The 52292-nt window shown below is 56.5% G+C and carries 74 protein-coding genes (1 of these 74 running past the window's edge); 61 read left to right on the top strand and 13 right to left on the bottom strand.

From position 1 onward, the window contains the following. Nucleotides 1-531: the 5' end (the start) of a YccS/YhfK family putative transporter gene (locus WFM45_RS22445; protein WP_049279068.1), read on the bottom strand. It extends 1548 nt beyond the left edge of the window; the window shows 531 of its 2079 coding nt (coding positions 1-531); the start codon lies at nt 529-531; the stop codon falls past the left edge of the window. A gap of 50 nt (nt 532-581) precedes the next feature. After that, the gene (gene crp / locus WFM45_RS22440; RefSeq protein WP_004090925.1) at nt 582-1214 is read right to left on the bottom strand and encodes a cAMP-activated global transcriptional regulator CRP; all 633 of its coding nucleotides are present in this window, start codon (nt 1212-1214) and stop codon (nt 582-584) included. Between the two features lie 382 nt (nt 1215-1596). Between crp and WFM45_RS22435 the strand changes: the two genes are divergently transcribed. Further along, on the top strand, nt 1597-2004 hold the full coding sequence (locus tag WFM45_RS22435; protein WP_004930372.1) for an OsmC family protein: 408 nt from the start codon (nt 1597-1599) through the stop codon (nt 2002-2004). Nucleotides 2005-2041: 37 nt separating this feature from the next. Here WFM45_RS22435 and WFM45_RS22430 read toward each other — a convergent pair whose 3' ends face one another. From WFM45_RS22430 to WFM45_RS22420, 3 genes are all read right to left on the bottom strand, one after another. After that, complete coding sequence (locus WFM45_RS22430) at nt 2042-2911, bottom strand: phosphoribulokinase (RefSeq protein WP_004930374.1); 870 nt, start codon at nt 2909-2911, stop codon at nt 2042-2044. 151 nt (nt 2912-3062) lie between these two features. Then, the gene (locus WFM45_RS22425; RefSeq protein ID WP_004930376.1) at nt 3063-3296 is read right to left on the bottom strand and encodes a YheU family protein; all 234 of its coding nucleotides are present in this window, start codon (nt 3294-3296) and stop codon (nt 3063-3065) included. Beyond that, nucleotides 3293-4273 (bottom strand): hydrolase, encoded by a 981-nt coding sequence (locus WFM45_RS22420; RefSeq protein ID WP_156866451.1) that lies wholly within the window; start codon nt 4271-4273, stop codon nt 3293-3295. Before WFM45_RS22420 ends, WFM45_RS22425 begins: the two co-directional genes overlap by 4 nt. 118 nt (nt 4274-4391) lie before the next feature. Here WFM45_RS22420 and WFM45_RS22415 point away from each other — a divergent pair, with 118 nt between their 5' ends. From WFM45_RS22415 to tauD, 6 genes are all read left to right on the top strand, one after another. Next, nucleotides 4392-4994: a LysE family translocator gene (locus tag WFM45_RS22415; RefSeq protein ID WP_015379281.1), complete on the top strand. Its 603-nt coding sequence runs from the start codon at nt 4392-4394 to the stop codon at nt 4992-4994. A gap of 10 nt (nt 4995-5004) precedes the next feature. Continuing rightward, nucleotides 5005-5787 carry a PhzF family phenazine biosynthesis protein gene (locus WFM45_RS22410; protein WP_336957280.1) on the top strand — a complete coding sequence of 261 codons (783 nt, stop codon included), beginning with the start codon at nt 5005-5007 and terminating at the stop codon, nt 5785-5787. Nucleotides 5788-5901: 114 nt separating this feature from the next. After that, complete coding sequence (gene tauA, locus WFM45_RS22405) at nt 5902-6897, top strand: taurine ABC transporter substrate-binding protein (RefSeq protein ID WP_004930383.1); 996 nt, start codon at nt 5902-5904, stop codon at nt 6895-6897. Between the two features lie 9 nt (nt 6898-6906). Continuing rightward, the gene (gene tauB / locus WFM45_RS22400; protein ID WP_082997506.1) at nt 6907-7674 is read left to right on the top strand and encodes a taurine ABC transporter ATP-binding subunit; all 768 of its coding nucleotides are present in this window, start codon (nt 6907-6909) and stop codon (nt 7672-7674) included. After that, on the top strand, nt 7671-8507 hold the full coding sequence (gene tauC, locus WFM45_RS22395; RefSeq protein ID WP_336957276.1) for a taurine ABC transporter permease TauC: 837 nt from the start codon (nt 7671-7673) through the stop codon (nt 8505-8507). Before tauB ends, tauC begins: the two co-directional genes overlap by 4 nt. Next, on the top strand, nt 8504-9352 hold the full coding sequence (gene tauD, locus WFM45_RS22390; RefSeq protein WP_004930389.1) for a taurine dioxygenase: 849 nt from the start codon (nt 8504-8506) through the stop codon (nt 9350-9352). Before tauC ends, tauD begins: the two co-directional genes overlap by 4 nt. Nucleotides 9353-9355: 3 nt before the next feature. On the opposite strand, the gene WFM45_RS22385 is transcribed toward tauD, so the two are convergent. Continuing rightward, nucleotides 9356-11269, bottom strand: coding sequence for an ABC transporter ATP-binding protein (locus WFM45_RS22385; protein WP_015379276.1), 1914 nt, complete (start codon nt 11267-11269; stop codon nt 9356-9358). A 129-nt stretch (nt 11270-11398) separates the two neighbouring features. Between WFM45_RS22385 and kefG the strand changes: the two genes are divergently transcribed. The 7 genes from kefG (at nt 11399) to WFM45_RS22350 (ending at nt 18537) form a co-directional block, all read left to right on the top strand. Next, a complete protein-coding gene (gene kefG, locus WFM45_RS22380) occupies nt 11399-11950 on the top strand; it encodes a glutathione-regulated potassium-efflux system ancillary protein KefG (protein WP_004930395.1) in 552 nt (183 codons plus the stop codon). A 2-nt stretch (nt 11951-11952) separates the two neighbouring features. Beyond that, entirely contained in the window at nt 11953-13761 is a 1809-nt protein-coding gene (gene kefB / locus WFM45_RS22375) for a glutathione-regulated potassium-efflux system protein KefB (protein ID WP_060560391.1), read from the top strand. Nucleotides 13762-13775: 14 nt separating this feature from the next. After that, a complete protein-coding gene (locus WFM45_RS22370) occupies nt 13776-13979 on the top strand; it encodes a YheV family putative zinc ribbon protein (protein ID WP_015379274.1) in 204 nt (67 codons plus the stop codon). A gap of 112 nt (nt 13980-14091) precedes the next feature. After that, nucleotides 14092-14679 (top strand): peptidylprolyl isomerase, encoded by a 588-nt coding sequence (slyD, locus tag WFM45_RS22365; RefSeq protein WP_004930407.1) that lies wholly within the window; start codon nt 14092-14094, stop codon nt 14677-14679. 92 nt (nt 14680-14771) lie between these two features. Continuing rightward, nucleotides 14772-15800: a LacI family DNA-binding transcriptional regulator gene (locus tag WFM45_RS22360; RefSeq protein ID WP_336957271.1), complete on the top strand. Its 1029-nt coding sequence runs from the start codon at nt 14772-14774 to the stop codon at nt 15798-15800. Between the two features lie 123 nt (nt 15801-15923). Beyond that, a complete protein-coding gene (gene nhaC, locus WFM45_RS22355) occupies nt 15924-17363 on the top strand; it encodes a Na+/H+ antiporter NhaC (RefSeq protein ID WP_033631939.1) in 1440 nt (479 codons plus the stop codon). A gap of 1 nt (nt 17364) precedes the next feature. Continuing rightward, complete coding sequence (locus tag WFM45_RS22350; RefSeq protein ID WP_060557847.1) at nt 17365-18537, top strand: MalY/PatB family protein; 1173 nt, start codon at nt 17365-17367, stop codon at nt 18535-18537. A 15-nt stretch (nt 18538-18552) separates the two neighbouring features. Here the strand turns inward: WFM45_RS22350 and WFM45_RS22345 are convergent, their stop codons facing one another. Further along, nucleotides 18553-18780, bottom strand: a complete 228-nt coding sequence (locus WFM45_RS22345) for a SlyX family protein (protein WP_004930414.1) — start codon at nt 18778-18780, stop codon at nt 18553-18555. 356 nt (nt 18781-19136) lie between these two features. Between WFM45_RS22345 and fkpA the strand changes: the two genes are divergently transcribed. From fkpA to WFM45_RS22135, 42 genes are all read left to right on the top strand, one after another. Next, nucleotides 19137-19976, top strand: coding sequence for an FKBP-type peptidyl-prolyl cis-trans isomerase (fkpA, locus tag WFM45_RS22340; RefSeq protein WP_015379270.1), 840 nt, complete (start codon nt 19137-19139; stop codon nt 19974-19976). A gap of 372 nt (nt 19977-20348) precedes the next feature. Then, nucleotides 20349-21071 carry a helix-turn-helix transcriptional regulator gene (locus WFM45_RS22335; RefSeq protein ID WP_033631941.1) on the top strand — a complete coding sequence of 241 codons (723 nt, stop codon included), beginning with the start codon at nt 20349-20351 and terminating at the stop codon, nt 21069-21071. Beyond that, entirely contained in the window at nt 21071-21460 is a 390-nt protein-coding gene (gene tusD, locus WFM45_RS22330) for a sulfurtransferase complex subunit TusD (RefSeq protein ID WP_033631942.1), read from the top strand. Before WFM45_RS22335 ends, tusD begins: the two co-directional genes overlap by 1 nt. Nucleotides 21461-21467: 7 nt before the next feature. Beyond that, nucleotides 21468-21827: a sulfurtransferase complex subunit TusC gene (tusC, locus tag WFM45_RS22325; RefSeq protein ID WP_033631943.1), complete on the top strand. Its 360-nt coding sequence runs from the start codon at nt 21468-21470 to the stop codon at nt 21825-21827. A gap of 9 nt (nt 21828-21836) precedes the next feature. After that, nucleotides 21837-22124, top strand: coding sequence for a sulfurtransferase complex subunit TusB (tusB, locus tag WFM45_RS22320; protein ID WP_004930424.1), 288 nt, complete (start codon nt 21837-21839; stop codon nt 22122-22124). A gap of 143 nt (nt 22125-22267) precedes the next feature. Further along, nucleotides 22268-22642, top strand: a complete 375-nt coding sequence (gene rpsL, locus WFM45_RS22315; RefSeq protein WP_004930426.1) for a 30S ribosomal protein S12 — start codon at nt 22268-22270, stop codon at nt 22640-22642. Nucleotides 22643-22738: 96 nt separating this feature from the next. Then, nucleotides 22739-23209 (top strand): 30S ribosomal protein S7, encoded by a 471-nt coding sequence (gene rpsG, locus WFM45_RS22310; protein WP_004956203.1) that lies wholly within the window; start codon nt 22739-22741, stop codon nt 23207-23209. A 93-nt stretch (nt 23210-23302) separates the two neighbouring features. Then, nucleotides 23303-25417, top strand: coding sequence for an elongation factor G (gene fusA / locus WFM45_RS22305; RefSeq protein ID WP_004930429.1), 2115 nt, complete (start codon nt 23303-23305; stop codon nt 25415-25417). A 70-nt stretch (nt 25418-25487) separates the two neighbouring features. Next, nucleotides 25488-26672 (top strand): elongation factor Tu, encoded by a 1185-nt coding sequence (tuf, locus tag WFM45_RS22300; protein ID WP_015379267.1) that lies wholly within the window; start codon nt 25488-25490, stop codon nt 26670-26672. 131 nt (nt 26673-26803) lie between these two features. Then, complete coding sequence (gene bfd / locus WFM45_RS22295) at nt 26804-26998, top strand: bacterioferritin-associated ferredoxin (protein ID WP_015379266.1); 195 nt, start codon at nt 26804-26806, stop codon at nt 26996-26998. 73 nt (nt 26999-27071) lie between these two features. After that, nucleotides 27072-27551 carry a bacterioferritin gene (bfr, locus tag WFM45_RS22290; RefSeq protein ID WP_004929784.1) on the top strand — a complete coding sequence of 160 codons (480 nt, stop codon included), beginning with the start codon at nt 27072-27074 and terminating at the stop codon, nt 27549-27551. A 378-nt stretch (nt 27552-27929) separates the two neighbouring features. Beyond that, nucleotides 27930-28241: a 30S ribosomal protein S10 gene (rpsJ, locus tag WFM45_RS22285; RefSeq protein WP_001181005.1), complete on the top strand. Its 312-nt coding sequence runs from the start codon at nt 27930-27932 to the stop codon at nt 28239-28241. A 32-nt stretch (nt 28242-28273) separates the two neighbouring features. Further along, complete coding sequence (gene rplC, locus WFM45_RS22280; RefSeq protein ID WP_015379265.1) at nt 28274-28903, top strand: 50S ribosomal protein L3; 630 nt, start codon at nt 28274-28276, stop codon at nt 28901-28903. A 10-nt stretch (nt 28904-28913) separates the two neighbouring features. Then, complete coding sequence (gene rplD, locus WFM45_RS22275; RefSeq protein ID WP_004929779.1) at nt 28914-29519, top strand: 50S ribosomal protein L4; 606 nt, start codon at nt 28914-28916, stop codon at nt 29517-29519. Then, nucleotides 29516-29818 (top strand): 50S ribosomal protein L23, encoded by a 303-nt coding sequence (gene rplW, locus WFM45_RS22270; protein ID WP_004929776.1) that lies wholly within the window; start codon nt 29516-29518, stop codon nt 29816-29818. The genes rplD and rplW overlap by 4 nt, the downstream gene beginning before the upstream one ends. 18 nt (nt 29819-29836) lie before the next feature. Next, nucleotides 29837-30661 (top strand): 50S ribosomal protein L2, encoded by an 825-nt coding sequence (gene rplB, locus WFM45_RS22265; protein ID WP_004929775.1) that lies wholly within the window; start codon nt 29837-29839, stop codon nt 30659-30661. A gap of 14 nt (nt 30662-30675) precedes the next feature. Further along, nucleotides 30676-30954: a 30S ribosomal protein S19 gene (gene rpsS / locus WFM45_RS22260; RefSeq protein ID WP_004929772.1), complete on the top strand. Its 279-nt coding sequence runs from the start codon at nt 30676-30678 to the stop codon at nt 30952-30954. A gap of 14 nt (nt 30955-30968) precedes the next feature. After that, a complete protein-coding gene (rplV, locus tag WFM45_RS22255; protein ID WP_002223844.1) occupies nt 30969-31301 on the top strand; it encodes a 50S ribosomal protein L22 in 333 nt (110 codons plus the stop codon). Nucleotides 31302-31318: 17 nt separating this feature from the next. After that, nucleotides 31319-32017 (top strand): 30S ribosomal protein S3, encoded by a 699-nt coding sequence (rpsC, locus tag WFM45_RS22250; RefSeq protein WP_004929766.1) that lies wholly within the window; start codon nt 31319-31321, stop codon nt 32015-32017. Between the two features lie 12 nt (nt 32018-32029). Further along, nucleotides 32030-32440, top strand: a complete 411-nt coding sequence (rplP, locus tag WFM45_RS22245; protein ID WP_004929764.1) for a 50S ribosomal protein L16 — start codon at nt 32030-32032, stop codon at nt 32438-32440. Continuing rightward, nucleotides 32440-32631: a 50S ribosomal protein L29 gene (gene rpmC, locus WFM45_RS22240; protein WP_004929762.1), complete on the top strand. Its 192-nt coding sequence runs from the start codon at nt 32440-32442 to the stop codon at nt 32629-32631. The genes rplP and rpmC overlap by 1 nt, the downstream gene beginning before the upstream one ends. Beyond that, the gene (gene rpsQ, locus WFM45_RS22235) at nt 32632-32886 is read left to right on the top strand and encodes a 30S ribosomal protein S17 (RefSeq protein ID WP_004929760.1); all 255 of its coding nucleotides are present in this window, start codon (nt 32632-32634) and stop codon (nt 32884-32886) included. Between the two features lie 172 nt (nt 32887-33058). Then, on the top strand, nt 33059-33430 hold the full coding sequence (gene rplN, locus WFM45_RS22230) for a 50S ribosomal protein L14 (RefSeq protein ID WP_000613954.1): 372 nt from the start codon (nt 33059-33061) through the stop codon (nt 33428-33430). Nucleotides 33431-33439: 9 nt separating this feature from the next. Then, nucleotides 33440-33754 (top strand): 50S ribosomal protein L24, encoded by a 315-nt coding sequence (gene rplX / locus WFM45_RS22225; RefSeq protein WP_004929758.1) that lies wholly within the window; start codon nt 33440-33442, stop codon nt 33752-33754. Between the two features lie 14 nt (nt 33755-33768). Continuing rightward, nucleotides 33769-34308: a 50S ribosomal protein L5 gene (gene rplE / locus WFM45_RS22220; protein WP_004929756.1), complete on the top strand. Its 540-nt coding sequence runs from the start codon at nt 33769-33771 to the stop codon at nt 34306-34308. Nucleotides 34309-34321: 13 nt separating this feature from the next. Beyond that, complete coding sequence (gene rpsN / locus WFM45_RS22215; RefSeq protein ID WP_004929754.1) at nt 34322-34627, top strand: 30S ribosomal protein S14; 306 nt, start codon at nt 34322-34324, stop codon at nt 34625-34627. A 30-nt stretch (nt 34628-34657) separates the two neighbouring features. Beyond that, nucleotides 34658-35050 carry a 30S ribosomal protein S8 gene (rpsH, locus tag WFM45_RS22210; RefSeq protein WP_004929753.1) on the top strand — a complete coding sequence of 131 codons (393 nt, stop codon included), beginning with the start codon at nt 34658-34660 and terminating at the stop codon, nt 35048-35050. A 14-nt stretch (nt 35051-35064) separates the two neighbouring features. Continuing rightward, complete coding sequence (rplF, locus tag WFM45_RS22205) at nt 35065-35598, top strand: 50S ribosomal protein L6 (protein WP_004929751.1); 534 nt, start codon at nt 35065-35067, stop codon at nt 35596-35598. Between the two features lie 9 nt (nt 35599-35607). Next, on the top strand, nt 35608-35961 hold the full coding sequence (gene rplR / locus WFM45_RS22200) for a 50S ribosomal protein L18 (protein WP_004929748.1): 354 nt from the start codon (nt 35608-35610) through the stop codon (nt 35959-35961). Nucleotides 35962-35975: 14 nt separating this feature from the next. Continuing rightward, nucleotides 35976-36476: a 30S ribosomal protein S5 gene (gene rpsE, locus WFM45_RS22195; protein ID WP_004929747.1), complete on the top strand. Its 501-nt coding sequence runs from the start codon at nt 35976-35978 to the stop codon at nt 36474-36476. 6 nt (nt 36477-36482) lie between these two features. Further along, on the top strand, nt 36483-36662 hold the full coding sequence (gene rpmD, locus WFM45_RS22190) for a 50S ribosomal protein L30 (RefSeq protein WP_048232028.1): 180 nt from the start codon (nt 36483-36485) through the stop codon (nt 36660-36662). A 3-nt stretch (nt 36663-36665) separates the two neighbouring features. Then, a complete protein-coding gene (rplO, locus tag WFM45_RS22185; RefSeq protein ID WP_004929742.1) occupies nt 36666-37100 on the top strand; it encodes a 50S ribosomal protein L15 in 435 nt (144 codons plus the stop codon). A gap of 7 nt (nt 37101-37107) precedes the next feature. After that, nucleotides 37108-38439 (top strand): preprotein translocase subunit SecY, encoded by a 1332-nt coding sequence (gene secY, locus WFM45_RS22180; RefSeq protein ID WP_004929740.1) that lies wholly within the window; start codon nt 37108-37110, stop codon nt 38437-38439. 33 nt (nt 38440-38472) lie between these two features. Next, nucleotides 38473-38589 (top strand): 50S ribosomal protein L36, encoded by a 117-nt coding sequence (rpmJ, locus tag WFM45_RS22175; protein ID WP_002227352.1) that lies wholly within the window; start codon nt 38473-38475, stop codon nt 38587-38589. Nucleotides 38590-38737: 148 nt separating this feature from the next. Next, the gene (gene rpsM, locus WFM45_RS22170) at nt 38738-39094 is read left to right on the top strand and encodes a 30S ribosomal protein S13 (protein WP_004929734.1); all 357 of its coding nucleotides are present in this window, start codon (nt 38738-38740) and stop codon (nt 39092-39094) included. A 16-nt stretch (nt 39095-39110) separates the two neighbouring features. Next, complete coding sequence (rpsK, locus tag WFM45_RS22165) at nt 39111-39500, top strand: 30S ribosomal protein S11 (protein ID WP_004929731.1); 390 nt, start codon at nt 39111-39113, stop codon at nt 39498-39500. Nucleotides 39501-39530: 30 nt separating this feature from the next. Next, nucleotides 39531-40151 (top strand): 30S ribosomal protein S4, encoded by a 621-nt coding sequence (rpsD, locus tag WFM45_RS22160; protein ID WP_004929729.1) that lies wholly within the window; start codon nt 39531-39533, stop codon nt 40149-40151. Between the two features lie 25 nt (nt 40152-40176). Further along, the gene (locus WFM45_RS22155) at nt 40177-41166 is read left to right on the top strand and encodes a DNA-directed RNA polymerase subunit alpha (RefSeq protein WP_002919219.1); all 990 of its coding nucleotides are present in this window, start codon (nt 40177-40179) and stop codon (nt 41164-41166) included. Nucleotides 41167-41206: 40 nt separating this feature from the next. Beyond that, nucleotides 41207-41596: a 50S ribosomal protein L17 gene (gene rplQ, locus WFM45_RS22150; RefSeq protein WP_004929726.1), complete on the top strand. Its 390-nt coding sequence runs from the start codon at nt 41207-41209 to the stop codon at nt 41594-41596. Nucleotides 41597-41747: 151 nt separating this feature from the next. Continuing rightward, complete coding sequence (locus WFM45_RS22145) at nt 41748-42122, top strand: DUF1992 domain-containing protein (protein WP_004929724.1); 375 nt, start codon at nt 41748-41750, stop codon at nt 42120-42122. Further along, nucleotides 42122-42553: a Zn(2+)-responsive transcriptional regulator gene (gene zntR, locus WFM45_RS22140; RefSeq protein WP_004929722.1), complete on the top strand. Its 432-nt coding sequence runs from the start codon at nt 42122-42124 to the stop codon at nt 42551-42553. Before WFM45_RS22145 ends, zntR begins: the two co-directional genes overlap by 1 nt. 75 nt (nt 42554-42628) lie before the next feature. Beyond that, the gene (locus WFM45_RS22135) at nt 42629-42835 is read left to right on the top strand and encodes an alternative ribosome-rescue factor A (protein ID WP_004929720.1); all 207 of its coding nucleotides are present in this window, start codon (nt 42629-42631) and stop codon (nt 42833-42835) included. Between the two features lie 57 nt (nt 42836-42892). On the opposite strand, the gene mscL is transcribed toward WFM45_RS22135, so the two are convergent. From mscL to def, 5 genes are all read right to left on the bottom strand, one after another. Then, nucleotides 42893-43309, bottom strand: coding sequence for a large-conductance mechanosensitive channel protein MscL (gene mscL / locus WFM45_RS22130; RefSeq protein WP_004929718.1), 417 nt, complete (start codon nt 43307-43309; stop codon nt 42893-42895). A gap of 137 nt (nt 43310-43446) precedes the next feature. Next, nucleotides 43447-44823: a Trk system potassium transporter TrkA gene (gene trkA, locus WFM45_RS22125; protein WP_004929716.1), complete on the bottom strand. Its 1377-nt coding sequence runs from the start codon at nt 44821-44823 to the stop codon at nt 43447-43449. Nucleotides 44824-44878: 55 nt separating this feature from the next. Further along, entirely contained in the window at nt 44879-46168 is a 1290-nt protein-coding gene (rsmB, locus tag WFM45_RS22120; RefSeq protein WP_082997740.1) for a 16S rRNA (cytosine(967)-C(5))-methyltransferase RsmB, read from the bottom strand. Between the two features lie 72 nt (nt 46169-46240). Then, the gene (gene fmt / locus WFM45_RS22115; RefSeq protein ID WP_085337628.1) at nt 46241-47185 is read right to left on the bottom strand and encodes a methionyl-tRNA formyltransferase; all 945 of its coding nucleotides are present in this window, start codon (nt 47183-47185) and stop codon (nt 46241-46243) included. Between the two features lie 17 nt (nt 47186-47202). After that, complete coding sequence (gene def, locus WFM45_RS22110) at nt 47203-47712, bottom strand: peptide deformylase (RefSeq protein ID WP_004929710.1); 510 nt, start codon at nt 47710-47712, stop codon at nt 47203-47205. A 133-nt stretch (nt 47713-47845) separates the two neighbouring features. On the opposite strand from def, the gene dprA reads away from it, so the two are divergent. From dprA to aroE, 5 genes are read left to right on the top strand one after another with little or no spacing between them, the layout of a single operon-like run. Beyond that, the gene (gene dprA / locus WFM45_RS22105) at nt 47846-48967 is read left to right on the top strand and encodes a DNA-protecting protein DprA (RefSeq protein ID WP_085337627.1); all 1122 of its coding nucleotides are present in this window, start codon (nt 47846-47848) and stop codon (nt 48965-48967) included. Beyond that, nucleotides 48939-49412: a DUF494 family protein Smg gene (smg, locus tag WFM45_RS22100; RefSeq protein ID WP_033631946.1), complete on the top strand. Its 474-nt coding sequence runs from the start codon at nt 48939-48941 to the stop codon at nt 49410-49412. The genes dprA and smg overlap by 29 nt, the downstream gene beginning before the upstream one ends. 25 nt (nt 49413-49437) lie before the next feature. Then, nucleotides 49438-49983, top strand: a complete 546-nt coding sequence (locus WFM45_RS22095) for a DNA topoisomerase family protein (RefSeq protein ID WP_033631947.1) — start codon at nt 49438-49440, stop codon at nt 49981-49983. Between the two features lie 7 nt (nt 49984-49990). Further along, entirely contained in the window at nt 49991-50560 is a 570-nt protein-coding gene (gene tsaC / locus WFM45_RS22090) for an L-threonylcarbamoyladenylate synthase type 1 TsaC (RefSeq protein WP_016930312.1), read from the top strand. 11 nt (nt 50561-50571) lie between these two features. Beyond that, nucleotides 50572-51390 carry a shikimate dehydrogenase gene (gene aroE, locus WFM45_RS22085; RefSeq protein ID WP_336957260.1) on the top strand — a complete coding sequence of 273 codons (819 nt, stop codon included), beginning with the start codon at nt 50572-50574 and terminating at the stop codon, nt 51388-51390. Between the two features lie 38 nt (nt 51391-51428). On the opposite strand, the gene WFM45_RS22080 is transcribed toward aroE, so the two are convergent. After that, nucleotides 51429-51971: a gamma carbonic anhydrase family protein gene (locus WFM45_RS22080; protein ID WP_336957258.1), complete on the bottom strand. Its 543-nt coding sequence runs from the start codon at nt 51969-51971 to the stop codon at nt 51429-51431. Nucleotides 51972-52292: the final 321 nt, after the last annotated feature.

Below are 52292 nucleotides of genomic sequence, written 5' to 3'. Positions count from 1 at the left end.
TTCGAAATAGTCCGCCAGCTCCAGATAGAGCTGGCTGAGCGTCTCGCGCATTGGCTGTTCTTTCCACAGCTTGAACCAGAACCAGGTGAATAAGCCGTACCAGACGGTGCCGATCGCGTACAGCAGCGGCGCCTGCCAGAGGGGGACCGTGCCGGCCGTGCTGAGGGCGAAAATGGCGGCCACCAGCGCCGCCGGCAACAGCCGGGCGTGCAGCGGGCTGATTTCACCGGTGACGCCGAGCAGCAGCGCCAGGCTCAGCATCAGCGCCGGCAGCGGCACGTGCCACAGCAGTGCCTGTTGCAGCAGCACGCTGCTGAAGGCGAACAGCGAGCCGCCGACGATCAGCCGTTTAAAGAAGCGCTTATGCGGCGTGTCCAGACCGGCGATATTGCAGCAGGCGGGCACCAGAGAGAACATCAGGCCGAGCTGCAGCTGGCCTATTAACAAGCCGAACAGCACCGGCAGGCACAACACCAGCGTTTGTCGCAGTGCGTAGTTGATTTCCGGGTGGTAGATCAGGCGGCGCCACATGGCAGAGAGCAGATAAAAAAACGGCGCAGACTGCGCCGTTTCTTCGGGGATTAACGGGTGCCGTAGACGACAATGGTTTTGCCGTGGGCGGAAATCAGGTTTTGATCTTCCAGCATTTTCAGAATACGGCCAACGGTTTCACGCGAGCAGCCGACGATCTGGCCGATCTCCTGACGGGTGATCTTGATCTGCATGCCGTCCGGGTGAGTCATGGCGTCAGGTTGCTTCGCCAGATTCAGCAGGGTTTGCGCGATGCGGCCGGTCACGTCCAGGAAGGCGAGGTTGCCCACTTTTTCGGAGGTGACCTGCAGGCGGCTCGCCATTTGGGCGGACAGACGCATCAGGATGTCCGGGTTCACCTGGATCAGCTGGCGGAATTTCTTGTAGGAAATTTCGGCCACTTCACAGGCGGTTTTCGCGCGAACCCAGGCGCTGCGCTCCTGGCCTTCTTCGAACAATCCGAGCTCGCCGATGAAATCCCCCTGGTTGAGGTAGGACAGGATCATCTCTTTACCTTCTTCATCCTTGATCAGCACCGCGACGGAGCCTTTCACGATGTAGTAAAGCGTTTCGGCCTTTTCACCTTGGTGAATCAGCGTACTCTTCGATGGATATTTGTGGATATGGCAATGAGACAGGAACCATTCGAGAGTAGGGTCTGTTTGCGGTTTGCCGAGAACCATTCGCTGTTATCCTCTGTTGTTATCGCTGCCTTGTGTCACAGGGGTCAGAGTTCCCTGTAAAACCCGCCTGTAGCCGCAGTCATGAGCGAGGGCTACCGGCAAGTTTTGAGGCGTGTCATAAAAATACGCTGTCGCTCTAGCATATTAACTTGCCGTAAGCGCTGCAAGCTACATTCTGTTAACATACCGGTAAAGGAGCCTTTCTCTGGGCGTTTCCCTGAAATTCAGTGTCCCGGAAAGATTTATTGCGGCTCTGTTTGTAGCACAGAGTAAGGCGGGTGTCTCGTGTTGTCTCGCTTCAGCATGATTAGCATCAGGTTACGTTGCCTGTTTCTATGCGAAAGCGTACTCTGATTTTAAGAAATCAACCGGAGTGACCAGAATGCAGGCAAGAGTTAAGTGGGTGGAAGGGTTAACGTTTTTGGGTGAATCGGCCTCCGGCCACCAGGTGCTGATGGACGGCAATGCCGGTGATAAAGCGCCCAGCCCGATGGAGATGGTGCTGATGTCGGTGGGCGGCTGCAGCGCGATCGACGTGGTATCCATTCTGCAAAAGGGGCGCAACGACGTGCGCGACTGCGAGGTGAAGCTGACCTCCGAGCGCCGCGAAGAAGCCCCGCGGTTGTTCACCCATATCAACCTGCACTTCATCGTGACCGGCCAGGATCTGACCGACAAGATCGTCGAACGTGCGGTGAACCTGTCGGCGGAGAAATACTGTTCGGTGGCGCTGATGCTCAACAAGGCCGCCACGGTAACCCACAGCTTCGAGATCCGCCAACCGGCGTAATTGAGGCGGAGCGCGGCCGGCGCCGCGCTCAACGCATTTATTCGATCTTCTTGCCTTCCAGCAACCGTTGCACCAGCGGCGCCATGATCAGCTCCATCGCCAGCCCCATTTTGCCGCCCGGCACCACTAACGTATTGATGTGCGAGATAAACGATCCCTGCAGCATCGCCAGCAAGTAGGGGAAGTCGATCTGGTCCAGGCCGCGGAAGTGGATCACCACGAAGCTTTCATCCAGTGAGGGAATGGCCTTGGCGGCGAACGGGTTGGAGGTGTCCACCGTCGGCACGCGCTGGAAGTTGATGTGGGTGCGCGAGAATTGCGGCGTAATGTAGTTGATGTAGTCTTCCATCGAGCGCACCACCGAATCCATCACGGCTTCGCGGGAATGGCCGCGTTCGCCGGTATCGCGGATCAGCTTCTGGATCCATTCCAGGTTGACGATCGGCACCACGCCGACCAGCAGATCGACGTGTTTGGCCACGTCATGGTGCTCGGTGACCACGCCGCCGTGCAGCCCCTCGTAGAACAGCACGTCGGTCGGCGCCGGCAGCGGCTCCCACGGGGTGAAGGTGCCCGGCACCTGATTGTAGGGCACCGCTTCGTCGTAGGTGTGCAGATACTTGCGCGAACGGCCGGTGCCGTTTTTGCCGTAGTCGATAAAGCTCTGCTGCAGCAGGCCGAAGTCGTTGGCCTCGGGGCCGAAATAGCTGATGTGTCTGCCCAGATCGCGCGCCTTGCGGATCGCCGCGTCCATTTCCGGCCGGGTATAGCGGTGGAAGCTGTCGCCCTCCAGTTCGGCGGCGCGGATATTGAGCTGCTGGAAGATTTTACGGAACGCCACGCTGGTGGTGGTGGTGCCGGCGCCGCTGGAACCGGTCACCGCGATAACGGGATGTTTGGCAGACATGATGGTTGTCACTCCGTGTTGAATGCGCCGGCGTCAGGGGATTATTGTGGCTCTTGTTGACGCTCTCTATGTCAGGAAAAAATGGTGCGCGCTGGTTTGCAATGTCCCATTGTTACCTGATTTTTTCCGTCAGTCATAGAACCGGGCGCCACTAAATTTCTTCCTGCCCGGCGCGGAATTGGCCGCGCGGCATGATGTTGACGCTCTCATGCAGTTCCGACCACACCAGCACCACTTCGCCGTTTTTCAGCTGGCGGCGCACGTCCTCCACCTTCTGCTCCAGCGAGCGTTCGTGTTCGCCGTAATCGGTGCCTTCGCGCAGCACAAAGGATTCGATCAGGCTGTTCAGGGTGTCGGTTGCCAGTTCTTGCCAGGGAATAATCACGTCGGAATGTCCAGATAAGGGGAAAGCCAGGCCGGAATGCGATGCTCCAGCCACATGTGCGGTTTTTTCAGCGTGCCGCCGACGAAGCCGACGTGGCCGCCGAACTCAGTCAGCTGATATTCGATATTGCGCGGCAGGCCGGCGACGTCGGGGATCACCTCAGGGGTCATGAAAGGGTCGTCCTTCGCATGGATGATCAGCAGCGGCGTCTGGATAGACGGCAACAGCGGCAGGGCGCTGCAGCGGCGATAATAGTCGGTGGCGTCGCTGAAGCCGTGAATGCGCGAGGTGATGGCGTCGTCGAATTCGCGGATGCGTCGCAACCCGTTCAGCTGTGACAGTTTGAGCGGCAGAGTGTCCGGGTAGTGCAACAGCTTGCGGGTGGCGTTTTGTTTCAGCTGCCCCAGCAGGTAGCGCTGATAAACGCGGGAGAAGCCTTGCTCCATGCGGTAGGCGCAGGGTTCCAGCATCAGCGGCGCCGAGACTACCACCGCCGCCTGCAGCAGGCTGTCGGCGCCTTGTTGCGCCAGATAGCAGGCCAGCATGTTGCCGCCGAGCGAAACGCCTACCGCCGCGGTCGGCACCTCGCCGTAGCTATCGTGCAGCCAGCGCAGAAAGAAGCGCGCGTCTTCGGTTTCACCGGAGTGGTAGATACGCTGCTTGCGGTTGGGCACGCCGCTGCAGCCGCGAAAGTGCATCACCACGCCGAGCCAGCCGCGCTCGCGCCAGGCGTTGAGCAGGCCGTGCGCGTAGGGGCTGTAGAAGCTGCCTTCCAGGCCATGAAACAGCACCGCGCGCGGCTTGTCGCGCGCCTGCGCCGGATCCTCGCTCCAGGCGAGATCGACGAAATCGCCGTCGGGCAATTCCAGCCGTTGCCAATGCGGTTTCAATAACACGCGGCGGCGCACCAGCCGCGGCAACAGCGTTTGCAGGTGCGGGTTACTGGCCCCTGTCAGAGGGCGAAAGGTGTTAGGCATAGGCTGAGTAAAATGTTGTGGGCGGCTATTGTGAGATCCCTAGCGCACTGTTAGCTTCAATACCAAGAATTATCAATGATACTGCAAAAAAGCGCCTTGGGTGAGGAGCACCCGTGCCATGGAACCGAGTTTATTCCTTTCGATGCTGGGCTTCCTGTGGGTCGCCGCCATCACGCCTGGCCCCAATAATCTGCTGCTGACCACCTCCGGCGCTAACTTCGGCTTTATGCGATCGCTGTGGCTGATGGTCGGCATCATGCTCGGCATGCAAAGCATCTTGCTGCTGGTGGCGTTCGGCGTCGGCAGCCTGATCCTGGTCTACCCGTCGCTGCACCTGATCCTGAAAATCCTCGGCAGCCTGTACCTGCTGTGGCTGGCGTGGAAAGTCGCCACCGCCGCCTATGAAAAGCTGGAAACCGACGTGGCGCCACCGCAGCCGGTGCGGCTGTATCAGGGCTGGCTGCTGCAGTTCCTCAACCCGAAAGCCTGGCTGATGGCGCTTGGGGCGGTGGCGAGCTTCAGCCTGGCGGGCGATAAGTACAACGGTTCCATTGCGGCGATCGCGCTGGGCATTGTGGTGGTGAACATCGTCGCCGGCATTATCTGGCTGGCGTTCGGCACCCTGATTGGCCGCCTGCTGCGCAGTAAAAAGGCCTGGGTTATCTTCAACGTTTCCATGGGGTTGTTGACTGCAGCCTGTGTGTTACTGATCTGGCATTAAGGAGTGAACGATGGCGGAAAACTATTATCACGTGGTCGCCTTTACCGGCGAAGGGTTGCGCGGCAACCCGGCCGGGGTCTGCCTGCTGACGCAGCCGCTGCCGGCGGAGCGGCTGCAGGCGATCGCCAACGAGATCGGCCTGCCGGAGACCAGCTTTGTCTGGGATGACGGCGACATGACCGCCATCCGCTGGTTTACCCCGGAACGCGAGGTCGATCTTTGCGGCCACGGCACCCTGGCGGCGGCGCATGTGATGTTCAGCGCGGTTAACCCGGCGCTGAAGGATATTCGCTTCAGATCGGCCGGCGGCGAGCTGTTCGTCAAGCGCGATGAGCGGGACGGGGAGCAGCTGGTGCTTGATTTCCCCGCCAGGCCGCCGCAGAAAGTCGCCGAACCGGCGGGCCTCGCGGCGCCGCTGGGCGTGCAGCCGCAGGAAGTGTGGCAGGCGAAAGCGCTGCTGGTGGTGCTTGAAAACGAGGCGCAGGTGCGCGCGCTGCGGCCGGACATCCCGGCGCTGATCGCATTGGCCGGCCGCGCGGTGATCGTCACCGCGCCGGGTGACACCGTGGACTTCGTTTCGCGCTATTTCACGCTCGACGGCGGTGAAGACCCGGTCACCGGCTCCGCGCACTGCACGCTGATGCCCTACTGGGCGGCGCGTCTCGGCCGCCATCGGTTGCACGCCCGGCAGATTTCGGCGCGCGGCGGCGAGCTGTTCTGCGAACTGCAAGGGGACCGCACGCTGCTGGGCGGCTACGCTCATGTGTTCTTGCACGGGACGATCGCGCTGTGATCCGCTTTAATATTACCTAAGGTAATAAAGAAGACTTTTTTATTCTTTTATCGCCCGTCATCGCTCAGATAAAACTGTCAGCAACTGAACAGATTTTTATCAACGGAGCGGAACATGGCGGGCAAACTCTTTTCTTTACGCAACGCGGCGCTGCTGGCGTTGTCGCTCAGCGCGGCCAGCGCCTACGCGGTGGACGTGACCGTGGCGTACCAGACGTCGGCGGAGCCGGCCAAGGTGGCGCAGGCGGAAAACAGCTTCGCCAAACAGTCCGGCGCGACCGTCGACTGGCGTAAGTTCGACAGCGGTTCCAGCGTGCTGCGCGCGCTGGCCTCCGGCGACGTGCAGATCGGCAATATCGGCTCCAGCCCACTGGCGGTGGCCGCCAGCCAAAAACTCCCCATCGAAGTGTTCCTCATCGCCTCGCAGCTCGGCAGCTCCGAAGCGCTGGTGGTGAAAAATGACATCAAAAGCCCGCAGGATCTGATCGGCAAACGCATTGCGGTGCCGTTTATTTCCACCACCCATTACAGCCTGCTGGCCTCGCTCAAACATTGGGGCATCAAGCCTGAACAGGTGAAGATCCTCAATCTGCAGCCGCCGGCCATCGCCGCCGCTTGGCAGCGCGGCGACATCGACGGCGCTTACGTCTGGGCGCCGGTGGTCAACGAACTGGCCAAACAGGGCAAGGTGCTGACCGACTCCGCGCAGGTGGGCGAATGGGGTTCACCGACGCTGGACGTGTGGGTGGTGCGCAAAGACTTCGCAGAGAAACATCCCGACGTAGTAACCGCCTTTGCCGCCAGCGCCCTGCAGGCGCAAAAGGCCTACCTGGCGGCACCGGAACAGTGGCTTAAAGATCCGAGCCATCTCAGCACGCTGGCGCGCCTGAGCGGCGTGCCGGAAGCGCAGGTGCCGGAACTGGTGAAGGGGAACCGTTATCTGCCGGTGGCCGATCAGGTCGCCCAACTCGGCCAGCCGGTGGACAAGGCAATCCGCGATACCGCCGAATTCCTCAAGCAGCAGGGCAAGATCCCGCAGGTCGACAGCGACTACAGCGCTTACGTCACCGACCGTTTTGTGAAACAGGTGCAGGCTGCGCCGCAGTCGTAAGGAAGCAGGATGCTAAACGTCAGCCATCTTTCAGCAGAGTATCAGGGGCGGCCCGCGCTGCGTGACGTGTCGTTCCAGATCGCCGCCGGGCAACTGGTGGTGGTGCTCGGCCCATCGGGCTGCGGCAAGACCACGCTGCTGAATTTGATCGCCGGGTTTATCGAGCCTTCAGCTGGCAGCATCACGCTGGATGGAACGCCCGTTCACGGCCCGGGCGCCGAACGGGGCGTGGTGTTCCAGCATGAGGGCTTACTGCCGTGGCGTAACGTGGTGGACAACGTTGAGTTCGGCCTGCAGCTGGCCGGCATCGGCAAGGCGCAGCGCCGCCAGGTGGCGGAGCAGATGCTGCAGCGCGTGGGGCTGGCAGGCTATGAACAGCACTTCATCTGGCAGCTTTCCGGCGGCATGCGCCAACGCGTCGGCATTGCCCGCGCCCTGGCCGCCGATCCGCGTCTGCTGTTGCTGGATGAGCCGTTCGGTGCGTTGGACGCGTTCACGCGCGAGCAGATGCAGGAGTTGTTGTTGACCATCTGGCGAGATACCGGCAAACAGGTGCTGCTGATCACCCACGATATCGAAGAGGCGGTGTTCCTCGCCAGTGAACTGTTACTGCTGTCGCCGGGGCCGGGGCAGGTGGTGGAGCGGCTGTCGCTGAACTTCGGCCAGCGCTATGCCGACGGCGAAGCCTGCCGTGCCATCAAGTCCGATCCTGAATTTATCGCTCAGCGCGAATACGTGCTGGGCAAAGTTTTCCAACAGCGCGAGGCCTTGCTATGAGCCTGCATTCCACTCTGAAGGTCGCGGCGCAGCCGCAGGGCAAAGCGGCGCGCCGTTTCAGTGTGCCGCGCAACGTTTGGTTGAGCGGCGCCACGTTGTTGACGGTGTTGATCGTCTGGTGGGGCGTGACGGCGCTGCAGCTGATCAGCCCGCTGTTTTTGCCGGCGCCGCAGCAGGTGCTGCATCAGTTGATCACCATCGCCAGCCCGCAAGGCTTTATGGACGCCACGCTATGGCAGCATCTGGCGGCCAGCCTGGGGCGCATTTTGGTGGCGCTGCTGGCGGCGGTGATCGTCGGCATTCCGGTGGGCATCGCCATGGGGCTGAACGACACGGTGCGCGGCATCCTCGATCCGCTGATTGAGATCTATCGTCCGGTGCCGCCGCTGGCCTATCTGCCGCTGATGGTGATTTGGTTCGGCATCGGCGAGACCTCGAAAATCTTGCTGATTTATCTGGCGATCTTCGCGCCGGTGACGCTCTCCGCCGTGGCCGGCGTGCGCAGCGTGGCGCAGGTACGAGTGCGCGCTGCCCGCGCGTTGGGCGCCACGCGTTGGCAGGTGCTGCGTTTCGTGGTGCTGCCGAGCGCGCTGCCGGAGATCCTGACCGGCATTCGCATCGGGCTGGGCGTCGGCTGGTCGACGCTGGTGGCCGCCGAACTGATCGCCGCCACGCGCGGCCTGGGATTTATGGTGCAATCCGCCGGTGAGTTTTTGGCGACCGACGTGGTGTTGGCCGGCATCGGCGTGATTGCGGTGATTGCATTTGGGTTGGAGCTGGGGCTGCGCGCCCTGCAGCGCCGATTGACCCCGTGGCATGGAGTACAGCAATGAACGAACGTCTGAATATCACCCCGCTGGGGCCTTACATCGGGGCGCTGGTGGAAAACGTCGAATTGGCCCGGCCGTTGGGCGACGGCCAGTTTGAACAGCTTTATCATGCGTTGCTCAAGCATCAGGTGCTGTTCTTCCGCAACCAGCCGATCACGCCGTTGCAGCAGCGCGATCTGGCCGGGCGCTTCGGCGATCTGCATATCCATCCGGTCTATCCGCACGCCACCGACGTGGAAGAGATCATCGTGCTCGATACTCACGACGACAATCCGCCGGACAACGACAACTGGCACACCGACGTGACCTTTATCGAGAACCCGCCGCTGGGCGCGATCCTGGCGGCCAAGACCTTGCCTGCCACCGGCGGCGATACGCTGTGGGCCAGCGGCATCGCGGCCTACGAAGCGCTGTCGGCGCCGTTCAGAACGCTGCTCGCGGGGTTGCGCGCAGAGCATGACTTCACCAAGTCGTTCCCGGAGCACAAGCATCGCGGTAGCGAAGAAGAACACCAGCGCTGGCAACTGGCGGTGCAGAAAAACCCGCCGCTGCTGCATCCGGTGGTGCGCACTCACCCGGTCAGCGGCCGACAGGCGCTGTTCGTCAATGAAGGGTTCACCACGCGGATCGTGGATGTGGCGCCGAAGGAGAGCGATGCTTTACTGAATTTCCTGTTCGCTCACATCACTAAGCCGGAGTTTCAGGTGCGCTGGCGCTGGCAGGAAAATGACGTGGCGATCTGGGATAACCGCGTGACGCAGCACTACGCCAACGCGGATTATCTGCCGCAGCGGCGCATCATGCACCGCGCGACCATTCTGGGGGATAAACCTTTTTACAAGGCCTGAGGCTTAGGCTTCGAACGCCTGCGTTAACTGCTCCAGCTGTTCCTGCGCATCCAGCCAGGTCATTTCCGTCTCTTCCAGTGCGGATTTGGCCTGGCTTTGCTTTTGCAGGCAGTCGGTCAACTCGGCCTTGCGGCTGATGTCGTACAGCGCGGGATCCGCCAGCTGTTCCTCCACCGCCGCCAGTTCGGCGCCCAGTTTTTCCATCTGCTGTTCCAGCTTGGCGATCTGCTTGCGCAGCGGTTGGGTTTGCGTACGGAACTCCGCCTCGCGGCGTTTTTGATCCTTGCGCGCCTGCGCGCTGTTGCCGCCGCTCTCTTTTTCCGGCGCGTCCTGCTGGCTTTCCTGGCGCTGCAGGTCGACAAGCCACTGCTGATAATCGTCGAGATCGCCCTCGAAAGGCTCGACCTGGCCATCGTGCACCAGGTACAGATCGTCGGTGGTGGAGCGCAGCAGGTGACGGTCGTGGGATACCACCACCAACGCGCCTTCGAAATCGATCAGCGCCTCGGTCAGCGCCTGACGCATGTCGAGATCCAGGTGGTTGGTTGGTTCATCGAGCAGCAGCAGGTTCGGGCGCTGCCAGACGATCAGCGCCAGCACCAGCCGCGCCTTCTCGCCGCCGGAGAAACGCTCGGTCATTTCGCTGACCTTGTCGCCCTGGAAGCCGAAACCGCCCAGATAGTCGCGCAGCTGCTGCTCCAGCACCCTTGGGGCGATGCGGCTCAGGTGCTGCAGCGGCGATTCGTCGGCGCGCAAAAATTCCAGCTGATGCTGGGCGAAGTAACCCAGCTTGATGCCTTTCGCCAGGCCGATCTCGCCGCTCAGCGGCTCCAGGGTGCCGGCCAGCAGTTTGATCAGCGTCGATTTCCCGGCGCCGTTGCGGCCGAGCAGGCCAATGCGCGAGCCGGGCACCAGGTTCAGCTTGATTGACTTCAGGATCACTTTATCGCCATACCCGGCGCTGACTTTTTCCATGCGCAGCAGCGGGTTCGGCAGGCTTTCCGGCGGGCGGAAGCTGAAGGTGAACGGGTTGTCGACGTGCGCCGGGGCTATCAGCTCCATGCGCTCCAGCATCTTGATGCGGCTCTGCGCCTGTTTGGCCTTGGTGGCCTGCGCGCGGAAACGGTCGATATAGCTTTGCAGGTGCGCCACTTTCTCTTGCTGGTGCTGATACAGCGACTGCTGCTGCGCCAGCTTGGTAGCGCGCTGGCGTTCGAACGACGAGTAGTTGCCGGTGTACTCGTTCATCGTCTGCTGTTCGATATGCAGGATCTTGTCGACGATCGGATCGAGGAAGTCGCGGTCGTGCGAGATCAGCACCAGCGTGCCGGGATAGCTTTTCAGCCAGCGCTCCAGCCAGATCACCGCATCGAGATCCAGGTGGTTGGTCGGTTCGTCAAGCAGCAGCAGATCGGAACGGCACACCAGCGCCTGCGCCAGGTTGAGGCGCATGCGCCAGCCGCCGGAAAAGTCGCGCACCGGGCTTTGCAGCTGTTCGTTGGAGAAGCCGAGGCCGTGCAGCAGGCTGGCGGCGCGGGAACGGATGGTCCAGGCGTCGATGGCGTCCAGCTTGCCGTGCAGGGTGGCGATGGCGTGGCCGTCGTTGCGATCGTTGGCCGCCTGCAACTCGGCTTCAAGCTGGCGAAACTCGCGGTCGCCGTCGATAACATACTCGATCGCCGGCACGTCCAGCGCCGGCGTCTCCTGGTTGACCCAGGCCAGCGCCCAGTTGCCGGGGAAGGTGAAACTGCCGCCGTCCGCCGCGATCTCGCCCTTCAGCAGCGACAGCAGCGTGGATTTGCCGCAGCCGTTTTTGCCCACCAAGCCGACCTTCTGACCGGGATTAACCGTCGCCGTGGCGTTGTCCAGCAGGACGCGAATGCCGCGTCGGATTTGTAGCGAGGAGAATACAATCATAAAGCGCCGTATGTTCAGAGTATGTTAAATTATCATTAAGGTAACAGAACGCGCACCGCGCGCTGTTTTTGTCTTTGCGATGCATGGTAACGGAAAACCGCTACCCTGACGACGCTTTGGAGGGGAATGATGTCGCAGCCGCCCAAGGTCTTGCTGCTGTATGCCCATCCGGAATCCCATGACTCGGTGGCGAACCGGGTTTTGCTTCGACCGGCGCAGCAGTTGGAACATGTCACCGTGCACGATCTCTACGCGCACTATCCTGATTTTTTTATCGATATCCATCACGAACAACAGCTGCTGCGTGAGCATCAGGTCATCGTGTTTCAGCATCCTCTCTATACCTACAGCTGCCCGGCGCTGCTGAAGGAGTGGCTGGATCGCGTGCTGGCGCGCGGCTTCGCCAGCGGCGTGGGCGGCAATGCGCTGGCGGGCAAGTACTGGCGCTCGGTGATCACCACCGGCGAGCCGGAAGGCGCCTACCGCACCGGCGGTTATAACCACTATCCGATGGAAGATATCCTGCGGCCGTTCGAGCTGACCGCCGGGATGTGCCATATGCATTGGTTGACGCCGTTCGTGGTGTATTGGGCGCGGCGGCAAAAGCCGGAGGTGCTGCGCAGCCATGCGGACGCCTACGGGGACTGGCTGAGCCACCCGCTGCCGCACGGAGGACGATGATCATGGAAGGATCGACCTTACTGACCGCCATTTTGCTGTTCCTGTTCGCCGCGGTGGTGACGGTGCCGATCGCCCGTCGTCTGGGGATTGGCGCGGTGCTGGGCTATCTGATCGCCGGTATCGCCATCGGCCCGTGGGGATTGGGCTTCATTCGCGACGTTGACGAGATCCTGCACTTCTCTGAACTGGGCGTGGTGTTCCTGATGTTCATCATCGGCCTGGAGCTGAATCCCAGCAAGCTGTGGGAGCTGCGGCGCTCGATCTTCGGCGCCGGCGCCGGCCAGGTGTTGATCACCGCGGCGGTGCTGGGCGCATTGCTGTACCTGACGAACTTCGCCTGGCAGGCGGCGGTGATCGGCGGTATCGGCCTGGCGATGTCTTCCACCGCCATGGCGCTGCAGCTGATGCGCGAAAAGGGCATGAATCGCAACGAAGGCGGGCAGCTGGGTTTCTCGGTGCTGCTGTTCCAGGATATGGCGGTGATCCCGGCGCTGGCGTTGATCCCCATTCTGGCCGGCGCCGGCGGCACCAGCGACGACTGGGCGAAGATCGCGCTCAAGGTGGCGGCGTTCGGCGGCATGCTGATCGGCGGCCGCTTCCTGCTGCGGCCGCTGTTCCGCTATATCGCCGCTTCCGGCGTGCGCGAGATCTTCACTGCCGCGGCGCTGTTGCTGGTGCTCGGCTCGGCGCTGTTTATGGAGACGCTTGGCCTGTCGATGGCGCTCGGCACCTTCATTGCCGGCGTGCTGCTGGCGGAGAGCGAATACCGCCACGAACTGGAGATCTCCATCGAGCCGTTTAAAGGGCTGCTGCTGGGACTGTTCTTTATCTCGGTGGGCATGGTGTTGAATATCGGCGTGCTCTACACCCATCTGGCCGAGGTGTTGATCGGCGTACTGGCGCTGGTGGCGGTGAAATCCGGCGTGCTCTACGGCGTGTCGCGCCTGTTCGGCCTGCGTAGTTCGGTGCGCCTGCAGTTTGCCGGCGTGCTCAGCCAGGGCGGCGAGTTTGCCTTCGTGCTGTTTTCTGCGGCGGGCGCGCAAAAGGTGCTGCAGCCGGATCAACTCTCTTTGCTGCTGGTGGTGGTGACGCTGTCGATGATGACCACACCGCTACTCATGCAGGCCATCGACCGCATTTTGGCGCGCCGCTATAACGCCAAAGGCGAAGACGAGGAGACGCCGTACGTAGAGGACGACGATCCGCAGGTGATCATCGTTGGCTTCGGGCGTTTCGGCCAGGTGATCGGCCGCCTGTTGATGGCCAACAAAATGCGCATTACCGTACTGGAACGCGACGTCAGCGCCGTCGGCGTGCTGCGGCGTTACGGATATCAGGTTTATTACGGCGACGCCACCGAGCTGGAGCTGCTGCGCGCGGCGGGCGCCGAAAAGGCCAAGTCGATCGTGATCACCTGCAATGAGCCGGAAGACACCATGGAGATCGTGCGGCTGTGCCAGCAGCACTTCCCGAATCTGAGTATTCTGGCGCGGGCACGCGGCCGCGTGGAGGCGCATGAGTTGCTGCAGGCGGGCGTGAAACAGTTCAGCCGCGAAACCTTCTCCAGCGCGCTGGAACTGGGGCGCAAGGCGTTGATGGAGTTGGGCATGCACCCCCATCAGGCCTTCCGCGCCCAGCAGCATTTCCGCCGCCTGGATATGCGCATGCTGCGTGAACTGATGCCGCCGCATCAGGGCGACGTGGCGCAAATTTCCCGCGTGAAAGAGGCGCGGCGCGAGCTGGAAGAGCTGTTCCATCGCGAAATGCAAAAAGAAAGTCGCCAGTTTGACGGCTGGGATGAATACGAATAAGCGGGAGCATAACGATGTCTGCAACACGTAAGAGATTTATCGCCGGGGCGGTGTGCCCAAGCTGTAGCGCCATGGATACGCTGGCGGTGTGGCGGGAGGATCAGGTGGAAGTGGTGGAGTGCGTCAAGTGCGGCCATCACCAGCGCCAGACCGAGCAACAGGTGGAAAAACACGTTCGCCCGCAAGAGCAGGTGATCGGCATTTTTCAGCCGAAGTAGCGTTTTTTTATCCCGGAGGGTACAGCGAGGCAGATTTCCGTTACAATCTGTCCGGAAAAGGCGCGCATCCCGATAACGGTGCGCGTCCTAGTAGCCAACGGTAGGAGATATCATGAAAGTAGCAAAAGACTTGGTGGTCAGCCTGGCTTACCAAGTACGTACAGAAGACGGTGTTTTGGTTGATGAGTCTCCGGTGAGCGCACCGCTGGACTATCTGCACGGGCATGGTTCTCTGATCGCAGGTCTGGAAAAAGCGCTCGAAGGCCACGACGTTGGCGATCGTTTTGACGTTCACGTCGGCGCGAACGACGCGTACGGCAACTACGACGAAAACCTGGTGCAGCGCGTACCGAAAGACGTCTTCATGGGCGTTGACGAACTGCAGGTCGGCATGCGTTTCCTGGCTGACACCGATCAGGGCCCGGTACCGGTTGAAATCACCGAAGTTGACGGCGACCACGTGGTGGTTGACGGCAACCACATGCTGGCCGGCCAAAACCTGAACTTCAACGTGGAAGTTGTCGCGATCCGCGAAGCGACCGCAGAAGAACTGGCACACGGTCACGTACACGGCGAGCACGACCATCACCACGAACACGGTGAAGGCTGCTGCGGCGGTCACGGCCACAGCCACGATCACGACCATGGTCACGACCACGGTAAAGGCGGTTGCGGTAACGGCGGTTGCGGCTGCCACTAAGCAGAACGCGATCACGAGACAAGAGGGCGGCCATCGGCTGCCCTTTTTTATGCGCGGCGCACCGGGCGCCGAACAGCACGACAGGACATGTCATGGCCACCATGAAAGACGTTGCGCGCCGAGCCGGCGTTTCCACGGCCACCGTCAGCCGGGTGATCAATAATACCGCCTACGTTGAGCCGGTGACCCGCGAACGCGTCGAGAAGGCGATGCGCGAGTTTAACTACCACCGCAACGCCGCCGCGCTGGCGCTGGCGAAAAGAAGCGGCAATATGCTGGGGTTGCTGACCGGCAACCTCGACGATCCGTTTTTTTCACGCCTGGCGCGGGGCGTGGAAGACATCACGCGACAGGCCGGCGTGCGTTTGATGTTGTGCAGCGGCGGGCATCAGGCCGAACTGGAAAAAAGCGGCCTCGACTTTCTCATCAATCAGGGATGCGAAGCCATCGTGGCGCACGTCACGCGCATGGGGGAGGAGGAGCTGCTGCGCTACGCCGCCCACACGCCCGCGCTGGTGCTGATCAACCGTTACCTGCCCGCCATCGCCAACCGTTGCATCTGGCTCGACAACGCCAATGCGGCGCAGACGGCGACCAAGCTGCTCATTCGTCAGGGGCATCGGAGAATCGCCTGCGTGACGACGGATCTGCCGATCGACGACCGCGCGCAGCGGTTAGCGGGTTACCGCCAGGCCATGGCCGCCGGCGGCATTGAGGTGCCCGGCAGCTGGATCATCAGCGTGCCCTTCAATGAAAGAGGGGGCGAACTGGCGGCCGAGCGCGTTCTGGCCAGCGACCAACGCTTCACCGCCACAGTGACGTTCAACGACGTGATGGCCGCCGGCATGATGCGCACCTGCCACCAACGGCAAGTTCAGTTGCCTGAAGCGCTGTCAATCGTCGGTTTTGACGACATTGCCCTGGCGAAATATCTCCACCCCGCGTTGACCACCGTGCATTACCCCATCGAAAAAATGGCCCGCCGCGCCGCGCGTCTGGCGCTACAAATCCACAGCGGCAGCGACGTCGCGCCGCAGAACAACCGCTTTTCGGCCGAACTTATCCTGCGAGACTCCGTCGCCGATGGTGAGAGGACTGAGCAAAGCAAGCGCGGCGAATGAGAGGCGGCTCACATAACGCCATCTCATGAAACCGATTACATGGCCAGGGGCCTGCGCTCACATCCTCCGATTACCAAAGCCATTACGCTGTTGCAGTACCCCCCTCTTCAACAGGAGCCGTATATGGATAATAAGAAAACGCTCAACCTTGGGCTGGCGACGCTGCCGATTGTGGCCATGCTGTTGCTGCTCATCATCGGCTATGGCCAGTTTGGCCTGCGCATTGAACCACTGCTGCTGATGTCCGCCGCCATCGCCGCCGCGTTGGCCTGGTGGCAAGGCTACCGCTGGGATGACATCATCGGGGCCATCGTGGCCAAGCTGGCTAAGGCGATGCCGGTGATCTTGATCCTGATCTGCGTGGGCGGGCTGATCGGCACCTGGATGATCAGCGGCACAATCCCTTACATGGTGTATTGGGGGCTGAAGCTGATTAGCCCGCAATACATTCTGATCGCCGCGTTCTTCATCACCAGCGTGATCTCGGTGTGCACCGGTACCTCGTGGGGGGCGGCCGGCACCGTGGGCGTGGCGCTGATGGGCGTGGCCGCCGGTCTGGACGTGCCGCTGGCCGCCGCGGCCGGGGCGGTGGTGTCCGGCGCCTACTTCGGCGACAAAATTTCCCCGTTGTCCGATTCGACGAACTTCGCGGCTATCGTCGCGGATACCGATCTCTACAGCCATATCCAGCATCTGATGTACACGACGCTGCCGAGCTTCATCCTGGCCGCCGTGGTGTACCTGATCGCCGGCCACACCGGCGCGGTGGGCAGCGTGGCAACGCCGGAAAAAGTGACCGAAATCGTCAGCGCGCTTGAGGGGTTGTACCATTTCAATCTGCTGTTGATCCTGCCGCCGGTGCTGGTGCTGTGGGGCGCGGTGACCAAACGGCCGGTGATCCCCGTCATGCTGGCCGCCTGCGCGCTGGCGATCGCCATCGGCGTCGCGCTGCAGGGTTTTAGCCTGCAACAGGGGCTGAATGCGTTGATGGACGGTTTCAATCTGTCGATGTTCGCCAGCCAGGGCCATAACGTTGAAGGGATCGTCGCCGATGTGCCGCGCCTGCTGAACCGCGGCGGCATGTTCTCGATGATGAGTACGATCCTGCTGGTGTTCTGCGCCTTTTCCTTCGCCGGCGCCTTGACGCTGACCGGCGCGCTGACGGTGATCATCAGCCGGCTGCTGAAAGTGGTGCACACCACCGGTCAACTGATCGCCGCTACCGTTGCCACCACCATCCTGGTGACCGGCGCGACCAGCGACGGCAAGCTGGCGCTGCTGATCCCGGCGGAGCTGTTCAAAGGGGCCTATCGACGCATGGGGCTGGACAACAAAAACCTGTCGCGCACCGTCGAAGATGCGGGCACCGTCATCGAGCCGCTGATCCCGTGGACGGCCGCCGGTATTTACATGGCGACCACGCTGGGAGTGAGCACGCTCGATCTGCTGCCGTGGGCGATCCAATGTTATGTCGCAGTGGTGTTCGCCCTGATTTATGGCTTCACCGGCTTCGGTATCGCCAAACTCCAACCTCAGAACGACTTGCAGCGTAAGGAAGCCTGACATGACGAGTCATTTCAACGCCATCATCGATCGCCACAATACCGGCTCCGTGAAGTGGGACTTCATCGACCGCTATCTGCAACTGGACGGCAGCGAATTGTTGCCGATGTGGGTGTCCGATTTCGACTTTCCATGCCCGCCGGAGGTGCAACAGGCGCTGCATCAGCGGGTGGACCACGGCGTCTTTGGCTACAGCGAACGCGACGACGCCTACTACCAGGCGGCGATCGACTGGTTTGCCAAGCGGCACGACTTGCCGCTGCGGCGCGAGTGGTTCACGTCGATTGAAGGGGTGGTGCCGGGGTTGGCGATGCTGATCCAACTGCTCAGCAAGCCGGGGGACGGCGTGGTGGTGCAGGGGCCGTACTATGGCTCGTTCGCCAAGATAGTCACCATGAACGGCAGAGAGGTGATTGAAAATCCGCTGCTGGAAACCCCGCAGGGATACCGGATCGATTTCGACCAGCTGGCCGCCTGCCTGGCGCAGCGCAAACCGCCGCTGTTGTTGCTGTGCAATCCGCACAATCCGACTGGCCGTTGCTGGCGCCGCGAGGAACTGGAGCGGCTCATGGCGATCTGCCACGCCCACGATGTCACGGTGATCTCCGATGAAATTTGGGCCGATCTGCTGCTGCCCGGCGAGACGTTTACATCGGTGTTGCATCTGGACGAGGAATATCGCGAGCGGGTGATTGCGGCGACGTCCGCCAGCAAAACCTTCGGACTCTCTTCGCTGCGCATTTCGAATTTCCTGATCCCCAATGCCCGGCTGCGGCAGGCGTTTGTCGATCGGCTGAACGCCCACGGGCTGGATGTATTCAACGCGCTGTCGATGACGGCGGCGACCGCGGCCTATCAACGGGGCGCTGCCTGGCTTGATGAGCTGCTCGACTACCTGGCGGAGAATCGGCGCTGGTTTGAGCAGGCGCTGGCGGCCGCCGCGCCCTGGTGCACGATGACCCAGGCTGAAGGGACTTATCTCGCCTGGCTGGATTGCCGTGCACTGGGTTTGAACGATGCTGACTTACAGCAGGCGCTGGTGGCGGTGGCGAAGCTGGCGCCGTCGATGGGCAGCGGTTTCGGCCCGGAGGGGAGCGGTTTTATCCGCATCAACCTGGGGTGCCCGCGCCGCTATCTCGAGCGTGCCGTCGACGGGTTGGCACGCCTGAAATAACCGCGCAGCGGGCCCTCAATAGTGCGGCGGAGGGGTTTCTTCCGATTGCGAGGCGATCATTGAGGTTTGGGTCGAGCGCAGCTTGTCGGTCAACATGCGCAGGTGTTCGCGCATCTTCAGCATTTCCATCTGATGCTGGATGACGGTCTGGTTGAGCTCTTCGATGGTGAGCTCTTGGAAGGCCTGGCGGCTCTCCAGTTCTTCAAGCCGCTGTAGCAGGCGTTGAATGTCGGCGTTGTGCATGAGGCTACCTCTGACGCGATAAAATCCTGATTCGGCGTTATGGTAACAGCTGACGCCGGGTTTGCTCGCGCTATTTCTCCTGGCGGCGCGCAACGTTGCGATCGGCAGTGTAAAGTGCTGAAAAGTTGCACGCCCGATACGTCGTTTTTTGCTAACCTCGCCGAATATTCTGCAAGAAAAATCTGATTTATCATGCGAGTAGCACACAGGGGGAAACTTCTTGGCAAAGCGGGAGTCACACTTTGACTCGATTGGTTACCTGTGCGACTGTTTTGTTTTGTTTCAGGCAGCTATAGTAGCCCGGTTATCTTACCTAATGATTGTTTGGGGCATTGCTTCAGACACTGGAGAAATGGATGAAATCTTTGTTTAAAGTCACGCTTCTGGCAACCACCATGGCTTTTGCTCTGAATGCGACCCAGGTCATGGCAGCCGATGCCGCCAAACCGGCAGAAGCCGCTAAACCAGCGGACGCGGCGGCAGCACCGAGCACCGGCAAGTTCAAAAACGACGACGAGCAAGCCGCTTATGCACTGGGCGCCTCTCTCGGCCGTTACATGGACAACTCTCTGAAAGAGCAAGAGAAGCTGGGCATCAAGCTGGACAAAGATCAGCTGATCGCCGGCGTTCAGGACGCGTTCGCCAACAAGAGCAAGCTGAACGACGCCGACATCGAGAAGACCCTTCAGGGCTTCGAAGCGCGCGTGAAGGCTTCCGCGCAGGCGAAGATGGAACAGGACGCCAAGGACAACGAAACCAAAGGTGCCAAGTACCGCGACAGCTTCGCGAAAGAAAAAGGCGTGAAGAAAACCGAATCCGGCCTGCTGTACCAGGTAGAGAAACCGGGCGCGGGTGAAGCACCGAAAGACAGCGACACCGTGGTAGTAAACTACAAAGGCACCCTGACCGACGGTACTGAGTTCGATAACTCCTACACCCGCGGCGAGCCGCTGTCGTTCCGTCTGGATGGCGTGATCCCGGGCTGGACCGAAGGCCTGAAGCACATCAAGAAAGGCGGCAAAATCAAGCTGGTGATCCCGCCGGCATTGGCCTACGGCAAAACCGGCGTTCCGGGCATCCCGGCTAACTCCACGCTGGTGTTCGACGTTGAGCTGCTGGACGTGAAAGCGGCGCCGAAAGCCGACGCTAAAGCCGAAAAATCGGCTGACGCGAAAGCAGACGCTAAAGCGAAATAATCTCGTCGCTCTGTTTGCCACCGCCGCGAATGCTCTCCGCGGCGGTTTTCATTTCGACCGCCGCCGCTTCTCTCTCCATTGAACGCTTGACGCCTGCCGGGCATCGGGCTTAACGTCAATACCACGCGCAAACGCAAGGACTTTGCTCCGGCCGCTTTGCTAGACTAATAATTCTGACTTATCAGTCATGCGTCTGCCCCTTAGGGCGTGTACCTAAAATTGTTCCCGGCCGCCTCGCCCGCGGATGTCATCGTGCCGTTTATGCTGCTCTCAGCCAGCCGCGCTGCGGCGTGCCGACGACGGCAGCGATCCGGTTCGAGCGGTTTTAGCTGCGCCCCCTGGCACAGGCGATCTATGAGGGTGGTATCTTCGATGTCGAATTCGCTTTTATCCAGCGAAGCCAGCGAACTTGATTTGCTGAATGAACGTCCGTTTACTCAAACGGATCATGAAATCCTGAAATCCTATGAAGCGGTGGTCGATGGGCTGGCGATGTTGATCGGCGGCCACTGTGAGATCGTATTGCACGCGCTGGAAGATCTGAACAGCTCAGCGGTGCGCATCGCCAACGGGGAACATACCGGGCGTAAAATCGGTTCGCCGATCACCGACCTGGCGCTGCGCATGCTGCACGACATGGCCGGCGACGACAGCAGCGTGTCGAAAGCCTACTTCACCCGCGCCAAGAGCGGCGTGCTGATGAAGTCGGTGACCATCGCCATTCGCAATCGCGAACAGCGGGTAATCGGCTTGTTGTGCATCAACATGAACCTCGATGTGCCGTTCTCGCAGATCATGCAGACCTTTATGCCGCCGGCCACGCAGGACGTGCCGTCGTCGGTGAATTTCGCGTCTTCAGTCGACGATCTGGTGGCGCAGACGCTGGAGTTCACCATCGAAGAGGTGAATGCCGATCGCTCGGTATCCAATAACGCCAAGAACCGCCAGGTAGTGCTAAACCTCTATGAGAAAGGCATCTTCGACATCAAGGATGCGATCAATCAGGTGGCGGATCGCCTGAATATCTCCAAACACACCGTGTATTTGTACATTCGCCAGTTCAAGAGCGGCGATCTGTTGGGAAACGACCGTTGATGCTCGATTATTGTCTGTTGGTCACCGGCCCGGCTTACGGCACGCAGCAGGCCAGCAGCGCCTATCAGTTCGCTCAGGCCCTGCTGGCGAAAGGGCACCGGCTTTCCAGCGTCTTTTTCTACCGTGAAGGGGTGTTGAACGCCAACCAGCTGACCGCGCCCGCCAGCGATGAGTTCGACCTGGTGCGCGGTTGGACGCAGCTGGCTCAGCAACACGGCGTGGCGCTCAACGTCTGCGTGGCCGCCGCGTTGCGCCGCGGCGTCGCCGACGAGCAGGAGGCGGCGCAGCAGGGGCTGGCAAGCGCCAACCTGCAGCCCGGTTTTACCCTGAGCGGGCTGGGTTCCCTGGCCGAAGCGTCGCTAAGTTGCGACCGTCTGGTGCAGTTCTGAGGATAGGATGAAACGAGTCGCTTTTGTTTTCACCCATGGGCCGCACGGCGGCGCCAGCGGCAGAGAAGGGCTGGATGCGCTGCTCGCCACGTCGGCGCTCAGTGAAGATGTGGGGGTGTTTTTTGTCGGCGATGGCGTATTGCAGCTGTTGCCGGGCCAACAGCCGGAAAAGATTTTGGCGCGCAATTACATTGCCACCTTTGGCGTGCTGCCGCTGTATGACGTGGAGCGGTGCTATCTGTGCCAGGCTTCACTGCAGGAACGCGGACTGAGCCAGGTGACCGATTGGGTGCTGGACGCCGAGGTGCTGGCGCCGGACGAACTGCGCCGCGAACTGGCCGGCTACGACGCCGTGATGACGTTTTAGGATCCTCTGATGCTGTATACCCTGAGCCATTCGCCAAACCAATGTGACCTGCCTGCGCTGCTGCGCCTGACGGCGCAGGGCGACGCGCTGTTGCTGCTGCAGGACGGCGTGCTGGCAGGCCTTGCCGGCAGCGCTCATCTTGAATTGCTGCTCGCCGCCCCCATATCCCTTTATGCGCTGCAGGACGACCTGGAAGCCCGGGGATTGGTTGGTCATTTTTCGCACAAAATCACTGTCGTCGGCTATAATCACTTCGTTGAATTAACCGAACAACACCGCAGCCAAATGGCCTGGTGATGAGAGTGATGTTGTATATTTCTTGACACCCATACTGGTCAGCCATAAAATTCTGCGTCCTCGTACTTTGCCAGTAGTGCATACGAGGGGATTTATCACATGTTTACGAAGCTAGTACGAAGCAAAAACCAGGAGCTTTTTTAATGGCAACAATTAACCAGCTGGTTCGCAAACCACGCTCTGTGAAGGCTGCTAAAAGCAACGTTCCAGCGCTGGAAGCCTGCCCGCAGAAACGTGGCGTATGCACCCGCGTATATACCACTACCCCGAAAAAACCAAACTCCGCACTGCGTAAAGTTTGCCGTGTGCGTTTGACCAACGGTTTCGAAGTGACTTCCTACATCGGTGGCGAAGGCCACAACCTGCAGGAACACTCCGTAATCCTGATCCGTGGCGGTCGTGTAAAAGACTTGCCAGGTGTGCGTTACCACACCGTCCGTGGTGCACTTGACTGCTCCGGTGTTAAAGACCGTAAGCAAGCTCGTTCCAAGTACGGCGTGAAGAAGCCAAAGGCTTAATGGTTCTCCGTTAAGTAAGGCCAAACGTTTTAACTTTAATGTCAAAATAAACTCGTAGAGTTTTGGACAATCCTGAATTAACAACGGAGTATTTCCATGCCACGTCGTCGCGTAATCGGCCAACGTAAAATCCTGCCAGATCCTAAGTTCGGATCTGAGCTGCTGGCCAAATTTGTAAATATCCTGATGGTAGACGGTAAAAAATCTACTGCAGAAGCAATCGTCTATACCGCGCTGGAGACCCTGGCTCAGCGTTCTGGTAAAGATCACCTGGAAGCTTTCGAAGTCGCTCTCGACAACGTTCGCCCGACTGTAGAAGTTAAGTCGCGTCGCGTTGGCGGTTCTACTTATCAGGTACCAGTTGAAGTCCGCCCGGTTCGTCGTAATGCTCTGGCAATGCGTTGGATCGTTGATGCTGCACGTAAACGCGGTGATAAATCCATGGCTCTGCGCCTGGCGAACGAGCTGTCTGACGCAGCAGAGAACAAAGGTTCTGCTGTTAAGAAGCGTGAAGACGTTCACCGTATGGCCGAAGCCAACAAGGCGTTCGCCCACTACCGCTGGTAATCATCCGGCTGTAGTCATGCTAACCAAGCGGGCGCGTCAAATCGGCCCGCTTGGGTTAACTGAACTTGAACGCCCTAGGAATAGAGGAATCAAATGGCTCGTACAACACCCATTGCACGCTACCGTAACATCGGTATCAGTGCTCACATCGACGCCGGTAAAACCACCACTACCGAACGTATTCTGTTCTACACCGGTGTAAACCACAAAATCGGTGAAGTTCATGACGGCGCTGCCACCATGGACTGGATGGAACAGGAGCAGGAGCGTGGTATTACCATCACTTCTGCAGCGACTACTGCCTTCTGGTCTGGTATGGCCAAGCAGTTCGAACCGCATCGCGTAAACATCATCGACACCCCAGGGCACGTTGACTTCACCATCGAAGTAGAACGTTCCATGCGTGTGCTGGATGGCGCGGTAATGGTTTACTGTGCTGTTGGTGGTGTTCAGCCACAGTCTGAAACCGTATGGCGTCAGGCTAACAAATACAAAGTGCCACGTATCGCGTTCGTTAACAAAATGGACCGTATGGGCGCTAACTTCCTGAAAGTTGTAGGCCAGATCAAAACTCGTCTGGGCGCCAACCCTGTTCCTCTGCAGCTGGCTATCGGCGCAGAAGACAAATTCACCGGCGTTATCGACCTGGTGAAGATGAAGGCGATCAACTGGAACGAAGAAGACGCAGGCGTAACCTTCGAATACGAAGACGTGCCGGCTGACATGATGGATCTGGCTGAAGAATGGCGCCAGAACCTGATCGAGTCCGCTGCGGAAGCTTCCGAAGAGCTGATGGAAAAATACCTGGGCGGCGAAGAGCTGACCGAGGAAGAAATCAAATCCGCTCTGCGTCAGCGCGTGCTGAACAACGAAATCATCCTGGTTACCTGTGGTTCTGCGTTCAAGAACAAAGGCGTACAGGCGATGCTGGATGCGGTAATCGAATACCTGCCGGCACCAACTGACGTTCCTGCGATCAACGGTATCCTGGACGATGGCAAAGACACTCCGGCTGAGCGTCACGCAAGTGATGACGAGCCGTTCTCTGCGCTGGCGTTCAAAATCGCTACCGACCCGTTCGTGGGTAACCTGACCTTCTTCCGCGTGTACTCCGGCGTTGTTAACTCCGGCGACACCGTGCTGAACTCCGTTAAGGCTGCGCGCGAGCGTTTCGGCCGTATCGTTCAGATGCACGCCAACAAGCGTGAAGAGATCAAAGAAGTTCGCGCAGGCGACATCGCCGCTGCGATCGGTCTGAAAGACGTGACCACCGGGGACACCCTGTGTGATCCAGACTCTCCAATCATCCTGGAGCGTATGGAATTCCCTGAGCCGGTAATCTCTATCGCCGTTGAACCAAAAACCAAAGCTGACCAAGAAAAAATGGGTCTGGCTCTGGGCCGTCTGGCTAAAGAAGACCCGTCATTCCGCGTATGGACTGACGAAGAGTCTAACCAGACCATCATCGCCGGTATGGGTGAACTGCACCTCGACATCATCGTTGACCGCATGAAGCGTGAATTCAACGTTGAAGCTAACGTGGGCAAACCTCAGGTAGCTTACCGCGAAGCGATTCGCGCGAAGATTACCGATGTTGAAGGTAAGCACGCCAAGCAGTCTGGTGGTCGCGGTCAGTACGGTCACGTTGTGATCGACATGTACCCACTGGAGCCGGGCTCTAACCCGAAAGGTTACGAGTTCATCAACGACATCAAAGGTGGTGTAATTCCTGGCGAATACATCCCTGCCGTTGATAAAGGCATCCAGGAGCAGCTGAAGTCTGGTCCGTTGGCTGGTTACCCGGTAGTAGACATGGGTATTCGTCTGCACTTCGGTTCTTACCACGACGTTGACTCCTCTGAACTGGCGTTTAAACTGGCCGCGTCTATCGCCTTTAAAGAAGGCTTTAAGAAAGCGAAACCAGTTCTGCTTGAGCCTATCATGAAGGTTGAAGTTGAGACTCCAGAAGAGAACACCGGTGACGTTATCGGTGACTTGAGCCGTCGTCGCGGCATGCTGCGTGGTCAGGAATCTGAAGTGACTGGCGTTAAGATCCACGCTGAAGTACCGTTGTCCGAAATGTTCGGCTACGCAACTCAGCTGCGTTCTCTGACTAAAGGTCGCGCATCATACACCATGGAATTCCTGAAGTATGATGATGCACCGAACAACGTCGCTCAGGCCGTAATCGAAGCCCGTGGCAAATAAGCCGCAGGGTTAAAACCAAAGTCCCGTGCTCTCTCCAGAAGGGGAGAGCGCTATAGTAAGGAATATAGCCGTGTCTAAAGAAAAATTTGAACGTACAAAACCGCACGTTAACGTTGGTACTATCGGCCACGTTGACCACGGTAAAACTACCCTGACTGCAGCGATCACCACCGTACTGGCTAAAACCTACGGCGGTTCTGCACGTGCTTTCGACCAGATCGATAACGCGCCAGAAGAAAAAGCTCGTGGTATTACCATCAACACCTCCCACGTTGAGTATGACACCCCGACTCGTCACTACGCGCACGTTGACTGCCCAGGGCACGCCGACTACGTGAAAAACATGATCACCGGTGCTGCTCAGATGGACGGCGCGATCCTGGTAGTAGCTGCGACTGACGGCCCAATGCCTCAGACTCGTGAGCACATCCTGCTGGGTCGTCAGGTTGGCGTTCCTTTCATCATCGTATTCATGAACAAATGCGACATGGTTGATGATGAAGAGCTGCTGGAACTGGTAGAAATGGAAGTTCGCGAACTGCTGTCCGCTTACGACTTCCCAGGCGACGACCTGCCAGTAATCCGCGGTTCCGCGCTGAAAGCGCTGGAAGGCGAAGCTGAGTGGGAAGCGAAAATCATCGAACTGGCCGAAGCCCTGGACAGCTACATCCCAGAGCCAGAGCGTGCAATCGACAAGCCGTTCCTGCTGCCAATCGAAGACGTATTCTCCATCTCCGGTCGTGGTACCGTTGTTACCGGTCGTGTTGAGCGCGGTATCATCAAAGTTGGCGAAGAAGTTGAAATCGTTGGTATCAAAGACACCGTTAAGTCTACCTGTACTGGCGTTGAAATGTTCCGCAAACTGCTGGACGAAGGCCGTGCTGGTGAGAACGTTGGTGTTCTGCTGCGTGGTATCAAACGTGAAGAAATCGAACGTGGTCAGGTACTGGCTAAGCCAGGCTCCATCAAGCCGCACACCCAGTTCGAATCTGAAGTGTACATCCTGAGCAAAGATGAAGGTGGTCGTCACACGCCATTCTTCAAAGGCTACCGTCCACAGTTCTACTTCCGTACTACTGACGTGACCGGTACCATCGAACTGCCAGAAGGCGTAGAGATGGTAATGCCAGGCGACAACGTGAACATGAAAGTTACCCTGATTCACCCAATCGCGATGGACGACGGTCTGCGTTTCGCAATCCGTGAAGGCGGCCGTACTGTAGGCGCTGGTGTTGTTGCTAAAGTTATCGCTTAATCGCGAATAATTTTTCGACACAAAAAGGGGCACTTCGGTGCCCTTTTTTTATGCAATTTGTATAAATCTTAATTGAAATAAAAACCATTCCTATTTAGACTCAATACATTGGTTAAGAAGTGAGTCTCTCTATGTATGTATGTCTGTGTAATGCGGTGACTGACAAAGCGATCCGTAATGCGGTGCGTCAGCACAACCCCCATACCATGAAGCAGCTGCGTGAACTTGTGCCGATTGGTACCGATTGTGGAAAGTGCATTCGTCAGGCAAGACAGATTATGGTGGAGGAACGCGGAACTATCATCCCAATGCATGAAGTTGCCTAACAAAGGGTAAGGTTATTTTTGACTCTTGGCTTACAGGTTCTACACTTTTAGAACTGGCCAGGAGGAGTTACCTATGAAAGGCGATAAAAAGATCATTGCTCACCTCAACAAGCTGCTCGGCAACGAGCTGGTTGCCATCAATCAATATTTCCTGCACGCCCGCATGTTCAAGAATTGGGGCTTAATGCGCCTCAACGATAAGGAATACCACGAGTCGATCGACGAAATGAAACATGCCGATCGCTACATCGAGCGTATCCTGTTCCTGGAAGGAATACCTAATCTGCAGGACCTCGGTAAGCTGAACATCGGCGAAGACATTGAAGAGATGCTGCGTTCCGATCTGGCGCTGGAATTGGCGGGCGCCAAGAATCTGCGCGAAGGTATCGCCTACGCCGACTCGATTCACGATTATGTCAGCCGTGATTTGATGATCGACATTCTGGCCGATGAAGAAGAGCATATCGACTGGCTGGAAACCGAGCTGGATCTGATTGCTCGCCTCGGTATTCAAAACTATGCCCAGGCCCAGATTTTAGAACGCAAAGAGTAAGCCTGCCTTCCGTTCGTCATCGCCTCTCCTGCCGGCGACCGTTTTTACGGCGGGGCAGGGGAGCTGCCCGCTAAGCATAATTCATACCTTGATCGCCACCTTCATCCCGTGATCGTCGCTGAACGTGCAAAAATGACGATTTCCTGAGCATATTTCCAACTGCGGCTTGCTTCCTGGGCCATTTTGCGTATAATGCGCGGGCTTACCTAATCTTGGTAAGCCTGATTTTAGCGAATCAGTCGATTGGCAGGCCTTTTTTGCCTTTCGAACAATACTCCCGATATGGGGGTTATATGTTGACGATTACACTCCCCCATCAATCGAAATGGGTGTGAGGAGTAATTATTTACGTTTATAAATAATTGGAGCTCTGGTCTCATGCAGAACCAAAGAATCCGTATCCGCCTGAAAGCGTTTGATCATCGTCTGATCGATCAATCAACCGCGGAAATCGTCGAGACTGCAAAGCGCACTGGTGCGCAAGTCCGTGGTCCGATCCCGCTGCCAACTCGCAAAGAGCGCTTTACCGTTCTGATCTCTCCGCACGTCAACAAAGACGCGCGCGATCAGTACGAGATTCGCACTCACAAGCGTCTGGTTGACATCGTTGAGCCAACCGAGAAAACCGTTGATGCTCTGATGCGTCTGGATCTGGCTGCCGGTGTAGACGTGCAGATCAGCCTGGGTTAATCAGGTCATTGAGCGATTGAGAGGTTGAAACAATGATTGGTTTAGTCGGTAAAAAAGTGGGTATGACCCGTATCTTCACTGAAGATGGCGTTTCTATCCCAGTAACCGTAATTGAAATTGAAGCGAACCGCGTGACTCAGGTTAAAAGCCTGGACACCGACGGTTACCGTGCCGTTCAGGTTACCACTGGTAGCAAAAAAGCTAACCGTGTAACCAAGCCGGAAGCGGGCCATTTCGCTAAAGCTGGCGTTGAAGCTGGCCGTGGTCTGTGGGAATTCCGCCTGGAAGAAGGTCAAGAATTCGCTGCAGGTCAGGAAATTAGCGTAGAAATCTTCGCTGACGTTAAAAAAGTCGATGTTACCGGTACTTCTAAAGGTAAAGGTTTTGCTGGCACTGTTAAGCGCTGGAACTTCCGTACCCAAGACGCTACCCACGGTAACTCCTTGTCTCACCGCGTTCCGGGTTCTATCGGTCAGAACCAGACTCCGGGCAAAGTGTTCAAAGGCAAGAAAATGGCTGGCCACCTGGGTGATGAGCGCGTAACCGTTCAAAGCCTGGACGTAGTACGTGTTGACGCTGAGCGCAACCTGCTGCTGGTTAAGGGTGCTGTACCGGGCGCAACCGGTGGCAACCTGATCGTTAAACCAGCTGTGAAGGCGTAAGGGGATAGCAATGGAATTAGTATTGAAAGACGCGCAAAGCGCGCTGACTGTTTCCGAAACTACCTTCGGTCGTGATTTCAACGAAGCGCTGGTACACCAGGTTGTTGTTGCTTATGCAGCAGGTGCCCGTCAAGGTACTCGTGCTCAGAAGACCCGTGCTGAAGTAACTGGTTCCGGCAAAAAGCCATGGCGTCAGAAAGGCACCGGCCGTGCGCGTTCAGGTTCTGTAAAGAGCCCGATCTGGCGTTCAGGCGGCGTGACCTTTGCTGCTAAGCCACAGGACCACAGTCAGAAAGTAAACAAAAAGATGTACCGCGGCGCGCTGAAAAGCATCCTGTCCGAACTGGTACGTCAAGATCGTCTGATCGTTGTCGAGAAGTTCTCTGTAGAAGCGCCTAAAACTAAGCTGCTGGCACAGAAACTGAAAGATATGGCTCTGGAAGACGTGCTGATCGTGACCGGTGAACTGGATGAGAATCTGTTCCTGGCAGCTCGCAACCTGTACAAGGTTGACGTGCGCGATGTAGCAGGTATCGATCCGGTTAGCCTGATCGCCTTCGACAAAGTGGTTATGACTGCTGATGCTGTGAAGCAAGTTGAGGAGATGCTGGCATGATCCGTGAAGAACGTTTGCTGAAAGTGCTGCGTGCACCGCACGTATCTGAAAAAGCATCCGCTGCGATGGAAAAAAGCAACACCATCGTTCTCAAAGTTGCCAAAGACGCGACCAAAGCAGAAATCAAAGCTGCAGTGCAGAAACTGTTTGAAGTCGAAGTCAAAGACGTGAACACCCTGGTAGTTAAAGGGAAAGTGAAGCGTCACGGTCAGCGTGTTGGTCGTCGTAGCGACTGGAAAAAAGCTTACGTCACCCTGAAAGAAGGCCAGAATCTGGACTTCATCGGCGGCGCAGAGTAAGTCGGAGGAGTAAGAACAATGGCAATTGTTAAATGTAAACCTACATCTCCGGGTCGTCGCCACGTTGTTAAAGTGGTTAACCCTGAGCTGCACAAGGGTAAACCTTATGCCCCGCTGCTGGAAAAACTGAGCAAAAGCGGTGGTCGTAACAACAATGGCCGTATCACCACCCGTCATATCGGTGGTGGCCACAAGCAACATTATCGTCTGGTTGACTTCAAGCGCAACAAAGACGGTATCCCTGCTGTGGTTGAGCGTCTGGAGTACGATCCGAACCGTTCCGCGAACATCGCGCTGGTTCTGTACAAAGACGGCGAACGCCGTTACATCCTGGCGCCGAAAGGCCTGAAAGCTGGTGACCAGATTCAATCTGGCGTTGATGCTGCAATCAAAGCGGGTAACACCCTGCCGATGCGCAACATTCCAGTTGGTTCAACGGTTCACAACGTAGAAATGAAACCAGGTAAAGGCGGCCAGATGGCTCGCTCCGCTGGTGCCTACGTTCAGATCGTTGCTCGTGATGGTTCCTACGTAACTCTGCGTCTGCGCTCCGGCGAAATGCGTAAAGTTCCAGCTGATTGCCGCGCCACCCTGGGTGAAGTCGGTAACGCTGAACACATGCTTCGCGTTCTGGGTAAAGCAGGTGCTGCACGTTGGCGTGGTGTTCGTCCTACCGTTCGCGGTACGGCGATGAACCCGGTAGATCACCCGCACGGTGGTGGTGAAGGTCGTAACTTTGGTAAGCACCCGGTAACTCCGTGGGGCGTTCAGACCAAAGGTAAGAAGACCCGTAGCAACAAGCGTACTGATAAGTTCATCGTACGTCGCCGTAGCAAAAAATAATTAGAGGATAAGCCATGCCACGTTCTCTCAAGAAAGGTCCTTTTATTGACCTGCACTTGCTGAAGAAGGTAGAGAAAGCGGTGGAAAGCGGTGACAAGAAGCCTTTGCGCACTTGGTCCCGTCGTTCAACGATCTTTCCTAACATGATCGGTTTGACCATCGCTGTCCATAATGGTCGTCAGCACGTACCAGTGTTCGTTTCCGATGAAATGGTCGGTCACAAACTGGGTGAATTCGCGCCGACTCGTACTTATCGCGGCCATGCGGCTGATAAAAAAGCTAAAAAGCGCTAAGGTAGGAGGAAGAGATGGAAACTATCGCTAAACATCGCCACGCTCGTTCTTCTGCTCAGAAGGTTCGCCTTGTTGCTGACCTGATTCGCGGTAAGAAAGTGTCGCAAGCTCTGGAAACTCTGACCTACACCAACAAGAAAGCTGCTGGTCTGGTTAAGAAAGTGCTGGAGTCTGCCATTGCTAACGCAGAACACAACGATGGCGCTGACATCGATGATCTGAAAGTTACGAAAATCTTCGTAGACGAAGGCCCAAGCATGAAGCGCATTATGCCGCGTGCAAAAGGTCGTGCAGATCGCATCCTGAAGCGCACCAGCCACATTACTGTGGTTGTGTCCGATCGCTGAGACTCTGGAGACTAGCAATGGGTCAGAAAGTACATCCTAATGGTATTCGCCTGGGTATTGTCAAACCTTGGAACTCTACTTGGTATGCGAATACCAAAGAATTCGCTGACAACCTGGACAGCGACTTTAAAGTTCGTCAATTCCTGACTAAGGAACTGTCGAAAGCTTCCGTTTCTCGCATCGTTATCGAGCGTCCTGCGAAGAGCATCCGTGTGACCATTCACACTGCTCGCCCAGGCATCGTTATCGGCAAGAAAGGTGAAGACGTCGAAAAACTGCGCAAGGTCGTAGCGGACATCGCTGGCGTTCCTGCACAGATCAACATCGCCGAAGTCCGTAAACCGGAACTCGACGCTAAATTGGTTGCTGACAGCATCACTTCTCAGCTGGAACGTCGCGTTATGTTCCGTCGTGCTATGAAGCGTGCAGTACAGAACGCAATGCGTCTTGGCGCTAAAGGTATCAAAGTTGAAGTAAGCGGCCGTCTTGGCGGCGCTGAAATCGCACGTACCGAATGGTACCGCGAAGGTCGTGTTCCATTGCACACTCTGCGTGCGGACATCGACTACAACACATCTGAAGCGCACACCACTTATGGTGTAATCGGCGTTAAGGTATGGATCTTCAAAGGTGAGATCCTGGGTGGTATGGCTGCAGTTGAACAACCGGAACCGGCTGCTCAACCTAAAAAGCAGCAGCGTAAAGGCCGCAAGTAAGGAGAGTCGCTGATGTTACAACCAAAGCGTACAAAATTCCGTAAGGTGCACAAGGGCCGCAACCGTGGTCTGGCGCAAGGTACGGATGTTAGCTTCGGCACTTTCGGTCTGAAAGCTGTTGGCCGTGGCCGTCTGACTGCTCGTCAAATCGAAGCAGCTCGTCGTGCAATGACTCGTGCAGTTAAGCGTCAAGGCAAGATCTGGATCCGTGTATTCCCGGACAAACCGATCACCGAGAAGCCGCTGGAAGTGCGTATGGGTAAAGGTAAGGGTAACGTGGAGTATTGGGTTGCCCTGATCCAGCCTGGTAAGGTCCTGTACGAAATGGACGGCGTGCCAGAAGAGGTTGCCCGCGAGGCATTCAAACTGGCAGCAGCGAAACTGCCGATCAAAACCACCTTTGTAACTAAGACGGTGATGTAATGAAAGCACAAGAGCTGCGTGAAAAAAGCGTTGAAGAGCTGAATGCCGAGCTGCTCAACCTGCTGCGTGAGCAATTCAACTTGCGCATGCAGGCGGCCAGTGGCCAGCTGCAACAAACTCACCTGTTGAAACAAGTGCGTCGTGACGTCGCACGCGTTAAGACTTTACTGACTCAAAAGGCGGGTGTGTAAATGACTGAAGTTATCCGTACCCTGCAGGGTCGTGTTGTTAGCGATAAAATGGAGAAATCCATCGTTGTTGCTATCGAGCGTACTGTGAAGCACCCAATCTACGGGAAATTCATCAAACGTACGACCAAGCTGCACGTACATGACGAGAACAACGAATGTGGTACCGGCGACGTGGTGGAAATCCGCGAATGCCGCCCACTGTCCAAGACCAAGTCCTGGACGTTGGTTCGCGTTGTAGAGAAAGCGATTCTGTAATAGAGTAGCTGGCTCTCACTTAATAAACGGCTCAGAAAATGAGCCGTTTATTTTTTCTACCCATACCAAGTAAGCGGTGTTATAATGCTGCGCCCTCGGTTATGGGGCTTTTCAACGGCCTAATTTTTACTTGGGTCTTTAAAGTAGTAGTTGACATTAGCGGAGCACTAAAATGATCCAAGAACAGACTATGCTGAACGTCGCCGACAACTCCGGTGCACGTCGCGTAATGTGTATCAAGGTTCTAGGTGGCTCGCACCGTCGCTACGCAGGCGTCGGCGACATCATCAAAATTACCATCAAGGAAGCAATTCCTCGCGGTAAGGTGAAGAAAGGCGATGTTCTGAAGGCGGTAGTGGTGCGCACCAAGAAGGGTGTACGTCGCCCGGACGGTTCTGTCATTCGCTTCGATGGCAATGCATGCGTTATTTTGAACAATAACAGCGAGCAGCCAATCGGTACGCGTATTTTTGGGCCGGTAACTCGTGAACTGCGTAATGAGAAGTTCATGAAAATTATCTCTCTGGCACCAGAAGTACTCTAAGGAGCGAACATGGCAGCGAAGATCCGTCGTGATGACGAAGTTATCGTGATTACCGGGAAAGACAAAGGTAAGCGCGGTAAAGTAAAAAATGTCCTGTCTGCTGGCAAGGTCATTGTTGAAGGCATCAACCTGGTTAAGAAACACCAGAAGCCGGTTCCGGCTCTGAACCAACCAGGCGGCATTGTTGAGAAAGAAGCTGCAATTCAGGTTTCTAACATTGCTATCTTCAACGCGGCTACCGGCAAGGCTGACCGTGTAGGCTTTAGATTCGAAGACGGCAAAAAAGTCCGTTTCTTCAAGTCTAACAGCGAAACTATCAAGTAATTTGGAGTAATACGATGGCGAAACTGCATGATTACTACAAAGACGAGGTAGTCAAACAACTGATGTCTCAGTTTGATTACAACTCTGTCATGCAAGTCCCTCGGGTCGAGAAGATCACCCTGAACATGGGTGTTGGTGAAGCGATTGCTGACAAGAAACTGCTGGATAACGCCGCAGCGGACCTGGCAGCCATCTCCGGTCAAAAACCGTTGATCACCAAAGCCCGCAAATCTGTTGCAGGCTTCAAAATCCGTCAGGGCTATCCGATCGGCTGTAAAGTAACTCTGCGTGGCGAACGCATGTGGGAGTTCTTTGAGCGTCTGATCTCCATTGCTGTTCCACGTATCCGTGACTTCCGTGGCCTGTCCGCCAAGTCATTCGATGGCCGTGGCAACTACAGCATGGGCGTGCGTGAGCAAATCATCTTCCCAGAAATCGACTACGACAAAGTCGATCGCGTTCGTGGTTTGGATATTACCATTACCACTACTGCGAAATCTGATGATGAAGGCCGCGCGCTGCTGGCTGCTTTTAACTTCCCGTTCCGCAAGTAAGGCAGGGTTACTGATGGCTAAGCAATCAATGAAAGCACGCGAAGTCAAGCGCGTGAAATTAGCTGACAAGTTCTTTGCAAAACGCGCTGAACTGAAAGCTATTATCTCTGATGTGAACGCATCCGATGAAGATCGTTGGAATGCCGTTCTCAAGCTGCAAACTCTGCCGCGTGATTCCAGCCCGTCTCGTCAGCGTAAACGCTGCCGCCAAACTGGCCGTCCACATGGTTATGTGGGCAAATTCGGGTTGAGCCGTATTAAGCTTCGTGAAGCCGCTATGCGCGGTGAAGTACCAGGCTTGAAAAAGGCTAGCTGGTAATTACCAATTGAATCACGGGAGTAAAGACAGATGAGCATGCAAGATCCGATCGCGGATATGCTGACCCGTATCCGTAACGGTCAAGCCGCGAACAAAGTTGCGGTCACCATGCCTTCCTCCAAGCTGAAAGTGGCAATTGCCAACGTGCTGAAGGAAGAAGGTTTTATTGAAGATTTCAAAATCGAAGGCGACGCCAAGCCTGTTCTGGAACTGGTACTGAAGTACTTCCAGGGCAAAGCTGTGGTAGAAAGCATTCAACGTATCAGCCGTCCAGGTCTGCGCATCTACAAGAAAAAAGATGAGCTGCCAAAAGTTATGGCCGGTTTGGGTATCGCTGTTGTTTCTACCTCTAAAGGTGTTATGACCGATCGTGCAGCTCGCCAGGCTGGTCTTGGTGGCGAGATTATCTGCTACGTAGCTTAATTCGGGAGGAAAGAATGTCTCGTGTTGCAAAAGCACCCGTCGTCATTCCTGCCGGCGTAGAGGTAAAACTCAACGGTCAGGTTATTTCGATTAAGGGTAAAAACGGCGAGTTGACTCGTACTATCCACGACGCCGTTGAAGTGAAGCAAGAAGCTAACGCACTGACTTTCGCTCCGCGCGAAGGTTTTGCTAACGCATGGGCCCAAGCGGGTACCACGCGCGCTCTGCTGAACGCAATGGTTGTTGGTGTTACCGAAGGCTTCACCAAGAAGCTTCAACTGGTAGGTGTTGGTTATCGTGCTGCCGTTAAAGGCAACGTGGTGAATTTGGCCCTGGGCTTCTCTCACCCTATCGATCACCAGCTGCCGGCAGGTATCACTGCTGAATGCCCAAGCCAAACTGAAATCGTGCTGAAAGGCGCTGATAAGCAGGTAATTGGCCAGGTAGCAGCAGATCTGCGCGCTTACCGTCGTCCTGAGCCTTACAAAGGCAAGGGTGTTCGTTACGCCGACGAAGTCGTGCGTACCAAAGAGGCTAAGAAGAAGTAAGGTAACACTATGGATAAGAAATCTGCTCGTATCCGTCGTGCGACCCGCGCACGCCGCAAGCTCCAAGAGCTGGGTGCAACCCGCCTGGTGGTACATCGTACCCCGCGTCACATTTACGCACAGGTGATTGCTCCAAACGGTTCTGAAGTACTGGTAGCCGCTTCTACTTTAGAAAAAGCTATCGCGGAGCAACTGAAGTATTCCGGTAACAAAGACGCAGCAGCAGCCGTAGGTAAAGCTCTGGCTGAGCGCGCGTTGGAAAAAGGGATTGCGAAAGTATCCTTTGACCGTTCCGGTTTCCAATATCATGGTCGAGTCCAGGCACTGGCAGATGCTGCCCGTGAAGCTGGCCTTCAGTTCTAAGGAAGAGGTTTAAGATGGCTCACATCGAAAAACAAGCTGGCGAACTGCAGGAAAAGCTGATCGCGGTAAACCGCGTATCTAAAACCGTAAAAGGTGGCCGTATTTTCAGCTTTACCGCACTGACTGTAGTTGGTGATGGTAACGGTCGCGTTGGTTTTGGCTACGGCAAAGCACGCGAAGTTCCAGCAGCGATCCAGAAAGCGATGGAAAAAGCCCGTCGCAACATGATGAACGTCGCGCTGAACAGCGGCACCCTGCAGCACCCTGTTAAGGGCGCTCACACGGGTTCTCGCGTGTTCATGCAGCCTGCTCATGAAGGTACCGGTATCATCGCGGGCGGTGCAATGCGCGCCGTTCTCGAAGTTGCTGGGGTGCACAACGTATTGGCTAAAGCTTATGGTTCCACCAACCCGATCAACGTGGTTCGTGCAACTATCGACGCTCTGGCGAATATGAAGTCTCCTGAAATGGTCGCTGCTAAGCGTGGTAAATCCGTTGCCGACATTCTGGGGTAATTGACCATGGCTAAGACTATTAAAGTTACACAAACTCGCAGCTCAATTGGCCGTCTGCCGAAGCATAAAGCTACTCTGCTCGGTCTGGGTCTGCGTCGTATTGGTCACACCGTAGAGCGCGAGGATACTCCTGCTGTTCGCGGTATGGTCAACCTGGTTTCCTACATGGTTAAAGTTGAGGAGTAACAGATGCGTTTAAATACTCTGTCTCCGGCTGAAGGTGCCAAGCATGCGCCTAAGCGTGTAGGTCGTGGTATTGGTTCTGGCCTGGGTAAAACCGGCGGCCGTGGTCACAAAGGTCAGAAGTCTCGTTCTGGCGGTGGCGTACGTCGTGGTTTCGAAGGTGGTCAGATGCCTCTGTACCGTCGTCTGCCGAAATTCGGCTTCACTTCACGCAAAGCGATGATCACGGCAGAAGTTCGTCTGTCTGAACTGGCTCTGGTTGAAGGCGATGTTATCGACCTGAACGCGCTGAAAGCCGCTAACGTAGTTGGTGTCCAGATCGAATTCGCGAAAGTTGTACTTTCTGGCGAAGTCGCTCGTCCGGTAACCCTGCGTGGTCTGCGTGTCACCAAAGGCGCTCGTGCTGCTATCGAGGCTGCTGGCGGTAAAATTGAGGAATAAGTAGCAGATGGCTAAGCAACCAGGATTAGATTTTCAAAGTGCTAAAGGCGGGCTCGGCGAGCTGAAGCGCAGACTTTTGTTTGTCATCGGCGCGCTGATTGTCTTCCGCATCGGCTCTTTCATTCCGATTCCTGGTATCGATGCCACTGTGCTTGCCAAATTGCTTGAGCAGCAGAGAGGCACTATCATTGAAATGTTTAACATGTTCTCTGGTGGTGCCCTCAGCCGTGCTTCTATCTTTGCTCTGGGGATCATGCCGTATATCTCGGCGTCGATCATTATCCAGCTACTGACGGTGGTTCATCCAGCGTTGGCGGAAATCAAGAAAGAAGGGGAGGCTGGCCGTCGCAAGATTAGCCAGTACACCCGCTACGGTACGCTGGTATTGGCCATATTCCAGTCGATCGGTATTGCTACCGGTCTGCCGAATATGCCTGGTATGCAGGGCCTGGTGTTAAACCCAGGCTTTGCATTCTACTTTACTGCGGTTGTGAGCCTGGTAACCGGGACAATGTTCCTGATGTGGCTGGGTGAGCAGATTACTGAGCGCGGTATCGGCAACGGTATCTCGATCATTATCTTCGCGGGTATTGTAGCGGGGCTCCCGCCGGCAGTGGCCCATACTATTGAGCAAGCGCGGCAAGGCGACCTGCACTTCCTCCTGCTGCTGTTGGTTGCAGTATTGGTGTTTGCAGTAACCTTCTTCGTTGTTTTCATTGAGCGTGGTCAACGTCGTATCGTCGTTAACTATGCGAAGCGTCAACAAGGTCGTCGTGTTTATGCAGCACAGAGTACACACTTACCGTTGAAAGTGAACATGGCGGGTGTTATCCCGGCGATTTTCGCTTCCAGCATTATTCTGTTCCCGGCCACGATTGCATCATGGTTTGGGGGCGGTACCGGTTGGAACTGGCTGACTACGATTTCGCTGTATTTGCAGCCAGGGCAACCGCTTTATGTGTTACTCTATGCGTCTGCAATCATCTTCTTCTGTTTCTTCTACACGGCGTTGGTTTTCAACCCGCGTGAGACAGCAGATAACCTGAAGAAGTCCGGTGCCTTCGTACCAGGAATTCGTCCGGGAGAGCAAACGGCGAAGTATATCGATAAAGTAATGACGCGTTTAACCCTGGTGGGCGCGATGTACATTACTTTCATCTGCCTGATCCCGGAGTTCATGCGTGATGCAATGAAAGTACCATTCTACTTTGGTGGTACCTCGCTACTGATCGTGGTTGTCGTCATCATGGACTTTATGGCTCAAGTGCAAACTCTGATGATGTCAAGTCAGTACGAGTCTGCATTGAAGAAAGCAAATCTGAAAGGCTATAACCGCTAGTCAGATTCGTTTGAGAAGTTACGGAGAGTAAAAATGAAAGTTCGTGCTTCCGTCAAGAAATTATGTCGTAACTGCAAAATCGTTAAGCGTAACGGTGTCGTTCGTGTGATTTGCAGCGCCGAGCCGAAGCATAAACAGCGTCAAGGCTGATTATCTCGCATATTTTTCTTGCAAAGTTGGGTTGAGCTGGCTAGATTAGCCAGCCAATCTTTTGTATGTCGCACTGCAACATTATTTGAGTATCCTGAAAACGGGCTTTTCAGAATGGTGTTGCTGTATAAAATAGTAGGAGTGCATAGTGGCCCGTATAGCAGGCATTAACATTCCTGATCATAAACATACCGTTATCGCCTTAACGTCGATCTTCGGTATCGGTAAAACCCGTTCACAGGCTATCTGTGCATCTACGGGTATTGCTGAAAATGTTAAGATCAGTGAGCTGTCTGAAGAGCAAATCGAAAAGCTTCGTGATGCAGTTGCCAAATACACCGTTGAGGGTGATTTGCGTCGTGAAATTACCCTGAGCATCAAGCGTCTTATGGATCTTGGTTGCTATCGTGGTTTGCGTCATCGTCGTGGTCTGCCGGTACGCGGTCAGCGCACCAAGACCAACGCTCGTACCCGTAAGGGTCCGCGCAAGCCGATCAAGAAATAATCGGGGTTATTGAATAATGGCAAAGGCACCTGTTCGTACACGTAAGCGTGTAAGAAAGCAAGTCTCTGACGGCGTGGCTCATATCCATGCTTCTTTCAACAACACCATCGTTACCATCACTGATCGTCAGGGTAATGCTTTGGGTTGGGCAACAGCCGGTGGTTCCGGTTTCCGTGGTTCTCGTAAGTCCACTCCGTTCGCAGCACAGGTTGCAGCAGAACGTTGTGCTGACGCAGTGAAAGAATACGGTATCAAGAACCTGGAAGTTATGGTTAAAGGACCTGGTCCTGGTCGTGAGTCTACTATCCGCGCTCTGAACGCGGCTGGTTTCCGCATCACTAACATTACTGATGTGACTCCGATCCCTCATAACGGTTGTCGTCCGCCGAAAAAGCGCCGCGTGTAACGCAGCTTTTAGGATTGTTGGAGAAAGAAAATGGCAAGATATTTGGGTCCTAAGCTCAAGCTGAGCCGTCGTGAGGGCACAGACCTGTTCCTTAAGTCTGGCGTTCGCGCGATCGATTCCAAGTGTAAAATTGAACAAGCACCTGGTCAGCACGGTGCGCGTAAACCGCGTCTGTCTGATTACGGTGTTCAGTTGCGTGAGAAGCAGAAAGTTCGTCGTATGTACGGCATTCTGGAGCGTCAATTCCGCAACTATTACAAAGAAGCAACCCGCCTGAAGGGCAACACCGGTGAAAACCTGTTGCAGCTGCTGGAAGGTCGTCTGGACAACGTTGTTTACCGTATGGGCTTCGGCGCTACTCGTGCAGAGTCACGTCAGCTGGTTAGCCACAAAGCAGTTATGGTAAACGGTCGCGTTGTTAACATCGCTTCTTATCAGGTATCTCCGAATGACGTAGTCAGCATCCGCGAGAAAGCTAAAAAGCAGTCTCGTGTTAAAGCTTCTCTGGAGCTGGCTGAGCAGCGTGAAAAGCCGACTTGGCTGGAAGTTGATGCTGCTAAGATGGAAGGCGTGTTCAAGCGTATGCCTGAACGTACCGATCTGTCTGCGGACATTAACGAACACCTGATCGTCGAGCTTTACTCCAAGTAAAGCTTAGTACCAAAGAGAGGACACAATGCAGGGTTCTGTGACAGAGTTTCTAAAACCGCGCCTGGTAGATATCGAGCAAGTCAGTTCGACGCACGCCAAGGTGACCCTTGAGCCTTTAGAGCGTGGCTTTGGCCATACTCTTGGCAACGCACTGCGCCGTATTCTGCTTTCATCTATGCCGGGTTGCGCGGTGACCGAGGTTGAGATTGATGGTGTACTGCATGAGTACAGCACCAAAGAAGGCGTACAGGAAGATATCCTGGAGATCCTGCTCAACCTGAAAGGGCTGGCGGTGAGAGTTCAAGGCAAAGACGAAGTTATTCTTACCCTGAATAAATCTGGCATTGGCCCTGTGACCGCTGCCGACATCACCCATGATGGTGATGTCGAAATCGTCAAGCCTCAGCACGTGATTTGCCACCTGACTGATGAGAACGCGGCTATCAGCATGCGTATCAAAGTTCAGCGCGGTCGCGGTTATGTGCCGGCTTCTGCCCGAATTCATTCGGAAGAAGATGAGCGCCCAATCGGTCGTCTGTTGGTTGACGCCTGCTACAGCCCTGTAGAGCGTATCGCCTACAATGTTGAAGCTGCGCGTGTAGAACAGCGTACTGACTTGGATAAGCTGGTCATCGAAATGGAGACCAATGGCACGATCGATCCTGAAGAGGCGATCCGCCGTGCGGCCACCATTCTGGCTGAACAACTTGAAGCTTTCGTTGACCTGCGTGATGTGCGTCAGCCGGAAGTTAAAGAAGAGAAACCGGAATTCGATCCGATCTTGCTGCGCCCTGTTGACGATCTGGAATTGACTGTCCGCTCTGCTAACTGCCTCAAGGCAGAAGCTATCCACTACATCGGTGATCTGGTACAGCGTACCGAGGTTGAGTTGCTGAAAACGCCAAACCTGGGTAAAAAATCTCTTACCGAGATTAAAGACGTGCTGGCCTCACGTGGTCTGTCTCTGGGCATGCGCCTGGAAAACTGGCCGCCGGCAAGCATTGCTGACGAGTAACCGGATCACAGGTTAAGGTTTTACTGAGAAGGATAAGGTCATGCGCCATCGTAAGAGTGGTCGTCAACTGAACCGTAACAGCAGCCATCGCCAGGCTATGTTCCGTAACATGGCCGGCTCTTTGGTTCGTCATGAGATCATCAAGACGACCCTGCCAAAAGCAAAAGAGCTGCGTCGCGTTGTTGAGCCGCTGATTACTCTTGCCAAGACCGACAGCGTAGCTAATCGTCGTCTGGCATTCGCCCGTACTCGTGATAACGAGATCGTGGCAAAACTGTTTAACGAGCTGGGCCCGCGTTTCGCGAGCCGTGCCGGTGGTTACACTCGCATTCTGAAGTGTGGCTTCCGCGCAGGCGACAACGCGCCGATGGCATACATCGAGCTGGTTGATCGTGCTGAGTCTCAAGCAGAAGTAGCAACTGCAGAGTAATCTGTAGACGCGTAAAAAAACCGGGCTTGCCCGGTTTTTTTACGTCCAAATCCAGCCAAATGTGCGCAGTTCCCCTGTAGTGCTTAAGATCCCCGCCCCTATCCGCTATGCTAAGGCTTATTATTCATTAGGCTAACCGAGGCTGTCTGTCATGGGGTTGCTTGATCAATGGGCGGAGCGTCATATCCTTGATGCTCAGGATAAAGGCGAGTTCGACAACCTGCCTGGCCAGGGGCAGCCGCTGGCGCTGGAAGATGACAGCGCGGTGCCGCCCGAACTACGCGCCGGTTACCGTTTGCTGAAAAATGCCGGTTACCTGCCGCCGGCGCTGGAAGATCGTAAAGAGGCGTTGACCGTTGCTCGCTTGCTGCAAGAGATTAATAGCGAACATCCGGACTATGTCGATCTCAGCAAGCGCATGGCACTGCTGGAGCACCGGCTGCGTCAGGCTGGGATGAGCACCGATTTCTTGCATGGCGAATATCAGCGCGCGCTTGATGGCAAGTTCACCCGAGAGGAGCGGTAATGTTCAAGATAGGTCAGTTGGCCAAGCTCGCCGAAGTGACGCCGGATACCGTGCGTTACTATGAAAAGCAGGGCATGATGGATCACAATGTCCGCACCGAAGGCGGTTATCGGCTGTATACGGAGCAAGATCTGCAGCGGCTGCGTTTTATTCGCTATGCCAAACAGTTGGGCTTTACTCTGGAAACGATCGCCGAACTGCTGTCGATCCGGGTTGATCCTGAACATCATACCTGCCAGGAATCGAAGTCTATCGTTGATGCGCGCCTGAGCGAAGTGGAAAGCAAGTTGGCGGAGCTGACTCGCATGCGCGAATCGTTGAAACGCCTGAGTGACGCCTGCTGCGGCACTGCCCATACCAGCAACTATTGTTCTATTCTGGAAGCCTTGGAACAGGGTGCCAGCGATGATAAAGGCAAAAAAGATTGCTGACGGCACTTTAATTTTTATATTGCCGGCAGTATTATCGGCTCGTTTTATTACCCTACCTTTTACAGGAGCATTATCATGACGAAATATCGTCACACTAAAGGCCAGATTCAAGATAACGCCATTGAGGCGCTGCTGCATGACCCGCTATTCCGCCAACGAGTGGAAAAGAATGTGAAAGGCAAAGGCAGCTATCGGCGTAAAGAAAAACACAACAAAGGCGGTAACTGGGAGGCCAGTGGCAAACTATCAAATGATAATTTACCACTGGCTTTCTGGTTTTAGGGCATTAAAAAAGCCACCTTCATTGGTGGCTTTTTATTGGCGTAACTTAATGCTGTTTTACAGCTTTGGCTGCTGTTGCTGGCTCAGCAAATCACGGATTTCCGTCAGCAGTTTCTCTTCTGCGGTTGGTTCTGGCGGCGCTGCCGGCGCTTCTTCCTGCTTGCGGCGCACCTTGTTCATCAGTTTAATCGCCAGGAAGATAGCGAAGGCGACAATCACAAAGTCAAATACGGTCTGGATGAATGAACCATAGTTCATTACCACCGCCGGTACGGCGCCCTGAGCTTCACGTAACACCAGATGGAACTGTTTAAAATCGACGCCGCCAATCAGTAAGCCCAACGGTGGCATGATGATATCGGCCACGAAGGACGAAACAATCTTGCCGAATGCAGCACCGATAATCACACCGACGGCCAGATCGACCACGTTGCCGCGCATGGCAAATTCGCGAAACTCTTTCAACATACTCATAGAACGCACCCCTTGCAGAATTAATAACTCAAGTTTAACAAAGCAATTTCCCTTTGCCACAAATGGCGAGAAGTTTTATCTCCTCCCAAGGCAGAGAACAACTACGCAATTATAGACCATCGCCTAATAAATTCGTTCTACAAGAAGAACGGGCTCGGTTGGAACAAGCGTTCAACGTCCGGCACGAATTTCTTGTCGGTAATAAACATGATGACGTGATCGCCCTGTTCGATTTTGCTGTTGCCGTTGGCGATGATCACGTCGTCGCCACGCACGATCGCACCGATGGTGGTACCCGGTGGCAGCTTGATGTCTTCCACGATGCGGCCGACCACTTTAGATGTGCTTTCATCGCCGTGGGCAATCGCTTCGATCGCTTCTGCCACGCCGCGGCGCAGTGACGAGACGCTGACGATATCCGCTTTGCGCACATGCCCAAGCAGCGCGGAGATGGTTGCCTGCTGCGGGGAAATGGCAATATCGATCACGCTGCCTTGCACCAGATCGACATAGGCGCGGCGCTGGATCAATACCATCACCTTCTTGGCGCCCATGCGCTTGGCCAGCATGGCGGACATGATGTTGGCCTCATCGTCGTTGGTGATGGCGATGAAAACATCCACCTGCTCGACGTGCTCTTCGGCCAGCAGCTCCTGATCGGAGGCATCGCCGTAGAATACAATGGTGTCGTGCAGCTGTTCGGCCAGTTCGGCGGCGCGTTGCTGATTCCGCTCGATCAGTTTGACGTTGTAGTCTTTTTCCAGCTTGGCGGCCAGGCCGGCGCCGACGTTGCCGCCGCCGACGATCATGATGCGCTTATAGGGTTTTTCTAGCCGCTGCAGTTCGCTCATCACCGCGCGGATATGCTGTGAGGCGGCGACGAAGAACACTTCATCGCCGGCTTCGATAATGGTCGAGCCCTGCGGACGGATCGGACGATCCTGGCGGAATATGGCGGCGACGCGGGTATCGATATGTGGCATGTGCTCGCGCATTGAAGAGAGCGCATTGCCGACCAGCGGGCCGCCGTAATAGGCTTTAACCGCGGCGATGCTGACCTTGCCTTCGGCAAAGTTGACCACCTGCAGCGCGCCAGGGTATTCAATCAGCTTGTAGATATAGTCGATGACCAGCTGCTCCGGCGAAATCAGATGGTCGATTGGCACCGCTTCCGGCAGGAACAGTTTCTCCGACTCGCGGATGTATTCCGGTGCGCGGATACGGGCGATACGGTTAGGGGTATTAAACAGAGAATAGGCGATCTGGCAGGCGATCATGTTGGTTTCGTCGGAGTTGGTGACGGCGACCAGCATGTCGGCGTCTTCTGCGCCGGCTTCGCGCAGCACCCGAGGGTGGGAACCATGCCCCTGAACCACCCGCAAATCGAATTTATCCTGCAGCTGACGCAAGCGGCCGGAATCGGTATCGACGACGGTGATATCGTTGTTTTCACCCACCAGGTTTTCCGCCAGCGTCCCGCCAACCTGACCGGCACCAAGAATAATTATTTTCATCGTGTTCTCTGCTTCACACTGAAAGACTTAGGGCGCGCACGCACGCCCTGAAGCATTACATTTTAATCAGCTTAGCGTAAAAGAAGCCATCGCCGTCCTCGGGATGCGGGATATTCTGTCGCCCTGGCCGCTGCGCATCGCCGGTTTCAACCAGCTTGGCATCGGCGTGGCGTTGCAAGAACGCGGCGATCTGGTTGCTGTTTTCATCCGGCAGGATAGAACAGGTGGCGTAAACCATCACTCCGCCTGATTTTAGATGCGGCCAGACGGCTTCCAGAATTTCTGCCTGCAGTGCGGCGAGTTCGGCGATGTCGCGATCGCGGCGCAGCCATTTGATGTCGGGATGACGGCGGATCACACCGGTGGCGGAACAAGGCGCGTCCAGCAGGATGCGGTCGAACTGCTTGTCCCCGCACCACTGCTGCGGAGTGCGGCCATCGCCCAGTTTAACCTCTGCGTGCAAACGCAGACGCTGCAGGTTCTCTTTGACTCGCGCCAGGCGCTGTTCGTCAATATCGACCGCCATGACGTGTGCTTTCGGCGCCGCTTCCAAAATATGCGTGGTTTTGCCGCCGGGTGCGGCGCACAGATCGAGGATCTGTTCGCCGTCTTGCGGATCCAACAGATCGACACACCCCTGGGCTGAGGCATCTTGCACGGTGACCCAGCCTTCGGCGAACCCTGGCAGATCGGTCACGGCGCAAGGCGCCAGCAAACGCAGTGCATCGGCATAGTCTGAATGAGTTTCCGCGGCGATGCCGGCGTCGTTCAGCAGCTGCAGATAAGCGTCACGGGTGTGATGCAGGCGGTTGACGCGCAGCCACATCGGCGGCTTCTGGTTATTGGCGTCGACGATCTGTTCCCAGTTGGCGGGATAAGCCTGTTGAATGCGTTTCAGTAACCAGCTGGGATGCAGATAGCGGCTGTCATTGTTGGCGGCGCGTTGCAACAGCTCTTCCTGCTGGCGCTGGAATTGCCGCAAGACGCCGTTAATCAGGCCTTTTAACTGCGGGCGTTTCAGCGCTACCGCACCTTCCACGGTTTCCGCCAGCACGGCGTGCGCCGGGATGCGGGTATACAGCAGCTGATACAGGCCAACCATCAGCAAGTAGTGCAGCGTACGCTGCTTACCGGTCAGCGGCTTGGCCATCAATTGCTGAATGCACCATTCGAGCTGCGGCAGCACGCGTAACGTGCCGAAACACAGCTCCTGCAGCAACCCGCGATCTTTGTCGCTGATGGAGGTTTGCAGCGCCGGCAGGACAGTGCTGAGCGACTGCCCCTGATCCAGCACCTGGCCGATGGCTTTGGCAGCGATGCTGCGGAGATTGTAATTATTTTTCATAGGCTGAAGCTGATAACGATCGGCATTAAGAAAATAACGGCCCGGCGATGAACGGCCGGGCAGTGGGGTGACTTACAGCCGGTTACCCGGGGTAAACCATTCACGACGTGAATTTAACAGGTCCTGCGCCGACATCGGTTTCTTACCGGCGGGCTGCAGCTGGATCAGATTGAGGATGCCGTCGGCGGTCGCCACCTGAATGCCTTGCTTGTCGGCATGGACAACGGTGCCCGGCTCCGCGTTGGCGCTTTGCGCCAGCACGCTGGCCTGCCAGACTTTTACCGGTTGATCGTCGATGGTGAAGTAGCTGATCGGCCAAGGGTTGAAGGCGCGGATGCAGCGCTCCAGTTGTGCAGCGGACAGGTTCCAGTCCAGGCGAGCTTCTTCTTTGCTCAGCTTCTCGGCGTAAGTGACCAACGCTTCGTCCTGTACTTCGCGGGTGGCGCTGCCGTCGGCCATTTGGCGCAGCGTCGTCAGCATGCCCTGCGGGCCGAGCTGGGCCAGTTTGCCGTAGAGACTGGCGCTGGTGTCGTTGCTCTCAATTGGGCAGGCGATCTTGTGCATCATGTCGCCGGTATCGAGGCCGGCGTCCATCTGCATGATGGTCACGCCGGTTTCGCTGTCGCCGGCCCAGAGCGAACGCTGGATCGGTGCCGCGCCGCGCCAGCGAGGCAGCAGCGAACCGTGTACGTTGATGCAACCGAGACGCGGCATATCCAGCACCGCTTGCGGCAGGATCAACCCGTAGGCAACAACCACCATCACGTCGGCGTTAAGATCGGCCACCAGGCGCTGGTTCTCTTCTGGGCGCAGCGATTTTGGCTGAAATACCGGCAGTTGGTGTTGTTCAGCCAGCACTTTTACCGGGCTTGGCGTCAACTTGTTGCCGCGGCCAGCCGGGCGGTCGGGCTGGGTAAAAACGCCGACAATCTGGTGCTCAGATGACAACAGCGCGTCAAGATGACGCGCTGCGAAGTCTGGTGTTCCGGCGAAAATAATCCGTAAAGAGTCAGACACGTTGATTTCCTGATCGGTTAGGCGCGGGCTTGGAGCTTGGCCATTTTTTCCAGTTTCTGACGAATGCGCTGGCGCTTCAGCGGCGACAGGTAATCGACGAACAGTTTACCCATCAGGTGATCCATCTCGTGCTGGATGCAGATCGCCAGCAGATCGTCCGCTTCCAGCTCGAAAGATTTGCCTTCGCGATCCAGCGCGCGGATCTTCACCTGCGCGGCGCGTGGTACCAATGCACGCTGCTCGGGAATGGAAAGACAGCCTTCCTCGATGCCGGTTTCGCCGCTTTTTTCCAGCAGCTCCGGATTGATCAGCACCAGGCGCTGATCGCGATTCTCGGAGACGTCGATCACGATAATGCGCTGATGGATATCCACCTGAGTCGCAGCAAGGCCGATGCCTTCCTCTGCGTACATGGTTTCAAACATATCATCCACGATGCGCTGGATATCTGCATTGACTTCTTTTACCGGCGCTGCAACTTTGCGCAGACGCTCGTCTGGGAAATGTAATACCTGCAAGACTGACATATATCTTTAGATCTGTATCCGAGTAATGAACGAGGTTTAACCTCTATTCTAGACATTTCCCGGCCTGATTGACAGCATTGCGCACCAATTGCTCAGATTGGTAATACCACCGTTTTTGCTGAGGGAACAGAGGATGCGGCCGGAAGAGATCGCTTTACGGATGCGGGGGGTTACGGGGCTGCAGACCGTCGTGGCCAGCCGGATCGTGCGGCAGTTATCGCAAATGGGTGGCGAGCCTCGCCGCGCGTTGCGTGAACTGGGATTGAATGAACGGCAACGGGCACAGTTCAACCAGACGGATCCTGGTTATCTGGCGGCCACCTTGCGTTGGCTGGAAGTGCCGGCGCACCGTATGCTGAACTATGCAGCGGCCGGCTATCCCGAATGCCTGGCTCAGATCGACGATGCGCCGCTGTTCCTGCTGATCGATGGAGATCCTCAGGCGCTGTTGCGCCCGCAACTTGCCATGGTTGGCAGCCGGCAGTTCAGCCACTACGGCGAGCGCTGGGCTAACCATTTCGCCGAGGAATTGGCGCGTTGCGGTTTCACCATCACCAGTGGTTTGGCGATCGGCATCGACGGCATTTGCCATCGCGCAGCGCTGGCGGCCGGTGGTTGCACGATAGCGGTGTTGGGCTGCGGGCTGGCCAATGTCTACCCGCGGCGGCACCACAGGCTAGCAGAGCAGATAGTCGAGCAGGGCGGTGCGGTGATTTCAGATCATTTGGTCACCGATTTGCCCCTGGCCGACCATTTTCCGCGCCGCAACCGCATTATCAGCGGGCTGAGCCAGGGCGTTCTGGTCATAGAAGCCTCGTTGCGCAGCGGTACCCTGGTGACGGCTCGCTATGCGCTGGAGCAAGGGCGTGAGGTATTCGCCTTGCCGGGGCCGTTAGGGAACCCGATGAGCGAAGGCACGCACTGGCTGATCCAACAGGGCGCGCATCTGGTGACTGGGCCGAAAGATATCGCCGAATTGCTGGGAAGCGGCCTTCAATGGCTGTCACTGAACGAAAATACAACTATTTGTGCGTCGCAGGCTGAAGTTGAATTGCCATTTGCCGATGTGTTGGCTAACGTAGGAGATGAGGTGACACCTGTTGACGTCGTCGCTGAACGTGCCGGCCAACCTGTGCCAGTGGTGGTAATCAAGTTACTCGAGCTGGAGTTAGCAGGGTGGATCGCAGCTGTACCCGGCGGCTATGTCCGAATAAGGAGGGCAAGCCATGTTCGACGTACTCATGTACTTGTTTGAAACTTATATCCACAATGAACCAGAGATGCGCGTCGATCAGGATCAACTGACCGATGATCTCGCCCAGGCGGGGTTTCATCAGGATGATATCTACAACGCGTTGAATTGGCTTGAGAAGTTGGCCGACCTGCAAGAAGGTCAAAATGCGCCTTACTTTATGGATGCCGATCCGCTGGCGATGCGGATCTATACCGAAGAGGAAAACGCGCGTTTGGACGCCGGCTGCCGTGGTTTTCTCCTGTTCCTGGAACAGATTCAGGTATTGAACCTCGAAACCCGTGAAATGGTTATCGACCGCGTTATGGCTTTGGATAATGCGGAATTCGATCTCGAAGATCTGAAATGGGTCGTGTTGATGGTGCTGTTTAATATCCCCGGATATGAAAGCGCCTATCAGCAAATGGAAGAGCTGTTGTTTGAAGTGAACGAAGGTTATCTGCATTGAGCCGATAACGCGCATAGAAGACGTTATGACAAAAAACGCGATTTTTGCCGCCAGGCAAAATGAACCCTGTCCGGAATGCGGGGCCGAGCTGGTGATCCGTAGCGGTCGCCACGGCCCTTTTCTCGGCTGTTCCCAGTACCCTGAATGCCAATATATTCGTCCGCTGAAAGCACAGGCCGATGGGCATGTCGTTAAGGTGTTGGATGGGCAACCGTGCCCGAAGTGTCAGGCGACGTTGGTGCTGCGCCAGGGGCGCTACGGCATGTTTATCGGCTGCAGCGATTATCCGCAGTGCGATCACACAGAAGTGATCGACAAGCCTGATGAAACCGCCATTACCTGTCCGCAGTGCGGCCAAGGCAAACTGCTGCAGCGCAAGTCGCGTTACGGCAAGGTTTTTCACTCCTGCGATCGTTACCCGGAATGCCAGTTCGCTCTCAACGTTAAACCCGTCGCTGGTGAATGCGCCTATTGCCATTATCCGCTGCTGATGGAAAAGCGCACGGCAAAAGGCCCCGTCCTGTGCTGTGCCAGCAAGCTGTGCGGAAAACCCGTCGCGACTACAGAATAATCACATCATGAATTCAGAATTAAGCCCGAACCTTTTATCTATCATCGATGCTTTGCATCAACAGCAGGTGATTGCGTATCCCACCGAAGCGGTATTCGGCCTGGGTTGCGATCCCGACAGCGAGCAGGCGGTCAATGCATTGCTGGCTCTGAAACAGCGGCCATGGGAAAAGGGGCTGATTTTGATCGCCGCCGACTATGCGCAGCTTAAGCCTTATATTGACGACAGTACGCTCAGCGAACAGCAGCGCGCGACGATGTTCGCCAGCTGGCCTGGGCCGGTAACCTGGGTTTTGCCCGCTCGGCCGGAGACGCCGCGTTTGTTGACCGGACGTTTCAGTTCACTGGCGGTGCGCGTTAGCGATCATCCGCTGGTGCAGTTGCTGTGCCGGCAGTATGGCAAGCCGCTGGTGTCGACCAGCGCCAATCTCAGTGGGCTGGAACCGTGTCGCAGTGCGGATGAGGTCACACGGCAATTCGGCGAGGCTTTCCCGGTATTGGCCGGCAAGGTAGGCGGCCGTCTTAACCCTTCCGAAATCAGAGATGCTCTGACCGGCGAACAGATCCGTCAGGGCTAGAGGAAATGGGCATGGAGAAGTTTGCGGTATTTGGCAACCCTATCGGCCACAGCAAGTCGCCGCGAATTCATGCGCTGTTCGCTGCCCAGACTGGCATAGAGCATCCTTATGGAACAGTGCTGGCGCCGCTGGACGGTTTTGAAACCAGCTTGCAGGCGTTTATCCGCGCCGGAGGGCAGGGGGCGAACGTCACGGTGCCTTTCAAGGAGCGAGCTTATTCGGCCGCCTCTGAACTGAGTGAGCGCGCGGCGATGGCCGGTGCGGTCAACACCCTGAAGGTATTGCCGAATGGCGGTCTATTGGGGGACAACACCGACGGCATCGGTTTGCTGACCGATCTGCAGCGTCAGCAATTGATCCGGCCGCAGGATCGCATTCTGCTGGTGGGTGCCGGCGGCGCGGCGCGCGGCGTGATCCTGCCGCTGCTGTCTTTCGGCTGCCGGCTCACGATCACCAACCGCACTTTCAGCCGGGCCCAAGAGTTGGCCGACGCTTTCCGGCATCTGGGGGAGATCTCGGCGGCGCCGATGGATCAACTGGATCAGCAAGCGTTCGATCTGGTGATCAATGCGACGGCGTCCGGCATCAGCGGGGAGATCCCGGCGTTGCCTGCAGGCGTGGTGAATGCGCAAACCCGTTGCTATGACATGTTCTATCAGCAAGGCGTTACGCCATTTCTGGCCTGGGCGCAGCAGCAGGGCGCAACGGAATACGCCGATGGGCTGGGTATGCTGGTGGGGCAGGCGGCGCATGCTTTCCTGCTGTGGCACGGAGTAATGCCAGAGATAGAACCAGTCTTGCGCCAGCTGCGCAGCGAGATGGCGGCATAAATCCTACCCCGTTCTCTTTATAGAGAACGGGGCGCCCATCAGATGTCTTCCGACAGGTATTCATCTTTCCAGCGTACATAGTTGTTAGAAGAATAAAGCAATCCCTCCAACTCGGCGGCGGTCAACGGCCGAACCTGGCGTGCCGGGCTACCCATATAAAGATAGCCTCTGGCCAGGCGTTTGCCCGGCGCCACCAAACTGCCGGCGCCAATCATCACGTCGTCTTCTACAACTACGCCGTCCAACAGGATCGATCCCATCCCGACCAGCACCCGGTTGCCGATGGCGCAGCCGTGCAGCATCGCTTTATGGCCCACGGTAACGTCTTCGCCAATTAACAGGGGATAACCGTCGGGGTTATGTTCGGAGCGGTGAGTCACATGCAGCACGCTGCCGTCCTGAATATTGCTGCGTGCGCCGATCTTTACCGCATTGACGTCGCCGCGAATGGCGACCAGCGGCCAGATGCTGACGTCATCCGCCAGATCGACGTCGCCGATGACGACGCTGGAAGGATCGATCAAGACGCGCTGACCGAGTTTGGGGGTGTATTGAAGATAAGAACGTACTGCATCGGACATGGTGCTTGCCTCACGTCGGGATCATATTTACCGGCAATACTAGACCCTGGCGATGGAATTACAACCAATCGCAGCGCCGGATCCTGCGGAAAATGGCCCTGATCGCACAAGATCCACCCGGAAGGGCTGAAAAGTGTGCAAACGGAAAGAAAAGATCAAAAAAGGGGTTGTGCAAAAAACTCGGATCCCTATAATGCGCCTCCATCGACACGGCGCAAGTGATTCACTTCACACGGCGGCCGGGAAGAAAGAGAAAAAATCCTGAAAATTAGGGTTGACTCTGAAAGAGGAAAGCGTAATATACGCCACCTCGAGTTAGCG

This window comes from Serratia sp. KG1D (genome assembly GCF_037150675.1).
GTDB lineage: Bacteria > Pseudomonadota > Gammaproteobacteria > Enterobacterales > Enterobacteriaceae > Serratia > Serratia nematodiphila.
Note: the sequence above shows the minus strand (reverse complement) of the source record. Positions and strands in the feature narration are given on the sequence as shown.

Bases quoted from the DNA above. Each gene is read 5' to 3' on its own strand.
- rpmD (WP_048232028.1), top strand. From the start codon at position 36,483: ATGGCTAAGACTATTAAAGTTACACAAACTCGCAGCTCAATTGGCCGT.
- nhaC (WP_033631939.1), top strand. From the start codon at position 15,924: ATGGATAATAAGAAAACGCTCAACCTTGGGCTGGCGACGCTGCCGATT.
- WFM45_RS22155 (WP_002919219.1), top strand. From the start codon at position 40,177: ATGCAGGGTTCTGTGACAGAGTTTCTAAAACCGCGCCTGGTAGATATC.
- rplV (WP_002223844.1), top strand. From the start codon at position 30,969: ATGGAAACTATCGCTAAACATCGCCACGCTCGTTCTTCTGCTCAGAAG.
- WFM45_RS22145 (WP_004929724.1), top strand. From the start codon at position 41,748: ATGGGGTTGCTTGATCAATGGGCGGAGCGTCATATCCTTGATGCTCAG.
- rpsD (WP_004929729.1), top strand. From the start codon at position 39,531: ATGGCAAGATATTTGGGTCCTAAGCTCAAGCTGAGCCGTCGTGAGGGC.
- rplP (WP_004929764.1), top strand. From the start codon at position 32,030: ATGTTACAACCAAAGCGTACAAAATTCCGTAAGGTGCACAAGGGCCGC.
- rpsL (WP_004930426.1), top strand. From the start codon at position 22,268: ATGGCAACAATTAACCAGCTGGTTCGCAAACCACGCTCTGTGAAGGCT.
- mscL (WP_004929718.1), bottom strand. From the start codon at position 43,309: ATGAGTATGTTGAAAGAGTTTCGCGAATTTGCCATGCGCGGCAACGTG.
- WFM45_RS22080 (WP_336957258.1), bottom strand. From the start codon at position 51,971: ATGTCCGATGCAGTACGTTCTTATCTTCAATACACCCCCAAACTCGGT.
- kefB (WP_060560391.1), top strand. From the start codon at position 11,953: ATGGAAGGATCGACCTTACTGACCGCCATTTTGCTGTTCCTGTTCGCC.
- tauD (WP_004930389.1), top strand. From the start codon at position 8,504: ATGAACGAACGTCTGAATATCACCCCGCTGGGGCCTTACATCGGGGCG.
- WFM45_RS22345 (WP_004930414.1), bottom strand. From the start codon at position 18,780: ATGCACAACGCCGACATTCAACGCCTGCTACAGCGGCTTGAAGAACTG.
- rpsJ (WP_001181005.1), top strand. From the start codon at position 27,930: ATGCAGAACCAAAGAATCCGTATCCGCCTGAAAGCGTTTGATCATCGT.
- tauC (WP_336957276.1), top strand. From the start codon at position 7,671: ATGAGCCTGCATTCCACTCTGAAGGTCGCGGCGCAGCCGCAGGGCAAA.
- def (WP_004929710.1), bottom strand. From the start codon at position 47,712: ATGTCAGTCTTGCAGGTATTACATTTCCCAGACGAGCGTCTGCGCAAA.
- rpsQ (WP_004929760.1), top strand. From the start codon at position 32,632: ATGACTGAAGTTATCCGTACCCTGCAGGGTCGTGTTGTTAGCGATAAA.
- tauA (WP_004930383.1), top strand. From the start codon at position 5,902: ATGGCGGGCAAACTCTTTTCTTTACGCAACGCGGCGCTGCTGGCGTTG.
- tauB (WP_082997506.1), top strand. From the start codon at position 6,907: ATGCTAAACGTCAGCCATCTTTCAGCAGAGTATCAGGGGCGGCCCGCG.
- rpsS (WP_004929772.1), top strand. From the start codon at position 30,676: ATGCCACGTTCTCTCAAGAAAGGTCCTTTTATTGACCTGCACTTGCTG.
- WFM45_RS22385 (WP_015379276.1), bottom strand. From the start codon at position 11,269: ATGATTGTATTCTCCTCGCTACAAATCCGACGCGGCATTCGCGTCCTG.
- dprA (WP_085337627.1), top strand. From the start codon at position 47,846: ATGCGGCCGGAAGAGATCGCTTTACGGATGCGGGGGGTTACGGGGCTG.
- kefG (WP_004930395.1), top strand. From the start codon at position 11,399: ATGTCGCAGCCGCCCAAGGTCTTGCTGCTGTATGCCCATCCGGAATCC.
- WFM45_RS22095 (WP_033631947.1), top strand. From the start codon at position 49,438: ATGACAAAAAACGCGATTTTTGCCGCCAGGCAAAATGAACCCTGTCCG.
- rplN (WP_000613954.1), top strand. From the start codon at position 33,059: ATGATCCAAGAACAGACTATGCTGAACGTCGCCGACAACTCCGGTGCA.
- tusD (WP_033631942.1), top strand. From the start codon at position 21,071: ATGCTCGATTATTGTCTGTTGGTCACCGGCCCGGCTTACGGCACGCAG.
- rplO (WP_004929742.1), top strand. From the start codon at position 36,666: ATGCGTTTAAATACTCTGTCTCCGGCTGAAGGTGCCAAGCATGCGCCT.
- rplB (WP_004929775.1), top strand. From the start codon at position 29,837: ATGGCAATTGTTAAATGTAAACCTACATCTCCGGGTCGTCGCCACGTT.
- rpmC (WP_004929762.1), top strand. From the start codon at position 32,440: ATGAAAGCACAAGAGCTGCGTGAAAAAAGCGTTGAAGAGCTGAATGCC.
- rplX (WP_004929758.1), top strand. From the start codon at position 33,440: ATGGCAGCGAAGATCCGTCGTGATGACGAAGTTATCGTGATTACCGGG.
- crp (WP_004090925.1), bottom strand. From the start codon at position 1,214: ATGGTTCTCGGCAAACCGCAAACAGACCCTACTCTCGAATGGTTCCTG.
- rplQ (WP_004929726.1), top strand. From the start codon at position 41,207: ATGCGCCATCGTAAGAGTGGTCGTCAACTGAACCGTAACAGCAGCCAT.
- rpsG (WP_004956203.1), top strand. From the start codon at position 22,739: ATGCCACGTCGTCGCGTAATCGGCCAACGTAAAATCCTGCCAGATCCT.
- smg (WP_033631946.1), top strand. From the start codon at position 48,939: ATGTTCGACGTACTCATGTACTTGTTTGAAACTTATATCCACAATGAA.
- WFM45_RS22415 (WP_015379281.1), top strand. From the start codon at position 4,392: ATGGAACCGAGTTTATTCCTTTCGATGCTGGGCTTCCTGTGGGTCGCC.
- tsaC (WP_016930312.1), top strand. From the start codon at position 49,991: ATGAATTCAGAATTAAGCCCGAACCTTTTATCTATCATCGATGCTTTG.
- secY (WP_004929740.1), top strand. From the start codon at position 37,108: ATGGCTAAGCAACCAGGATTAGATTTTCAAAGTGCTAAAGGCGGGCTC.
- WFM45_RS22135 (WP_004929720.1), top strand. From the start codon at position 42,629: ATGACGAAATATCGTCACACTAAAGGCCAGATTCAAGATAACGCCATT.
- WFM45_RS22350 (WP_060557847.1), top strand. From the start codon at position 17,365: ATGACGAGTCATTTCAACGCCATCATCGATCGCCACAATACCGGCTCC.
- WFM45_RS22430 (WP_004930374.1), bottom strand. From the start codon at position 2,911: ATGTCTGCCAAACATCCCGTTATCGCGGTGACCGGTTCCAGCGGCGCC.
- rplE (WP_004929756.1), top strand. From the start codon at position 33,769: ATGGCGAAACTGCATGATTACTACAAAGACGAGGTAGTCAAACAACTG.
- rpsN (WP_004929754.1), top strand. From the start codon at position 34,322: ATGGCTAAGCAATCAATGAAAGCACGCGAAGTCAAGCGCGTGAAATTA.
- rplD (WP_004929779.1), top strand. From the start codon at position 28,914: ATGGAATTAGTATTGAAAGACGCGCAAAGCGCGCTGACTGTTTCCGAA.
- WFM45_RS22335 (WP_033631941.1), top strand. From the start codon at position 20,349: ATGTCGAATTCGCTTTTATCCAGCGAAGCCAGCGAACTTGATTTGCTG.
- rpsE (WP_004929747.1), top strand. From the start codon at position 35,976: ATGGCTCACATCGAAAAACAAGCTGGCGAACTGCAGGAAAAGCTGATC.
- zntR (WP_004929722.1), top strand. From the start codon at position 42,122: ATGTTCAAGATAGGTCAGTTGGCCAAGCTCGCCGAAGTGACGCCGGAT.
- rpsC (WP_004929766.1), top strand. From the start codon at position 31,319: ATGGGTCAGAAAGTACATCCTAATGGTATTCGCCTGGGTATTGTCAAA.
- WFM45_RS22360 (WP_336957271.1), top strand. From the start codon at position 14,772: ATGGCCACCATGAAAGACGTTGCGCGCCGAGCCGGCGTTTCCACGGCC.
- rsmB (WP_082997740.1), bottom strand. From the start codon at position 46,168: ATGAAAAATAATTACAATCTCCGCAGCATCGCTGCCAAAGCCATCGGC.
- WFM45_RS22435 (WP_004930372.1), top strand. From the start codon at position 1,597: ATGCAGGCAAGAGTTAAGTGGGTGGAAGGGTTAACGTTTTTGGGTGAA.
- rplC (WP_015379265.1), top strand. From the start codon at position 28,274: ATGATTGGTTTAGTCGGTAAAAAAGTGGGTATGACCCGTATCTTCACT.
- fusA (WP_004930429.1), top strand. From the start codon at position 23,303: ATGGCTCGTACAACACCCATTGCACGCTACCGTAACATCGGTATCAGT.
- fkpA (WP_015379270.1), top strand. From the start codon at position 19,137: ATGAAATCTTTGTTTAAAGTCACGCTTCTGGCAACCACCATGGCTTTT.
- trkA (WP_004929716.1), bottom strand. From the start codon at position 44,823: ATGAAAATAATTATTCTTGGTGCCGGTCAGGTTGGCGGGACGCTGGCG.
- slyD (WP_004930407.1), top strand. From the start codon at position 14,092: ATGAAAGTAGCAAAAGACTTGGTGGTCAGCCTGGCTTACCAAGTACGT.
- rpmJ (WP_002227352.1), top strand. From the start codon at position 38,473: ATGAAAGTTCGTGCTTCCGTCAAGAAATTATGTCGTAACTGCAAAATC.
- WFM45_RS22410 (WP_336957280.1), top strand. From the start codon at position 5,005: ATGGCGGAAAACTATTATCACGTGGTCGCCTTTACCGGCGAAGGGTTG.
- bfd (WP_015379266.1), top strand. From the start codon at position 26,804: ATGTATGTATGTCTGTGTAATGCGGTGACTGACAAAGCGATCCGTAAT.
- rpsH (WP_004929753.1), top strand. From the start codon at position 34,658: ATGAGCATGCAAGATCCGATCGCGGATATGCTGACCCGTATCCGTAAC.
- rplF (WP_004929751.1), top strand. From the start codon at position 35,065: ATGTCTCGTGTTGCAAAAGCACCCGTCGTCATTCCTGCCGGCGTAGAG.
- WFM45_RS22420 (WP_156866451.1), bottom strand. From the start codon at position 4,273: ATGCCTAACACCTTTCGCCCTCTGACAGGGGCCAGTAACCCGCACCTG.
- bfr (WP_004929784.1), top strand. From the start codon at position 27,072: ATGAAAGGCGATAAAAAGATCATTGCTCACCTCAACAAGCTGCTCGGC.
- rpsK (WP_004929731.1), top strand. From the start codon at position 39,111: ATGGCAAAGGCACCTGTTCGTACACGTAAGCGTGTAAGAAAGCAAGTC.
- WFM45_RS22370 (WP_015379274.1), top strand. From the start codon at position 13,776: ATGTCTGCAACACGTAAGAGATTTATCGCCGGGGCGGTGTGCCCAAGC.
- aroE (WP_336957260.1), top strand. From the start codon at position 50,572: ATGGAGAAGTTTGCGGTATTTGGCAACCCTATCGGCCACAGCAAGTCG.
- rplW (WP_004929776.1), top strand. From the start codon at position 29,516: ATGATCCGTGAAGAACGTTTGCTGAAAGTGCTGCGTGCACCGCACGTA.
- tusB (WP_004930424.1), top strand. From the start codon at position 21,837: ATGCTGTATACCCTGAGCCATTCGCCAAACCAATGTGACCTGCCTGCG.
- tusC (WP_033631943.1), top strand. From the start codon at position 21,468: ATGAAACGAGTCGCTTTTGTTTTCACCCATGGGCCGCACGGCGGCGCC.
- rplR (WP_004929748.1), top strand. From the start codon at position 35,608: ATGGATAAGAAATCTGCTCGTATCCGTCGTGCGACCCGCGCACGCCGC.